Source organism: Bacillus cereus group sp. MYBK14-1 (assembly GCF_051916885.1).
Lineage (GTDB): Bacteria > Bacillota > Bacilli > Bacillales > Bacillaceae_G > Bacillus_A > Bacillus_A cereus.
In genome coordinates this window covers 57672-115342 of the sequence record NZ_JBQAHM010000008.1, presented here as the reverse complement: position 1 = coordinate 115342, position 57671 = coordinate 57672, and the positions used below count along the sequence as shown (strand labels likewise).

Genomic DNA, 57671 nt, shown 5'->3' with positions numbered 1-57671 from the left:
CTTTAATCTTTTTCGGTAAATCTTCAATATAAACTAAATTTTTCTCGAATTTCTTATTTATTTCGTAACCGTTCAAAGTTCGATAAGTTATCGTTCGAGCCATAGGTGTTTTATTTAGTGCGAAAATATTATTCTCAAGTACTTCTTGCCAAAGTTCCTTATCTTTTTGAACATAATCAGCTTTGGCCCAACTTTCATTTTCTTGCAAGTACCGACGTTGATAAATATTAAACGCCATATAAAGCGGATAAAGACCAGTTTTACTATTAATTTCTAGTATTTTTGAATCTTTAGCAAACACTTTTTCTGTAATTTCACCATTATCAATTTCTCTGTAACCTACATGACTAAGTGGCTCCTTATAAGATTCATCAAAGAAATTATAGCCTCCTAAAGTTTCACCTAATTGTAAATTCACTACCCGCCATGGTGTTAAAACAGTTTCTTTATCAGGATTTTTAAACCCAGAGAAAATAGAAGTGATTTTTTCAATTCTATCTTGATAACTTAAGTTATTAGCTGATAAAGCAGCTTGACGAATACGATGGCCTGCTTCAACAAAAATCTCAGGATCATAGAACTTTTTTAAATTCATAAAATCTCTTTTAGTAATTCCTTTTGGCATAAATTCTTCCCATGATACAGAATCAACAAGATTTACAAAATCATCTAAAGAAATGTCTTTATCTAAATCTAAATCCATTCCATAAATCATTAACGGAATACGTATTGAAATTCCACGCAAAATAGCAATCATATTATTGCGTTCTTTACGTAATTTTTGTTCCGCCTCAATTGCTGCTTTTTCTTCTTCAGTGCGTTCTTTTTTAGGTTTATGTTTGCCTCGTTTCGCTTTTTCTCGTTCCTGCTCATCAAGCCCGTTAATATTTACGTCTATTTTGTTTGTACTTTTAGTTTGTTGTGTTTTACCTAATTTTCCATTTAGCTCATTAAACAGTGCTACATCTTCTTGAGTAACTTTCCATAACTCATCGTTATAAATAGAAGAATCATCAAACCCAGACAATACAGCCTTTTCAGCATATGCTTTTTTCAATTGACGCATCATTTTATCAACTGAGTATGGCTTCATTTCATGACCTGATTGCTCAAGAACAGGCAAGAAGTTAAGAAGTGTCCCTAGCTTTTCTTTTTGCTCAACAGTATTCAATGCACCTGCCTTAGGAGACATTGATACCGATTTGGCTAAAATATTTAATGCTCTATCTGGTGCAAAGTCAAAAATATAAGCTTTTTTCTTCATTCCGAGAACTTCATCAGAAAAAGGAGTTTGAGCGCGAAAAGCAGCTTGAAGATAGTTTTGTGCACTACTTGTATTATTTAAAAATACTACCGCATTTAAAGCAGGAATATTGACACCTGTTGTCAATTTTCTAACTGTGAGAATAATAGTTTTGGTTTCTGATGGTTTGTCAGTAATCGTAGTACGAACACGAACCATATCAGCATCGTTTTCACCAATAATCTCGTTATCGTTATCGTTAACAATATTTAACACTGAATATTCGCCAAGAACAGGATGATTATTAATTAATACTTTTAAAGATTTAGCTGCAGCTCTACTTGGAAGTAACCACAAGGTATGACGCATACTTTCCCGATACTCTTTGGTAGAAAATGGATAATTCGTTTTACCATCAGATGAAATTTGGTCTAACCATTTATTTATTGAGGATTCGTGTACAAATTTCCCGTTATCATCCACCTTAAAGAATTCGGCAAAATCGAAATACTTATCGCTATTTTGATATTGTTTATCTGTCGCCATTTTAAATGTGTACATCTCAACTTGTGGCAATGTTTCATAGGGATTAACTTCATTTGGATGTTCCACAGAAAATCGAATTTTCGCTTGTTGCTCCATAATGTAATCCCAAGTAAAGACTTGTTCTTCACTAAATTCATCAAGAATATTGAATGGTGTACCTGACAATTCTAATATTTTGGTGTTGTCTTTCGTTAACCTTTCATAAAGCTTGTCACCGCGTTCTGTTTGAGTTCCTTCATGGGCCTCATCGACCACAATTAGGTCCCATTCAATCTCAAAAAATTCGCTATTTTTTTCGAATTTCCCTCCTACTTCTTCTGCACCGCGGAGATCTTGTATAGAAACAAAATAGATGAAAGGTGAATTCCCATTCATTAGTCTCTTAAGATCTTTTTCTCCCATTGTTTTAGAAGCATACTCGTAACCGGCTTTTTCCATTTCAATTTTTTTAAAGTCATCAAACCATGAATCTGAAACGACTGGACGGTGAGTCATTACTAATACTTTTTTATAATTGTTTTGTTTAATTAGTTCATAGGTAGTAAGAGTTTTTCCAAAGCGCATTTTCGCATTCCAAAGTACTTTTTGATGTTTCTTGAATGCTTTAGTCGCTTGCTTAACAGCAGTATCTTGTTCAGAACGTAAAACTATTTTTTGAGGTTCTTCCTTATTTTCAAGTTTAAGAGATTTACGTCCCTCTTTTACAGCTTTTATCGCCGCTTTAGCTGTTTCCAAATCTATTTGAAACCACTCCGTACCTTCTAAACCATCTTGATGTTTATATCCCGAACGAGTTAAAACTTGATGAACGTCAGTATCTCCAAACCAAGACTTAGTTTCCTTTATCCAAGCAAGTTCCGACCAATCAATTCTCGCTGGAACACCAGCAGTACGCATGTAACCATTAAGCCTCTTACGTGTTATAGAGCGTAGAAATTCACTATTAGGTGACCAATCTTCTTCTTGGTCTTCTTCAGGAGCAGTCGTTTCCCCTATTTTTTCTGCACCTTCATATGCAAGCCATTTTCCACTACTGTTGTCAGCTGTTTGAATATATACGATTTTACGTTCTTGATTACTTTTAAATCTTGAGATAACCGATGGGACTATAAATCCCTTTCGCTTTATTTCCACATTAGTGTAAGTGAGCATATACCAGTATAAGATAACTCTTAACTGTGCTAATGCCTTATAAGATAAGACCTCATTATCCTCAATCGTATGGGCTCCTTTATTACCACTACTTTTGACGTCATAAAAAGCATCAATTACTTGTTGGGGAATATCATATTTATGTGATTTGATAATTGATAATTTATCATTAAATGATGCTCTATATGGAACTGTTTCATAATTCAAGTCAATTATTAAGTCAGTCAATGATTCCGCTACTTTTCTCACATTTACTAGTGTATTATCATAGGCTTGAAGTGCAAAATCCAATTCAGCCTGTGTAGCAAGTTTGTAGAGTAATGCTAAATCGTTGTCTAATTTCATGAATTCAAAGTTAGAACTTTTTAACTCAATATTTAACTTATCAAGTACTTGACTCATGCTTATTTAGCTCCTTTATCAAAATATTCCATTTTATTTATTTCCCAATTCATTATTTTTACTCTTTTACCAGGAATAATTATAAACGGTTCTTCTTTACTTTCTTCTGAATCATCATCAAACCTTAAATCAAAAGACATTTGAACTTCTAGCCTTGTTTCTTTTGATTCAGACAACGGTACTATATAATATGACCCACTACTTTTTTTAGGTTTGCCGTATTTCTTTGCAATCCCATCCATTTGAAAAATATTGTAACTAATAATTTCTGCTACTTTTTCAAAAAGACCATATAATGGTTCTTCTTGCCACTTTTCAAAGTAATAATCACGATATGTGTACAGAAGATTTTCTCGAGCTATTAATAATGAATCCCCATTCCATTCAAATCCATAACTTGCTTGATACGCTAATTCGACTAAGCGTTGCCATTCAGCTTTGTCTGAAACTTCAGCGTTAATACGTGCCAGTTTTCTATCAACGAACCCAACACGTTCATTTATTGGCACTAATTCACCTGTTTCCATATCATAGCGAGTTGCCATGTACGGTGCTTCGCCACAAGTAATCTCAAGCCACGTACGCTTCACATAAGTTTCTAAGTCGTCGTCTAAATAATCACGTTCGACTACATCATTCTGTTGCTTTACAACCCAGATTGGTGTAAATACTTCCGCCTTTGACTTGGTTCGTTCTTTCTGAAGTTCCCGAGTTTTCAAAGCACGTGGCATAATTAAGTGCCCATTTTTTCCCGTCACCAGTTCTGGTTGAATTTGCGCAGTTGCAGCATACATTTTTAAACCCTGACTGATATAATTTTCGTTCGCCCAAATTATATTTTTTTTAGTTTTTGTAGTTGATAAGGTTCTATCAAACAACAAAATATTTAAGATCTCAGGCATCTGTTCACGTATGGTATTTTCTAAAATATCAGTGGTATTAATCTCATCAATTATTTCATTATATGCAAATGATGGCTCACACACGTTATTCTTTTCCTCTGAACTATCATAAAGCATAGTCATCTTCCTTCCATCATACTATTTAATTCAGTATTCTATTAAATAAAAATTACGTTAATAACAAAATTCGAGTATTTACCCAATTGTTTTTATTATATCATAGGGAATTTGAAAACTGTTAGCCACTGCAATTTCAAGCGATTTCATAGCGATATCGGCAAAATCTTGAGGGCTACGAGCTCTATAATATATAAGGTTTTATAACAAATATTTTTTTGGTAATTTGCGACGCTCGACTTTCGTTTTCACAATCTCATAATTCGACTAAATTGAATTATTATTTGGGTTTGTCATGGTTTGTTGATAGCGCTGTTAAAATCCTCATTAATAATATATTATAAGGATAATTAAACTCTGGAAAAATATAACCCAGTCTATCTTGCTCTCCCAATTAAATTATTTACATCCTCAAAATTATTAAAATCGATGTTTAACCAAGTTCTAAATAATACATAGTCATTCATATTTTTGCCTTTCTTTCATTTAACGTTATATTCAATTTATAACCCAATAAATTCCATTCGAATTATGGAATTGGTGTGGAATTTAAATTTTTAAAAAACTTGCAGAAACTTTATTAAATAAGGTTACCCAAGCTCTTTCTAGTTATTCCCACTCAATAAAAAGTCATTTTATCATTAGCACCAAATAAATTCATATCAATATTTACAAGCTTTAATACAACCTTCAAATCATTAAAATTCAATTTAATTGGTATCATTGTGGTATCAAAAGTTATTTACCGACTTCATTTTATTACTGATCTCTAATTTTTCTTCAACAATACTTCTGGGAGTATCAGTAAAGCATACAGAAATATTTCTTTTTCCAATCATTTTATTTGCATATAGTAATAACTTTCGTGTTTTTTCTTAATTTTTCTAAACTAAGTTTTTTGTTACTTTTATCATTTAGAGAAAATGCAGGTATGCGAGTCGCTTTGGGCCGTATGTCGAAAGACAGTTACAAAATGGTACTAGGTGATTTCTTTGATGAATTACCAGCTGCCGAAAAAGGAATTGGGAAAGGCTATATTTTTCTAGATGAATTAAGCTGGCGTACACCTAGAGCCTTTCAAACTCCCATTCTTGATACGTCGAAAATCGATGTGAAAGAAGTATTGAAATGTTACTTATTAAAGGGAGCTGATCTCTATGTAAATGAGGAAATTTAGGCTTACCGTTCTCCCCCTACTCGTAGTGCTCAGGCGGTAATAAATAGAATCCTTGCGTAAGCAAAAGGCTATGCGGAGCTGGTCTGTTCATTATCGAATGAGTGCAACCACGAAGCAAAGCGGAGTGGAAGGTTATAAAACGAATTCCTCCCCGTTAGTAACACGGGGGAAATAAACTCATGAGGCTGTTCTTAAACCCTTGATACTACTGACATTAACGACATTCTAAAGTCCCGGGGTTTCGGGAAATTTAAATATTAAAGGAGCTATTAAAATGGCAAAATTAAAATTAGCTGCAACAAATATGATTTCACTTACAGATGGTACAGAACAGGATTTAACTATCCTTAAATTCGACTTAAACCAATTCAAATTACCTCAAAATTATGTTGCACTTGCAAAAGATATCACTACTAAAGCCGACAAAGTACGCACTACTCTTGGCGAACTTGTTGAAACTGGAAAGCTAACTATTACATTCAAAGTATATGACCGTGCATTAGTTGCTTAATTGACTGGTTACGTTTTTCAATATTGGACTCTGATTTCACATTCGTAGCAGAACATATATTAAGAATACCAATTACTGAATTTGATAAGGAGGGAAAAGGAAGTCCTTTTCCCACTTATGGTATACGTCATTGCTTCGCTAATATAGAAATTCATCTTAGTGAGAAACATTCAAATATATTGGTGAATCTATCTGGTAAATCTTGATATCGATATGAAGAGTATATGTCAAAAAGCACTGGATGGTATTGGCATTCATTTATTAAAACTATTATTTCTTTCAACGGCAATGCGTCAAGAATTGATATAGCTTTAGATATTTTCGATGAAACAACACCTCAAGTAAATAAATAACATTACAAAACTCTCACTGAATATATCGTTTTTAGCAAGTATGCTAATAATCAAGTAATTTAGATTTGGAACAACTGAATGTTAATTGGGTTCACCCTAGATATACAACTCTTTAGGTAAATTGTTCTCACAAAAGATTAAGAACATTTATTTATGTATATTTATGCAAGTGCACTAAAAATTATACAAATGTATGTTGCAGCAATAATAATAGTATTTTATATTAAAATTAAATTCTAAAATCAAAAGAAGATAACTACATGAACATGATAAATTATTTTGTGCCTATCGCTGAAGAATTCTCCTATTTAGCGAGATTTAATGGTTACCAGACAGGGAAGAGAAAGAATCAGTACTACAAAATGTACTAAGTAAATATCTTACCGAAACAATAATTGAGGTACTTATATTATCTACTTCTCATCTTCTTGTTTATATTGGCTAACTTATTCTCCAGTTTTGCAACTTTCGATGGCAATTTGTACATACTCCAACAGGATTATAGATTGTGTCTTCCCTACATTCCGATAGCCATTTTACATGATGCACCTCTAAGTATGCGTTCGCTTGTTTACCTTGGAAAGGAGCATGTTGTTCGCACAATTCACATATACCTTGTGCATGCCTTTTAGCCAACTCTCTTTATCAACTTTTTATTCCTTATGAATACTTCTACCCCAGGTTGCAACCATCCTGAAACCCATAAGTGATCCCCCTTAAAGAAGTAAATCTCTAATGTACTTCTTTGGAATAATGCATTGAAGCAAGATTTTATATTAATAGTTTTACTATCCACACTTTTCAAAATTAATCTTTCTTCTATTTAAAATATTATTTATAATCTTTAAGAGATAGAGGAGGAAGATACTTCATGAATAAAAACAGTTCTTTAATAACACATATAGATAAACTAAGCTGTACATTAAGTAAACTGGAACGATTCTTTGATAAGGATTACTATCACCTTCAAGACTTAGTCCGTCAACTTAATCTGATGATTAACACAGAATTAGGTGATAATGATTTAGTTAGACGCATTGGGGATCGCTATGAAGAATTAAAACCTCTTCAGTGGGAGATTGACTGCTTTGAAGAGAATATTAGAAGAAATGATGCTGATAAACTATTACTCGAAAGAGAATTAGAACATCAACAAGACCAAAATAATCAATTGACAGAAAGTCTTTTGGAGAGCAATAAAATTAACGAGTCGATGAAAAAAGAATTAGAGCATTTACGTAAATCTTTAGAAAATTGTCAAGAGGAGAAAGGCATTCCTGGAAATTCAGGGAGAAAAGAGACTCCTAATAGTGGAAATAAAACTGGCCCCCAAAGAGATGCAGCTGCTATTTTTGAAATGCTTACGCCTGCCGTGTTACAAGGAAATCATTGGGGCTCACGTGAACGAAATAAAGCATTGGTACAACTAGAACAATTTGTTAGTGGTTCAAAGAAAGTTGTAATTATAGATTCTTATTTTTATAGAGGAGGAAATTCAGAACCAGAAGATGAACAATACATACAAGATTTAATAAAAATAGTTCCACCACAAAATATAGATCAATTACATATAATAAGCAACAAAGATTATCAAAGTGTGGCTATAAAAAGAAAAGTAGAGGAGAAATACGGACTAAAACTAACCAATTCGTTTACATTTAGATTCCATGATCGAATTTGGATAGCTGATGGACTTAAAGCTATATTAGTAGGTACCTCATTAAATGGGATAGGAAGGAAATTATCATTTTTACTCCCTTTACCCTATTATGATCTTGAGAACTTAATACAAGAACTTAAACGTTTTAACCTTTTATTTGATAAAGATAAACATACAACCATTCATCTAAAACACATAAGTTTAGACGAATTTATTAATTACGCTTCAAATGATAAGATATTATCTCAATATTTGCTTGGAAGTTGAGATAAACCATATTATAACAAATTAATTCTATGTAATACCTAAAAGTTTGTTAATTAAAGAGTCATTCAGTATAGTATAAACGTATGATACACCTCCATTAAATCAATATTATTGAATTATTATGAATAAAACTTTCAAGCCACGATATCCCAATATTCTTAGAAGGTGTTTCATTGAATAATGTATAGGATTTGTTCCTTTGTCAAAAATTAAATTTCCTTTCGGAGTTAGCCTGTCAAGGGCGTAATTTCCATTGCTGAGCTAATTCTGAGACGTTGACGGTAGTTATACAGTCTGATATTCATGGATTGATTATACTAGACTAAGGACTGGATTGGTCATATTATGTACTTATTATCAGCAGAAAGATACCAGTGAGACACAAGATAAATAACAGATAAGGAAAGAAGAACAAACGAATGAAGAAACAGCAATGAACAAATAAGTAATGAACGAGATCAGCGAGGACAGTTGCTCGGCTAAGGGATTCGCTATTTTTTTATAGGTGGAGTACGGTATATAAGGGAAGGCACTTGGTAAATATGGCTCATCTACCTTTTCTTATAAATACGCAACATTTTTCATTTTTTTGGGCTAAGATTCGCATTCTGAGGCGATTATCTTTTGATTCGTGAACACCTTTTACCCTACTAATTGCTTTGTACAGCGTTATGGGAATGGGGTGGTTAAGAGATTTGCTATAATTGAATGACCGCTTCTTAAAAATATAATTTCGCGGTGGTTTTCAATACATTTCGAGAGGTAGTGCTGCATGGCAACAGAAAAAGAAATTGAATTAGCAAAACAGATACTAGCAAAGTTAACAGAAATGGATACTAAGTTAGCTAAAATAGAGGATAGTTTATATAAGTCGGACGGTAAAATGGATAATATAAATGGTAGGGAAACCTTAACCTCAGTAGAAGGTAAGTTGGACGATTTAAAGAGTGTAAATAAAGGGATACAAACTCCATTCGAACAGGGCTTTGCTGACGTACATAAAGGATTAAATGAAATAAGAGAAATAAAACAGATACAGAAGAAAGGAAAGCCAGTTCATTAAATTAGAACTTTGTTTTCCTCTGCTTTCTTTAAATATTTAACTACTTTACTGTTGAACGACTCACACCAATCTATATACAAACATATGACTACTAAACCAGATACTAAAAAATGCTGTGAACTGCTTCCATAATCCCAGTAACTAATAAAAGCAATATTTCATTAAATGTATTGAGAAAAGAGCCTCCCCCTTTTCATAATTATAAGAGACGTAATATGCAGAAATAAATTCTCCTGTATCAGTAAAAAATGTTATATTAATTTAATAATACATATATAATAAAAAGAACTCGATGTGCTAACATCGAGTCCCTTGCAACTAATCATAGAAGAGTTGTTCTTTTTCTTTTCTCAAGTTCTACTGTAACAATACCTACTAAAACAAAAGTTCCATCGAAAATCAGTAGAGTTCCTGATAGCAAAATAACTATCTCTTACCATTTTACAGACAGTTAAGGGCATAATTTTGTGGTCACAAATGATCATAGAAATTATAATAACCACCGCTTTTTTAATAGAATTCTGTTTATATAGATCAGTTATACTCATCCTAAAATCATTATATTAAGGTATGTATAAATTTTAGTTCTTACGCGCAGCTCCAGCTATTTTTCGTCTTTCTTCTTTTAAAACATCAACATACACATGAATAACTGTAGCATTCTCGTCCCCTTTATCTGTAGTGTGTTCTGTATAGAGGGTCCTAAAACCTTGTTTATTGATATTTGGAAACAACTCTTCTAGCTTTCCATAGTTTATTATCTCGAATTTTTCCTCTTTCCGAGAAATTACTGTATCAATATATCCACTCCATAGTTGGTCAGGATTATTAGAAAAACCCCAAATAATAACTATATAAAAATTACAGTTTGTAACATCATAGCCAAATACTTTTTCGAAATGCTTCTTTATACTCGCAGTATCTTTAGTCTTCAAAATAAGAGCCTCACCAATCAGCATCTCCCTATCTTGATGAGAGTATATAACAATATCTCTTTCTCCTATTCCGCCTCGTTCCGTTATTTCTTCCCGGGTATAACCACCTCTACTTTGTGTGTGTGTTGTCCAACCAAGAGGATCGATTAAACTAGAATCCAAATGTGACTTAAATAAATCTGTATAACGGTCCTCTTCCGCAGGCTTTTGAGAAGAAGGATTGATGGTATAAGATATACTTTCCACTTTCTTTAAATTGTATAATATCTTATCAATTAAAAACCTATGTACATTCTCTGAATCATTTCCCGTAAACATTTTAACTTGCTCTTCTGGTGTTAATGTTTTCAATTTATTAATACTACTAGCCCTCAACTCTACGTTTTGTTTAAGATCTCTAATCTGTTCACGATATTGCTCAATTTCTCCGTTATTGTGCTTTCTTCCAATTATAATTCCTTTAATTTTTGCAATATTAGTATTCTCTGGAGCTAGTATTAAAGCACGATCAATATACATCTCTGCTAAATTAATATTATTTAACTCTAAATAGCTAATAGAAGTAAGCTCATATATAGTTGAGTACATATGTATATCTGTATTTATTCCAATTATATTAGATTTTCCTGTTCTATGATCATCAACTAATTCTCTGAAGCTCTCCCAATTATGTTTCAAAACTAAAAACTGCTCAGCAGCTCTTATAGCCTCATTGTATTTTTCGATTTTAGAATACGAAACCGCTAATCCAAGGTAAGCTATTTCAATAAAGAAATCGCTTGGTCCACCTTCTTCGAATGCCATAGTGTCAATTGATCGATTGTAATAATAAACACTACCAAAGTAATCCTCTTTTTGTTCATGTAACTCACCCAATTTCCTATATACCTCAGAATTTGTACTATCTATTGATATACATTCCATTAAGTTTTTCTCAGCATTTTGTAAATCGCCTGTAGCAAGATAAATTTTACTTAATAATAAAGGAATTTCAATAAATTCACTCTTTTCCACGAACCCCTCAAGTATCTCTTTAGATTTTTCGTAATTTCTTAAATAATAATAAGTTTCTGCTAAATAATACAAGTCTTCTTCGTTAGCTCCGCCTACTGTTTCTAATAATACTCTCCTCTTTTTAAAGAAAAGTGTAGAATCATCAGTGATACTAGTAAATATATATTTATCATTATGTTCGAATGACTGTACAGAATAAAAACCATCAATTATTAGTTCATCTTTTTTATCCCGTATTAAACCCTTGCACCCTAGACATTTTTCACTTATAACTAATAGTTCATCATTTGTTTTTTCTCCTATTAAATCAGCCCACATACCTTTAGTCTTTAGTAACTGAAATTTATTACAACATTTCTTACAAATATTACTTTCGATGATATTGCACAAAAAATCTTTACTTTCAGACCTACACATCTGACAGTTGCACATCTTATCTCCTCCAAGTTTGTTAGCCAATATCCTTACCTTCCCCTAACATAAGAGTTCTTTTTTATAGATGTATGTCCATTATGGACTATCTAATAATTCATCGCCTAGTTGACTTACACTTTTCTATCATCATTTTGGATTGAAATATAGTTATCCTTAAAATAAACTCGCTTAAAACTTCATCCCTCAGTAAATTAATATGGTTTTGCATATGCAATATTGTTAACTTGACTAATTTGAAATTACCTAGAAAAGGATTGACTTGACTGTTTAATACCACTTCAATACTTTCTTTTTTTGAATACCAACATTGTGCTTCTTTTTATTAAACAAACCCTAGGGATATTCACCATAAGAGACCTTACTACGTTCCACATATGTTTTATTATAAACTTCTGAAAGCGACTTAGTTAAATCATTTTCTATTTCTTTTTTGCAGAAAATCCTGTTTTCTTATCTTTTCGACGCTTCCCTTTATAAATAAAAATAACCTTGGAATCTTTGACTATTCTGGATTTAATAAGTTTAAATTAAATCCATTCTCTTTTTTAGTAGAAAAAATATAAAAATAAAAGTATACAGCGGGATGTATACTTTTTATTTTCCTTACAATTATACAGGTGATAAAACTGAAAATTATTATTTTTATATTTTAGTTTGAAGAATCTTCTTCTCTTTGTTTAATATACAAATCTAATAAATTCGAAAGGTAATAAACTTTCTGTACCTTTTTTCTAAATATTTTTTCGTCAATTTTGAAAGTAATATAGATACAAAAAAATAATAATCCCAATATAAGTATTCCCCAAATAGTGTTTCCAGATAAAATCATTTTCAACATTAATGTTAAAAATGCTATTCCAAATGCGATCATTGCAGTGTATAGTTGAGTAGCTTTTACTTCTTCTGCTTTCGACTTAATAAAAGCATTTAATAGCTTTAAATCTTCTATTTCCATAGCGTCTATACCTAGATTCGTAATTTCTAATTTACATTCTAATATTAATCTTTCTATTTTTTGTTTTAGCTCTCTATTTGAAACTCCCATATAAAAATAATCAACTAATTTCATAAATTACTCCTATCCAATTTTCCACATCATAAAATCTAGCAGTACTAAATATACATTTACTTACACCTAAGTTCCCTTTAATTAATACATTATTATAAAATGATTAAGAGACGCTACTGCTTCTATTTATTTTTATTTTTGTTTTTGTTACTCTTTCTCCTGTTCTATCAATCATAAAATATTTTTTAGGCTCTCTCTTTGCTCTTTACTCACTTTTTTCCTATTTAAAAATTTTCACTACATTGACACCTCGCCTAAACTTGAATCGTAAATATATAGATATAATATTTTATAATACCACGCTTACTAATAAAGTCAGTTGAATTCTCTATTTCTAACTATCATCTTATAATCCCAGATTTTTTAAGTTTAACATCTATGGTCTTAATTAATATCCAGAGTTACAATTATATGAACTACTTGTGAACTCATTTTCTGTATTATATAATAGAAAAACTTCATCTTTTTTTAATATATTAATTATAGAACGATAACTATACATCTCATACACATTGAATATATCAGTCAAACAGCCCTCGATATCTTTATCATACATATCGAATCTCTTTTTAAATTTCTCTAAACGCTCCTCATTTAAAAATGTTATTTTCATTTCGTCAATATTAAAATACTGATTAAAGTATTCAAAAACATACTTCACACAAATTCACATATTTCCCGTTCTTGCATTAATCTCAATTTCATTTATTTTATTTTCACCTGTTCTTCTTGAAATATATTCCTCAAAAGACTGCATCAACATTCACTCCCTATTTACTTTTTCATCCAAATAGATCCCATTTATGCGTTCAATATAACAGAGGCCTCATCAAATAGAACATATCTTTTTTAAATTCACTTTTTCATCTAACAAATCTACAAATGATTTCTCTCCGTTATCCTGTAGGGAGATATAATCATACCAAGGATACCTTTCCTTTATACGGTTAAGCCATTCAATATTATCTTTTGTGGGTTTATTATAATAAATAGTAACTGCTTTAAAATAACCGCATTTCTCATACAAGTTTTCTATGCGGTTAATATCTTGTATTGGCAATGGTATCTTATCCCCAACATTAAGGTTATCAACCTTTTTCTTCCATTTTATATCTCTTAATAACAATTCCTTTACAGTGCTGCTGTATATGTCTTCTGGCTTTGAGTCTATATAACCTTTTTGTTTTTTTATAGATAACAAAAGAAATATCTTTTTATCTTTTTCAATTGTTATATCAGGATGTTGAGACTTATGTTCTTCTGTTTCTTCATAAATCCGTTTTACCTTCTTAAATAAACTTCTCTTTCCCAAATACTTTTTACCTACCTCTATTTTGATTTCCCCATTTTTTATTTCATTTAAAAAATAATACGATATAGATTGGTATATTAGCATTTCGGAAAATCCCGTAAAGTTTGCTTTACTCTTAGAATATCTTGATATTCTTTCTGTTATTTCGCTTTGAAATTGGAATATTTCTTGGCAAGTTATTTTACCATTCGATTGAGCTATATAAGAATCAAGTTGCCTTAAAAAACTATCCAAGTATTTTAAAATCTCCATCATTTACCCCCTTCAATGATGTTTCCCAATTTTTTGATCCGAAAATAAATTAAAACAACAAGAAAATCTGGACAGATATTCCAATTTTTATTCGTTATTTTGGAAACCCCTTATATAAGTTTTTTTACTTGTTGATGTCACAATATATCCCAATAAATGGAACATAAAGAGAAAAGAGGGATATTAGCCCCAATCCAAATCTCTTATAAATTTTCATTTATTCGTTTTGTTATACTGTCAATTCTACTCTGTAACTCTAATAATGACTTTGATTGTTCACTTTGGATCATCTCTTCGTTTCTTAATGAATTAATACGAATATTTATATTCTCCAGCTCTTTATCGTGTATTTTCTTTAACAATTCCTCTTTTTTATTTAAGGTATTATTTTGGATTTCCTTCGCCCATGCTCTAAAGTTATTTCTCGTTTCAGTTCTCGCTTCTATTAATCGTTTCTCATTCGTTCCTTCTTGGTATTCTTCAAAGGCTGCAATAAGAGGAGATGCAATTCCTGCAACAACACCTACTTTTGAACCTACTTTTGATAAAACTTCTCCAGCTTTACCTAATTTATCTACAATTTTTAATGCTTCATAAGGTTTAAACTTCTTACCAAAAAAACGCCCCACATCTAAAATAAATTTATGAGCATCACTTCCTGAAAATGCTTTTAGCCCCTTTCCTACACTTTCAGCATTTACACACCAATTTTTAAATCCATTTCCTGCAATCCCTAAAAATTTACCTACATCCTTCAAAACATCGGGAGCTTTTTTTAACTTCTCCAGGTCTTGTTTGTCTTTTAAATTCACATTAAAGTCAATTTCCTTACTAAAATCATTTAATAATTCCTTATATATAAGGGTATTTTCCAAAGCATTAATCTGCTTAATTAAACTATCCAATTCCTGGTCAACGATCTCTTCTATCTTTTCACCAGTGTCACTACACAAAATTTCAACTTTATCTTTTATATTTTCAAATTCATAGTTTATTTCATCGGACTTAACATCACCTGTTAATATTGAAATAAGCTCATTTGCAACATTCATAATACCAGTGTAGAGATTTTGCACTTCTCTCTCTATTTTTTTATTGATGTTCTTTCTATTTTCAACAACTAAAAACTTTTTTCTCACCAAAAGTTCTTGAATTTTTTTTCTGTCCTCGTCTGTTGATATTTCATTCAAAATTCCATCCAAATACGTACCAATGATATTTAAATCAGATACAAGCCTTCCGACGATACCTTTTTCTTTTATAAAATCATTTATATGAGATATAAAACCACTAAGATTACTTCGTATCATTAAAGCATTCTTAAGTCTATCTTTAGGTTGTTTTAAAGCATCTAAATAACTTTTGGCATCTATGAATGTAACTCTAAAGTCCTCTAACGTTAATGGCGATATAACCTTTTTAATATCATTCTCCCAATTCATTTTGTTGTCTATAGATTCTAAGGATGTCTTATTAACTACTACCATTATTTTTGGTGATTTATTATGCTGAAATGCAATCCTTTTGAAGTCTCTCGCAATTAAATCATCAAATCCTTGCGTGGTTACTACATATACCAATAAATCGGCTAAATCCATGTGCCTAAAAGCTAAATCAGTATGTTCTTTCTGGTCAGTTCCGATACCTGGTGTATCAATTAACACTACATTATTCCACTTATATTCCGTCACTTTATCTGTTGTTACATTTTGTCCTATTTTTATGTCCATATTCTCAGTTAGGGCAGTAATCATTGTAGACTTACCTGCTGAATACTGACCTATAAAGGCAATTTCCAAACTATCTTTCCCACTATTTTCAACACTATCATTCATATAATCCTTCATTAAGGTAATACACTTTTTATTGTTTATACCACTAACAATTTCATTAAAATCTTCTTTTATATTTTCTATTTCTTTAACATACTCAACGTATTTCACTTGCTCCATCATCATATCTCCTTAACAGTGATATTAAAATCGTCAAACAATCTATTCGTTAATCTTATATTTCTTCCCTTTTTACCAATAATTTGTTTTACACTTTCTTTCCCTGCTTTTATGGTAATATTAGGAATGTTTAGTTCGAAATCAACATTATCTGTATTAGCTGGAAATAAAGCGCGTTTTAACAATTCACTTGGCTCATTTACAAACTCTATATAAATTATTCTTTCCCCTAATACATTCTCTAATAATCTTCTGCTTTCATTATGTCTTAACATTTCATCTTCATTTGTCAAAACCTTAGACATTCTTCCCTGTTCTCGTGCAATTTTTATCATTAAATTGTCAAAATTCCTATTATAAGTTAGCTTATACAGTAATTTAAACAAGCTAATATTCTCACTTTTTTCTTCGTCTCTAAGACTAATGGCCGATTCTTTAACTATATCTAAGTATCTATATAGTAATTTAATATTTTTAGCCAATTCTATATTAATCTGTTGGTATAAATGGTTGACAATATTTTTTTTGAAAGCATTCCACAATTGCCTGTTTGTATCTTTAGCCATCTTATTAATCTGTTTTTTCATATCACTTTTTATCTTTGATTTCTTGCTATCAAATCTTTTACTATCATTCCCTGTCAGCCATGAAAAAATTGTTACAATAGCTCCTCCAACGCCAATTAATGCAGAAACCCAGCCTGCCGGATTCCAAAAATTTGTTAAAGAAACCACCCAAGCAACATCTAATGCTGCCCCACCCCATCGAGCAACCCTACCTATAATTCCTTTTTTTAATTCTCCTAAATCACTCATATCATTATTAAAGTTTAAACTACTCGCTTCAAATGTAATTTGTCTCGTAAATTCATTTATGTATCTTGTCGCCTCTTCACATAAATCTATATAAATTCGGTTTATCTTCTCTTGAATTTTATATGACTCTACTTTTTCATTCCAAACTTCTTCGGCATTTTTATCACCAGCGTAATTGTCAACAAATGAGTCTACTTCCGATGCTAATTGCGTGAAAATTTGTGATACCTCACTCTCAATAGCTTCAAAACCTTTATTTTTAAATTCACCAAACCAGTTCTTCATCTCATTATGTTTACTTTGAATATAGCGCATTCTTGGTTTTATTTCTTTGTAACTACTCCAATAAATGTTTTCCAAACTCCTTAAGTAATAAATATAATCATCCCTAAAACTCAAAACCCTTTTTTGTTTCCCCTGATTGACTATTAATTCTCTGAGCATGAATTTAACCTTATTTATGTTTGAAGCGTTATAAAGTTCCCTACTTAAATCCTTATCCCCTTCCTTGGTACTTTTAAACGCAGATAACGCATGAATAGGAATTATTTCAATGTTACTACTACCTAAATATTTCTTTGAATATTGCTTTATTCGTTCAACATGACCTGCTTGACCATTTAAACTGACAATTTCCCTATGTTCATTAAGAAATATTTCCCTATATATTTCATCATCAATATCCACTTTTACATTTAGCAAAATAATAATTGGCTTATTTTGAGATTTAATTTGAAACAGTTTTTCAAATTCTGTTTCCTGTATGCTATCATTCGTCACTAAAAACAGAATTAAATCTGATTCATCAATAATACTTTCCGCAATTCTAACATCCTCTTCACCTTCATATGCCGATATTCCTGGAGTATCAATGATTCTTAAATTATTCCAATGGTATTCTCTAATATTCCTTGTTGTTCTTTGAGAACCTTTACCAATGGTCTCACCATCTCCATTGGTAAGTGCTTCCCTAATTGTACTTTTTCCTGCTTTAGTTCTGCCAAATAGTGTTACAGTAAATGTACTGAGGTTCTCCTTTTTTCTTTTTATTGAATTTTCTATATTCGTTATACCCATACTTAGATTTTCTGATATTGTTTGGTTTAGATTATCTAATAATGAAGTAAGAGATTCATCTTTTAATCCTTCCAGATCCTTCGCCTGGTTAATGAAAAGATTTAAATTGTCAGTACTATCTCTTAATATCTTTTTCAAATTGCCCAATTTTTCAGATACATAAAGTTCCTGTTTCTCGGCTACTTTTTTACACTCATTTAATGCTTCTACATATTCATCAAAGTTTATTTTATGATTCCTCTCGCTCCTTACAATCCTAAACATTCCTTTCACTCCAAACAAAATATTTCTATATTTTTGGTGCCTTAAAGTAATCTTAATTTAAATTCATTAAACAAGTCTTCCTTCCTAAATGATTAAATATATTTATCAATAAATTAGTTTATTACTATTTTACCATTAAATGTTATTCTTAGGTATGTGAGTTGCATTCAATAAGAGCAACAACCAAAAAAATCATACCGTGAAAGAATCCTACCGAATACTAATTCACACAATTTAAATCATTATATGTAGGAAGTTCTGCTGAGTATTTTACAAAAATGGAGTTTGCTTCATATAAAGAGAATGGGATGTATTTATAACTTCCTCCCCCAAATTTCAATTAAATATTTTTATTGATACAAGATATAAATTGTCAGTTTTAACTATGCATAAACGTCTGTGTTTCTTCATCGCTGCAAAAACTATTCGTTTATAATTAAATTTCATTAAGGATGAATCTAATTGATATTCTTTTTTAACCACAAAAAACCCACCTTCAGCTAAGGATATCTAAAGGTGGGTTTTCACTAAAAGCCATATCTCTTTATAAGCACCTGACTTTATTTTAATTTATTGAAAATCCATACTCTGGAACCACTAATTTATAACCACATAAAGAAATGCACTTATCGATTCTTTCTATATTCCTAGTAAATCCTCTGCGCCCCTCTTTTAAAACCTTTTCGATACCATCAACACCAAGCACACTCATTAATTCAATATAATGCTCTATTGTAAAAATTGGTGTATCTAAAGGTAAATTATATCCAGTACCAATTGAATAGTTAGTCAATATAATATGCTCAACTTTTAAAGGTTTTACATCACTATAGGTATCTCCAAAATACTCTTGAAAAATATTATCTTTATTTGTTTCAACATATTCTTTAGCAATTTCTAATTGAGTATATCCTTTTTCTAATAGCCCATCTTCTAATTGAATTACATCCTCAATTGACTCCACGGGAATTTTATATTTTAATTCTATAACATGTAAATAATTCTTCCTCGGGTCGTATACTAGTAAATCCATTCCAGGACGAATAGCCTTTTTCTTGTCTCTACCATAAGAAATGCTATATTTATCCCCTAAATTTTTGTATATTTGATCCCTCTCTAACTTTTCAAAATAATTTTGAGCTTTGCTATAACTCTTCTGATTCATTTTAGCTAATAATCGTATAGCATTAATTGCAGGTCTTGTGGTCATAAATATCTCCTGCATTAATACCAACTTATTATGTATTGGTACAAAGTAGTTTAAAGAAATATCATTTTTTATATTATCAAAATCTAGTGTAAAAAAGTCCAAAATAGACATAATAATTGACCTATCCATTTTTGAATACATTTGTACTACCTTTATCCATTCTTCTCTTGATTTTTCGTATACATTCTTTCCCTCATAAATCTTAGTTATATTATTGTTAATGCTTTTTTCAATATCCTTAACAATAAAGTTATTAATTGATAGAGAAAACTTTTTATAGTCTTCTAACGAAAAACCCTCAAATTGTATATTTTCTTGAAATTCAAAATCTCCCATATGAATCTCATACATCATTTCTTGGAAATCTTCTCTCCCACTCATAGAGTTAAACTTATCTTCTTCTTGTTTTCCTATTCTCCATGCATTATAACAACTATATAATTTATGGTTCTCTTCTTTATTAAAATTAAACTTTATAGTTCTTTCATCAAGCTGATAAGATACTCTATGTTTATTATGTAAAAACCAGAATCGATAAAAATCTTCATAATAATATGCCACCGTTAATAGATCCAATACTTCATCCGCTACTACTTTGTCAGAGCACATTGATTCTTTCGGACAATACAAAATACACCATCTAATTACCCATTTCATTGATTCTTGTAAAAACTTTATTTCATCCATAAACTCTTTAGGTATCTTTGTTAATCTAGATAAAAAATTCCTTTCATCAGATGCATTTATCACTGAATACCACATTGAAGTTTTACGAATCACTAATCTTATCGCTTTGTCCCTTTGAAGTTTAAATAATTTATGATTTCTTATTTTATTTTCAATTTCATTTTTTATAGTATATAATTTCTCATGCTTATTCACCTTCTGTACACTCCCATATATAAGTTAATAAAATCGATTTTTCAATATATTCTCTAAAGTTATTATTCTATTTTTCTTACTTATTCTAAGTTCGTAATAGTATCTAACCTCCTAACACCTCAAGCAGTTTTAAAGATTGCTGGCACCTACTTTTCTAGCCCTTGATGTACCACGAAGTACTGGTAAATCAAGCTTTCTTACGTCCTATTGTTTTCTTATGAATTATAATTTCGAAAATTCAAGTAACAGTCATAGCATGCAAAAGTCCCTTATATTTATCTGTACACAAAAAAATAAAAATGAAACCATTATGGTTCTCTTTTTGTTAACACTTAAAAACACTTTAGACGAGAGATCTTTTCCTACTTCAGTTTTTCCAAAATTCTTGTTCTCCTCTGACTTTCTTCTTACAATCCTAAGATTCGATATTTTATAACAGCTTGGTTACGAACAATAGAGTTCTCGTCGTTTAATGCCTTTTTAATGATTGGAATACTGTAACTTTGGTCAGCCCATTGACTTTTAGCAAGTTCCTCCAATAATTTTTTCCTTACATCAAATCTATTCCTCTTAATTAAGGAAAGTAATTCTTCTGAAATAGACTTTAATAAGAAATGATCTGCACTGGAAATAGTATCTAGTTATACTGAAGGCTCTCTTTCATTCTTAATCTCTTGAACCAGTTTCTTCATTTTCTTTAAAGAGATGAAGAGAAAATAAGCTAGTGCTTCCGAGCCAGCCTTTTGTACATCCAAGCGAGAGTGCTTAGAAAAACACTTCCTTTTTTCCTCACTTTCTTTTGTCTTAGTAAATATAATTGCTTAAGTACTAATATTGACCTTATTCTACAAATAAAAATTGCACCCTTCAATTATCCACTAATCCAAGAAACAGGATAATCGATATTTTTTGTTGAGTATCTATAATAAAAACTAGCTTTTCACTCCTATATAATATTATCATAACATCGTAATATGATATAATATTGTTGTAAAATAAAATATCCATTCAACTAGATATTTTATTAATAGATTATAGAAGAAGCAATATAGCTCCCTTCAAAAGACAATTCATTTTAATTGTTTTATTCATTTTCCGTAGTTTCTACTCTATAAAATTTAAACTATGTAAAGGAAGATTTCTTTAAAAAAATTAATAAACCCGCTAATTTGTACTTTCATATTACTTATAATAACTAGTGTACTATAAGTAATACGTAATAAATTATATGAAACAGGAGTTAATATCATCACATGGACTTAACAAACATTTTTCAAACTTTAAATATTACATATTACGTTGCTGCAGGCCTACTATTATTAAAAACATGCACAATACTTAAGGCTTCTAGTATAGAAAAGCTTTTTTTCAATCAAGAGAAAATTTTACTTATCCAAATACTTCATATTATTATTTTCACAATATTCATAACGCCAATCACGATATTATATTTCTATATATTTTCCGATAGATCGTTAAATATATCGGATATTAATGAAATTATAGGTTTTATTATAGTTTCACTTTTAGTAAGTACGATACTTGTGCTTGAAATATACATCCCTTACCTTTCTGATCCACTAGGTAAAGATGCATATTATATTAAACAAGATGATGATTCAAAAATATATCTAATAAAAAGTCTAAATAAACTTGAAATTTTAGGATATAGTCACCCACGTTTAAAGAAAATAGACAAAAATAACCCTAACAATAACTACACAAGAATTCTAAAAAAAGAAGACGTAAAAAATACTGTGATATTTAGGGAACGCTATCAGGATAGTTTATTAGATAAAATTAAAAAATGGATAAGTTAATTATCAAAAAACTATCAAATTTATTTATACTCTATTTACAATTTATTAAAAGCAGTATTAATTGCCCATTAAGTATTAAACTACATCTAACACTCAATGGGCAATTTTTTAGTTATTTCTTATGTATTAGATCATATATTGAAACACATTACTTTATGAAAAATACGGATTAACTCTTTCCTTATTCCAAACTAGTTATATTATTCCTTATAATAAGGATATACATATTTCTTAATACACCTCAAGGAGGCATTTATCTTGAACTATGGCTGGGCTGGAACTATTGAACAATTTAAAGAATTAGATTTAAAATTATTCATTAAACAATTGCAATATCATGTTTATAAAACCAATGCAAATGATTCTAAAATAGCTTCTCAAAAGAGAGCATGGATTGATAGTTACAATAAACTACAAGACTTATTTAATCGATTTTCTAATTTAGATGCATCACTTATTTTTGAATATGAGATTTTACGCGGAGGTGGCCGACGTCCAGATATACTTTTATTAATTAATGGTTATTTGATAGTCATCGAGTGTAAAAGTTATAATCACGTTTCACCTTCTGAATACATTCAAACATCACTTTATATGCGTGATCTCCAGCATTATCACTCAGCAATTCAACAATCTAACATGCAAGTCATAGGTGTTCTACTGCTTACAAACTATGAAGGTGAACAATGGGAATTCCAAAAAGATTATCAAGTAACCCTTTCAACAGTTGATGGATTGGAAATTATTATTAACCGAATATTAGATAAAACTGAAGTACAAACTTTGACGATAGAGGAAATAATTAATGGTTTCTATAAACCTTCACCTTCTATGCTAGAAGCTGCACGTTCCATTTTACATAATGAACCACTCCCTGACATTAAAGCAATATCAAGCAGTAATTTTCCAAAAGTACAACAAATTATACGCACAATTATTCAAGAAGCACAAAATACAAATACCCACCACTTAATCTTAGTATCTGGTGAGCCAGGAGCAGGTAAAACATATTTGGGTCTGACCATTGCACATGAAATGAAAAATGCAGTTTATTTATCTGGTAACGGGCCATTAGTAGACGTATTACAAGATACGTTAAAAAATAGAACGTTCGTACAAGGTCTATATGGATATAAAATGGATTTTCTGGAAAAGAAAATGATTCCAAAGGAACAAATAATTATTTTTGATGAGGCACAGCGAGCATGGGATACCAAAAAAGTTGACCAATCACTCCCACGAAGAAAGCGAGAAGCCCAGCACTTAAGTGAACCGGATATTATAATGAATATTACGACACATAATAAGCCGTGGAGTGTAACAATTGGCTTAATTGGTGAAGGTCAAGAGATCTATTCTGGGGAAGAAGGCGGTCTCCCTCTGTGGAATACTGCAATCGCTGGAAAAAACGTGACTGTTCACTCGAAACATACTAATTCTGTATTCACAAATGCAGCACATTATAGAACTCATTCTCAGCTACATTTAAACTCATCTTTCCGTGCTCATGCAGCTTTAAAATACTATGAAATTATTAATACTTTATTAGATGTTAGTTTTGAACAAACGAAACAGCTTATTCATAAACTACCAAAGGAACATTATCAGCTTTTTATTACGCGAGATTTAGACAAAGCAAAAATCACTTTAAATCAGCTTTATCAGGATGATACAAAAACAGTTGGTGTCGTCTGTGCTGGTGGCGCTGATCGTCAAAAGGAAGTCCCTGTTCTACCACGAGATGAACGATATGAAAGACCTAGTAAGATTGCTCAATACTTTAACTATCCCGGATCTCAATACTATTGTAAAACCCTCAACTATAGCTCAACTGAATTTCAAACACAAGGACTTGAACTAGATATGGCGCTCGTTCATTGGGATGATGATCTTTATCTACAGAATGGGGCTTGGAAAGGACAACACTATCAATGGGGTGTCGAAGATCCATTCCAAATTAAACTCAATGCATATAGAGTTATTTTAACAAGAGGTCGAGATGGAACAATTATTTACATACCACCAAAACCCATACTAGATGAGACTTGGAACTTACTAAAAAATCAATTAAAAATCCCTGAATTAATGTTTTAAAAACTATAATAAGAGACTATATTCAAGATTTCCTCAGAATATAGTCTCTTATTTTTCTATTTCACAGCAACCGGGATATCGGTCTTACATGGCTTAAAACAATTGCAAGGAAAAATCACCTCAAACGTCTAGTATTTTTAGGAAATTGCAACTAAAGAAGTTGCTGTTTCCTTTATTACTTTAGCAACTTAATCGCTTTGCGTTACTTGTTGTACTCTTTATACTATTAATTATTATCGGATGAAGTTATTTCTGCTAAAAACTATTAGAAAAGGCACCTTAGGGTGTCTTTTCTATATGGAAAGATCCCTACACATTGTGTAGGGATCTTGTTTTTCTTACCAATTAATTTTTGTTGGATTTAACTTGGAAATATTTCCACGTACCAATTGTTTTTCGTTGCTGTCATAGATACCGATATCACCAGAGAAGTTTTCCCAATATTCCCCTAAGTAGTCTTTTGATGGTGCTTTCAAATCTACATATAATCCCATAGTCCCAAAACTTGCCACCTGGCGTGCTGCTGTGTCTCCTACTTGTTGCGCTCGTTCTTTCGTTGTTCCAGCTGGAACGATAACTACAATTCGAGTTAGACTGTCTTTCGCTTCAATATGGACGTCTTGCGCCTGTGCAGCCACCTTTATTCCATCCTTTGCTGTTTGGATGCCTAATTGGCTTAATTTTACATCCTTATTACGTGCCCCCTGGCCCTGTGCTGTCTTCGATTGTTCCACCTTTTCTTGTGCTTGTGCCTCATTTAACCCACTGACTTTCGGTTGTTCAACAGGCGTTGACTCCGCTTTTGGTTCTTCTTTAACTGTTTCCTTTGCTACATTTTCATGCTGTTTTGACTTATCCGTCGATTGTTGCATCGTTACTTTCTTATCTTCTTGCTTCTTTTCTACCTGAAATGCTTTAACTTTTTCTTTTTGTTCCTCTTTTTTCACATCTTGCTCTATTTTCGCTTCTTCAGTACCACACGCTGCCAATAATAAACCTGCTGCAATTGTGAAACCTGCTAATTTAATTGCTTTCATATTAAATACCGCCTTTTCATAATTTAATTCTTTCATATGTATAAACGACCTCAGCTACAAATATTAACTTTGTACCACATATCTGAATCATTTAAATGATAACATATTAATATTCAAATTCTACATATATTTAAATATTAATTTTATAATCTATTTTCAGTCAAAACAAATTAATCTTTTCATAAAACGTGGAAGTCATTCTTTTAAATTGATAGTGATGTGGTACCACCAACATTTCAAAGAAAACTCACGCTAAGAAAAAAAATGAGTCATCCATATGGACAGCTCATTTACATAATTTTCGTTATTGAGAGCTATTGCAAACTACCTCTATTTTGAGTAAGGTCAATCTTTGTTTTGTTTTTCTAACAGTTGAATAATTTTATCTAACTTTTGCTCAACTGAATTTTGCTTTTTGTGATTGCTAGTATGTCGAATTATACGTATAATCCCCCCAAACAGTGCACCGATGATCATTAAAATAATAACAACTCCAATATAATAAATAGAGTTTTCTAAAGGCATTATACAAGACCTCCTTTTCCCTATTTTAGCATTTATAAAAAAGTGATTTAATGAGAATAACACTACACCCGAAGAAAAGATTAAAGATGCTGATTTTGTTGCTCATTGTGTATCAGAAAGTTTCGTTTCTTTTGTTAGCTCTTTTTACAGTGAATCTAAAGCAATTCAATATCTGTGGAAGGTGTGCAATAAAACTACTAACTTTACTATTGGTGAACAAGCATTTAATAAAGACCAGAAGTTTACTATTGGCACTAAAGCTATAAAAAAATTTGTTATGAAAATTAAATCCGGAGCAAACATGAATAAGGAGAAATTCGCTTATTTCAACAGGATTGTAAATAACTTAATGGACAAGTTCTATTTTGATAAAGAATTTATGGGAGCATAGAAAATGCCCTCAAACACTAAACATTCGGAGCTCAAAAAGGAAAAAAAGCATGCAGAGGGAGACACCTCTACAACCACAATACAGATTATCATAGTTTCACATTGTAAAAACGTCTAAATTCCCCTTTATTACCTAAAAATTTATATATCTTATTTATGTAATTTATGTTATGGTTCCATATGTTAATTAGTTACAATATTTTCAAAAAGGAGTGTACAAAAATGCAAGCAAAAAAACTAGCATACGTAATTTTACCAATCATGTTATTAGGGGTAGGTTGTGGGATATCAAAAGACCATCTGAAAGAGTCAGCTTCACAAGAAACTGTATCGGAGACTTCTACGGAGTCATCAAGACATAAGACTTTAAATGATAAGTCCTTAACATATACGGATTCCTTATTTGACCTAAGTGATGAATTAACCGAAGCTTCTAATGCTGTGTATGATGCAGTTGGTGATGATAATTACAAAATTGCACTCAACGATTTAAAGAAAGTAACTCTTAAATTCGATGAATTAGAGCCTAGTGATGATTACAAAGCAATTCATGAGAAAGTACTTCAATCAATGAAAACTAGAAGAGAAGGTATAGAGTTAATATTATCAAACATAGATGATAAAACAAACAGTGATTTCTTGAGAGGGTCATATCTTCTAGGGGAAGCACTTGATTCTTATATAGATGTATTAGGTGAAATAGCACATAAAAACAAAGGGTAAAACTTTATGAAAAGGGTAATACAACAAGAAGTGTACAGAAATGGAATTATCCACAAAAGAACTAAAAGAATTACTTATGAATGCATGATATAAACGGGAAGCATCTCTATAAAATTTGTACGTTCTATATTTAAAAGTTTACGTTTAATAAGTTTAATTGTAAAACCAATATCAAAAGCATTATCTAAAAGTGAATTTTAATTACATAGCCATAAAAAAGTACACCTCCAATTGTTGTTCGTGTCTAACAATTGGGGTGCACATCAAACAGGACGGCTTATGTTTTATTTCAAATACTCGTACCACCAGTTTCTTTCGTCCATCCAAGCTGTAATCTTATCAAGCTCACCATTTGGTAACGTTTCGGTTTGCAAGTATGCTAAACCAGTTAATGGATCAGAAATAACTTGTCCTTTAGTTCCACGCTCATTCATAGCATTTAGAGCTTCTTGAACCAATGAAATACCAAAACCACCAGATTTAACATATTGATAACCGCCATTAGCAACAGATTGTTTTGATTGTTTCTCTCCGGTAAACCAATCTAGCGTTTTGTCACCTTGCAATAAATTAATATCCACTTTTCCAATACCATCAATATAACCATTATCGGTATATTGCCAAATGTCACAAGTATAGGATGGTTTCTTCTGTGGACTGCCGTCATTTGTTCCGTATCTTGGTAACCAAATAAAATCAGCTTGTACACTTTGTAAATTATAGTCACCGTACATATGGTGTGCTACATAAAATCCTACTTTCCAACCTGCTGCTTTACATGTATCAATAAAAGCTTGTGATGCTTTAGCTAAATCACTAAGGTTACCTTTGCTTTTCATTGACTTTACTGTGTCATCTTCCACATCTAATACAAGGAATTTAGCATTAGGATTTACCCTTGCTAAGAAATCCTTAGCTTCCGCAATTGCATCTGCTACTGATACGAAACATCCATAAGCATATGCAGCATGTGGAATACCGTATTGTTCTGATTTGGCTACATGCTCACTATACAAATGATCTACTAGATTTGAACCATATTGTACCCTAGCAATTACTAAATCTAATTGTGCTGCTGCTACATCCCAATTAATACTTCCATTCCATTTTGAAATATCTACAATGTGTCCCATTACTGAACATCTCCTCCAAATAGTTTTTGTTTAATTCCTGTTACGTCTTTAGAAATAGATCCAAAAGCTTTTGCCTATTCTTCAATAACTTCCTGGTTCTTTTGAATAACAGCTTGGTACTACGCTTCACGCTGTTCATTCTTTTTTGTGTAATAAAAAGCATCCACACAAATAATGTTGCGCATGCTTCCTGTTGAATAACTGAAATAAAATCTCGATAAACAAAAAGAGCAACTCAATTGAGACTGCTCCTTTTGCTATCATTTTTTATATTTGTCTTTATTTAATTTTTTTCTTTTCTAGAGTTTGATCTTCTAATTTTCGCTTCTATTTCAGAAGATACACTTTCTAACAACCAAGTAGGAATCCATCTATCCCAGCCAATCCGTACACAATTGGCTGTAAAGCTATTAAAAATATGATAAATCAAACCACCCGTTACCATAAAATAGAAAAACTCTGGTAGTTTAAATGCAATATCAAATAAATGCGCTAAAGAAGGTAATAAAAAGAGAACCACAGTTCGTGCAATGCCCTCAATTCCATATTGTGATGAATACGTACCATCTAATTTTGAAGCCTTACTACCAGTTATCCAATCTAATACAACTACCCATACCAAAATGATAATCCAAATTAAATTAGATTTACCATATAAAAAATTAAATAAAGTTCCCAATCCCCCACTAATTACAGAAGCAACTTTAAATTGAGTTGTGTTTATAACATCCATTACATTTAATGTTTTTACAAGTTCATGAATCCTTTCCAAACTTTCACCCCCTTTTTACATCCCAAAGCAAAATAAAAAAGCCTGCTTTAGCACGCTATTGTTTTAATTCAAATTATTTTTGCTATATGTTCGCTTTTTCCATGGTGATTCTAATGGCTCTTTTCTTGGTAGTGCTTGATTACGGATTTCCTCCTCCAGTATATACTGATTTTGTAGAAAATCTCCTTTAAATATTGTAGCTGGAATTCGGACACCTCCGGTTACAAACAGACTTGGCATATGATTCGCTTGCCCAACGTTCGGAACTCTTTCTCCGCCCATATGGCCTACTAGATTTACTATTCTACTTCCTTTTCCTATATTGGATACCCTTTCTCCATCCATAGGACCCATTAAATCTACTATTCTACTTCCTTTTCCTATATTGGATACCCTTTCTCCATCCATAGGACCCATTAGATCTACTATTCTACTTCCTTTTCCTATATTGGATACCCTTTCTCCATCCATAGGACCCATTAGATCTACTATTCTACTTCCTTTTCCTACATTTATCCTGCGAATACCTGTTTGTTGACAACCTTTATTTAATATAAATCCTTTAAATATAACCATATCGCACAATCACCCAATTCTTATAGCTAGAGCTGTGGAATTTCCCGCAAATGAATTTGTGTACTTACTATTTGAATCACTAGACCAATAATTAGATGATGTCCATAAAGGTTTATACACCTGAATACCATTTTCACTTTCCACTTCAATTGTATCATCTTTTGTTATTCTTCCATTAGGTATAAATGAGTATATAAATCCTAGTTTACCTCTTAGGCCTGTTTGAGGATCATCTAAATAGAAGTCTGTTAGCATCATAGGGCCTGAACCTGAACCACCATCAGAAGGAGAAGACCACCCTGCGAACTGACTAAATGACATTTGATATCCTAATGGGACATCTAAAAGCGCTGCAGGTTTATTTAAAATTAAATATTTATAACTATCCTCATAATAACCTGAGCTACTCGATGCATTAATTACACATGAATAATATGGATCGTTTTTTTCTTTCAAATATGTTTCTTCAGGTATCCCAAAAAAATTAACAACAGGTGATATATTTACTTGAGAATTGTCTTGTTTAAATTTATCTGAATCGGGTATTGTGACAAATATCATTCTGTCTAAGTCACAGTAATAATAATATTCTACTGGTAATTCAGTGCCCGTTGTTATTGAGCCTGAATAAGAAGAACTTGGTTTAGAATTAATAAAGTTCAATCTGCCATAACCTGAAATAGCAGATGAATTATGTTTTTTATTTTCAAAGTCCCATTCCTTATAAAAATCAAAAATAGCATTTGAATATCTTGTAGTTTTAATGTTGTAGGAAGCATTACCAAAGCCACCCGACCCTGCATAAAAATATAAAGCTAAATACATTGGAGTATTCCCTAAACTACCTTTAGAATGCAATACAACCCGATAATCTTTATGATCACTTGCATCTTCAAGAATTTCCCATCCTCCTTCGACAAATTTACTAACAAAAACGTCAAATAACTCCGCTCGTTTACAAAAACCTTTTTTATAAATAATATCCATAAACTAAGAACCTCACTCTACTCTAATTGCTGCTGCATTAGTTACAAATGATGTATAGTTACTACTAGCACCACCTAAAACTGTATATCTATATTTTTGAATTTCATTATTAACTTTAATTTCGATTATATCGCCATCGAGTATATCACCTGTCTGAAGAAGATATACTCTTCCTAATCTTCCTCTCATTCCTGTCGAACCATCCCCATAGAACACTTCACTTAACACAAACTTTTTATCTATATTAGGCGATAACGTAGAAACTAAACTATGAGTTCTTTGAGAGATTGTATTCTTACCAGGAACTTCGAGTAAGTTTTTAGGGTTATCTGCCACTCGTAAACAATAGGTACCAATCGAATTACCGTTGTATCCACTATTAGCATATACAGCACCGGAATACGACTTATTGTCGTTTCTTTTACTTTCTTCAACGAAAGATTGTTCAGGAAAACCTAAAAATATAAGTCCATTTCCTAAACCAGTGTATTTAAAGGGGACAACTAAAAAAATAATAACCTCTTTATCGACATAGTAATAGTACTCCATATCAAACAACCTATTATATTGCCTTGAATAGCTTGTATTTGTATCCTGATTAACTGTTCTTCCTGGAAAAAAGCAAAACGAAGTCATTCCGTCTCGTGAATAGAAAACAGTGTTGTTAGACTGCATTGTTCCCATTCTCATGGAGCCGTCAGTATAATCAGTTGTTCTTATATTATATGAGGAAGAGTTAGAGTCATAACAATTGAGATGGACAGCTAAATGTTTATCTCCATTGTAACCATCTGTATAAAGATATAAATTGTCGTCCGTTAAATTACTCCCTTCTTTTAATTTCCATCCCCCATTCAATGCTACCTGAACAAATGTATCAAATAGCTCATATTTTTTGCATGTTCCCTTTGTAAAAATAGCCTTAGTCATTTAATTTCACCTCTAAATTAATGTCGTTACTTTTAATACCACAGTATACAAAGAAGGTACATTACTGAAATTTTCAATAAATAGGTGACAAGACTTTGTTTGATCTTTATCGTCACAAGGAATATTGATTATATCGTATGTTCTTTTTTCTTTAATACTGCTGTACTGAATTTGCCCATCTTTTTGTTTATCAAAAATTGTACACTCATAATCATTATTTGCTGTATTTTCAACAAAGATTGTCCTAAGTTCATACTTGTTTATACCTAGTTCAATAGGTATATACTTCTTTTCATTACTATTAATCTCAACCTTTACTTTTTTTTCGATAAGCTTTGGAAGAATATTTTCTGTTTGTTCTTCTTGCTTATAATATCGATTTACGACCATTGATGTTCCCATCTTTTCACCCCCCAGCTACTCATGTTCAAGATGTATTTGAAATTGTAATGGAGCAAGCCCAACATAATCTGTTCCCTTTGTTACTTTTAACCAAAACTTTATTGTTTTTTCTGGATTTACATAAGGAATATTGATACTATCTTGATATTGACCTGGTTTACCATTACTGTCTAACGCAAGATCCGCCCATGACCATCCAAATTTATCTTCATATTGAGCAATACTTAAATTAACATTATTCGCTCGTGCAACTGAAGGATTCACAAGTTCTAGCATAATTTCTGATTTCCCTGATATCATATCTGGCAATCGAGTTTGTGCTAATGTTGAAAGCTCCTCACCTGAAAATTTAATTTCTAAATTAGATCCGAATCCATATACATCTCCACCATAAAATGTAGTCTTAATAACACCTAATTCTTTACCTTCTACATTTGTCAAAATAACTTTACCTGTAAATTCTAGTGACGGGAGAGTAATTTGAATACCAGTGTTATACCCTGTATTTCCATTGAATATAATTCTCCCAAATTCATCTTCCATCTGCACACTTATATTCGGCGCTATATTAGCAATGGTTAACTTTCTTCCTCTTGTAGCAATAATGCAATCAATATCAAGATTTACAAATTTTGAATTCGATCCTTTTTTTAATACAACACCAAACTTACTACAGCTCATTCTATCTGAGTCGTAAAAATTAAAACCTTCGCCATAATCAGAAAAAAACGTCCAATCTTCATTATCTTTGCACGCCATCCACTTCAATTCAGTTGTTTCTCGAGTACCATCTTCTGTTTCTAAGAACTCGATATTCTCCTCACCGTTTTTCCAAACGATAATACCGCCTTTGTCATCTTCATGGGTTGGCGTATAATCAGCAGATACTTCAAATGCGAATTCTTTCTCATTTGGAAGATCTGCAAGTAATAATGTGTCACGCGAAACATTGTGTAGCATTCTAAAATATCCTTTTCGATCAATTAAAGAATAGCTACCGACAGGAGATGCAATCCATCTGGAATCGAACGTATCAAAATCATCCTTAAAGATTAAACCACTTCTTATTTGATATGGTTTTAATTTCTCATCAGGTAGTTTTAATAGTGTTGCACCTTCTTCTAAGTCAATAGCATCGATACTGATGTATTTCCCTGACAACTCGATAACGTGAATCATATCTTCAAGATTTTTCTTTTCATATGCAAGTGTTTGGTATTGCATAACTTCTCCTGAAAGTTTAAGGATTTCCTTTTGGCCATCAATTTTCAATTCAATGTCTTCCGGATAGGATGGACTTGTCATACTAATTAATCGGAACTTAGTACCCTTGAATAAAAATCTAGCCGAGATGGTGCTATCGTTATTGTCTTCCTTACTCTTCCAATGATGAGTATTATTGTAGCAACTAACATCAGCTTCAGTTGTTTTCCAGAAACCGTTGTATTCAATATTCTTGTGAGTATCGTCAAAACGTACCCAACCAGGTTCCGGCTCAACTAACTTGTCACCTAATCTAGCAAGTAAGTATCCGTCAGCGTCAATGTCAATGGAATCTAACGACATAGCTTTACCAATCACTTTTACAGTATGCTTGCCACGGTCTAAACCTATTTTCTCGTAACGTATGACTTGGTTACCTGAAGGACTATTGTAAACCATAGTTTCTTCTTTACCATCAATAAGTACTTTAGAAGTTGCATCGTAACCACTGTCGCCATAAGCTAGAAGTCTAAGTTTAGTACCTACGAACTCAAATTCGAAACTCGTGTCAAGTTTCTTGTCGAGATTGTAATGAGTTGTCTTGTTGTAGTGCTTATCATTACCCGTGGCTAGTTTCCAGTTTCCGATATAACGAATTAATGGATCGGTATCATCAATCCGTTTCCAACCTTTTTCAGGCTCTGTAAGAACAGTACCTACACCAGGTCGTGAAACAAGACTACCAGTGTCATCAATATCAATAGCATCCATTCGGAAGTCATATTCTAAAGCACCGGGTTGAGTTGTGATAACTGTTACCGTTACATCGTGCTCAATATCTTCTAAACCGAGTTTCTCATATTTCAAGACTTGGTTTGTATCTTGTGGTGCAATAGCGTCAAAATCCTCTTCAGGTAAGTCATCTATCTTTACTCTGATTCTATCTGAATAATATTGTTTAGTAGCACAACCAACAATGAGTCGTAACTTAGTACCTTTAAATCTGAATACCATACTTGCATTTTTACCCTTTTTAGCACAAGTACTTTTTCCGCCATAAGCACCGTTATAGGCTACGTTTTTACTCCAGTTAGCATCATATTGAATGTATGTGGAGTTGTCATCATAACGTTTCCATCCATAGTTTGGATAAGTAGAAACATCACCAATACTTACAGGTAGTCTATCAATGTGTCCAGTAGCGTCGATATCAACACCAATAAATTGAGGGTCCCAACCTTCATGAGTTCCACCGTTGACTGTTACCACGTGGTATCCTTCATCTAGGTTAAGTACTTCACAAGCGACTTTAGCTGGTCCGGATACAGGGAACATATTAACAGGATACTTCACTCCGTCAATTAATACGTTACCAAGTTGTTCTTCATTTGAGCCTAAGTTAGACGAATAAATCAATCTAAATTTTGTACCGAAGAATCTAAACTGAATTTTATCAAACGAGTACTTGATTGGCGGTGTTTGATTTTGGTAATCCATGCCACCGGTATAATCAAAATACATATTCTCCTTCGTTAAACGTTGCCAACCTGATTCTGGTGTAGCTAAGAAATCTCCAACTGTTATTGGTGGTTTTTCAATATAGCCATCTGCATCAATGTCAATTGCATCAATATTAAGTCGATAAGTACCTTTAGTTCCACACTGAATTCTAACTCTATGCTTCCCTTTAGTTAATCCTAACTTCTCATATGCAAGACCTTGATATACCTTAGCAGATGCTATCTCGCTATACTTTTCTGTCACGCCATCAATTGTAATTGATATGTCATCTGTACGATATGATGCAACATCGAAGCAAGTAATAATTCTAAGCTGAGTTCCATAAAAATCGAATTCAACTGCACCTTTAGAGTCATTGTCTTTTACATAATGATAAGTACCATTATACCAATCAGAAGATGAGCCTTTTTCCCAAGTACCTTGATATTTAAGTAACGAGTCGGTTCCATCAAGGCGTTTCCAACCTGCCTCTGGCTGTTTTAGTTGGTCTCCGATCTTAACTGATGGCTTACCTCCAATTGAACCAGATTCATCAATGTCAATAGCATCAAGATTTATATATTTACCTTTTATTTCAACAGTATGCAATTTATTTGATAAACCTAACTTCTCGTATATTAACGACTGGTAGATAGCAGTTAAGCCTGAGGGTCTAAAGAAATTGATAGTTTCTTCTACTCCGTCAATTAGAATTTTAGCGCCAGAGTCATACTCAGATAACCCAATTCCAATAATCCTAAGTTTTGTCCCTGTAAAGTTAAATTTTATAGAAACTGGGTTAGAATCAGGTGGGATGTTTGAACTTGCATGTTTATAATGAATAGTGTTCTTGTAGCATCTACCATCAGCATCGCTTGTTGCCCATACACCATTGTATTCAATATTACTATCTGTATCGTCAATTCGTTTCCAACCAGGTTGAGGCTCAAATAATATATCACGAAGGTTAGTAGAAGTTTCTACTAAATCACCGCCTTTTATATCAAAAGCGTCTACTGTCATTACCGTACCAGTAAGTTTCACTGTATGAACGCCGTTGGGTAAGTTTTTCTCGTATAGTATAACCTGATACCGAGTCTTGTCCTGGTCAGTTGGAGTTTTAACCTTATATTTCTCAGTCACACCGTCAATTTCCATGGTAACATCCTCCCAAGAACTTTGGGAGTAGTTTGCTGAAATGACACGAAGGCCTGTACCTTTGAAAGAGAACTCTACTGTCCCTAATGTCCTGTTCGAGTGGTCAGGAACTCTATAAGTTGCCGTTTTATTATATCCGGGTTCATACCCTCCACCCTTAGCTAATTCCCAGTAATCACCTCTGTAATGAATTAGCGGATTTGTATCATCTACACGAGTCCATCCTGGTTCAGGTTGTAATAAAATGTCTCCTACTTTAGCAGGTGGGTTTGGTTTTACTAAAGACCCCGTTTTGTCAATATCGATTGCATCTAGCGTTATGTCTATACCAGATAACTCAACTAAATGCTCTTTATCTTCAAGTTCAGTTGCTTCGAACATTAAAGTTTGCTGAACTCCGCTAATTGGTGATCTTCCTTCAACCTTAGTTAAGTCGTAAGATATTCCGTCGATCTTTAAAATAGCTTTTTTCTGGAAGTAACTGCTTAATGCTACAAGTCTTAACTTAGTCCCTTTAAATTTAAAGGTAGCAGACGCTTCTTCTGTACTCCCCGATGGTGCAGAATAATAATGAAGAGTTTCATTGTATGCACCTTTCTGAGTAGTTATGAAATTCCATTTGCCATCATATTGAATATTTGAATCTGCGTCATCCATACGCTTCCATCCAGATTCTGGTTGGATTAATTGGTCACCTACTTTAGCAGGTGGTTTTTCAATACTTCCGTCACTATCAATATCAATAGCATCAAAAGTTAACGGGAAAGGCGAATTAGTTCCGGATTTAATAACCACATCGTGAATACCTTCTGCCAAACCTAATTTCTCATAAACCAATGTTTGATATCCAACTTTAGTAGCTTGCTCACTGTAAAATTCCTCTTGACCATCGATTATAATCTTAATATCGTTACTTCGATACTGATACTCGTGTATACAACCAATAATTCTAAGTTTAGTGCCTGAAAATTGGAATTGTACTTCCCCTGAAGCTCCGTCAACATAGTGGAATGTATTGTTAAACCATTCAGGAGTAGTATTACCCGACTTCCACCAATCACCTACATATTTAAAACTAGAATCGGTATCGTCAATACGCTTCCAACCCGCCTCCGGTTGTAATAATTGGTCTCCTACTTTAATAGGAGGTTTGCTCATTGAACCATTGTCGTCGATGTCTATAGCGTCAAGTGAGAGTGCACCAGGGGTTTCACACTTAATAGTAACTTCGTGAACGGCATCAGTTAATCCTAATTTCTCGTAGCATAAAACACTTCCATAAGCTCTATCTACAACTCTCGACTCTGAATAGTACTGAACTTGACCATCTATACTTATTGCAACTTTGTTACTATGATTCTCATAAACAGAACACATCAATCTCAGCTTAGTACCTTTAAAATTAAATTTAATTTGAGCTGATTTATCGGTGTTCAGGTTGTTATGGCAAGTGTTATTGTAGTACTGTCTGGTAGAATCTGAATCACTTGTCCAATTGCTACCTAGATACTGAATATTTGTATCTATATTATCAATTCGTTTCCAACCCGGTTCTGGTTGAATTAATTGGTCACCTACTTTAGCAAGTGGTTTTTCAATACTTCCGTCACTATCAATATCAATAGCATCGAAGTTTATGTTAAGACCGGATAGTTTAACTTTATGCTCACCGTTTGCTAAACCTAGTTTCTCATAAACTAAGGACTGATATTGAGTATTTGGTTGCTCGAAGTTTATAGTCTCAACCGGTTGTTCGTCAATCCAAATTTGACCTTCTCTATACCCAGCAGAAAGTACTCCTATTATTCGTAACTTAGTGCCATTGAATACAAACTCAACCGTAGCAAGTTTATCTGAGTTCAGGCAATAGTGAGTAGACCCTCCAGACCATTTGGCATCTGAATGAGTTGCCCATCCGTCTCCTGTATATTTAAAGCTCGAATTAGAATCTTCAATTCGTTTCCAACCATCTTCAGGTTGTAACAGTTGGTCCCCAACCTTTACTGGTGGCTTACCTCCAATTGAACCAGATTCATCAATGTCAATAGCATCGAGATTCATAAATTTACCTTTTATTTCAACAGTATGCAACTGATTAGGTAAACCTGTCTTCTCGTATATTAACGCCTTGTGGATAGGTGGGAAGTCTTTAGGTCTGAAGAAATTGATAGTTTCCTCTACACCATCGATTAAAATCTTAGCATTTGCGTCATACAATGATAATGCAAGTCCGATAATTCTAAGTTTTGTTCCTGAAAAGTTAAACTTTATCGAAACCGGGTTAGAATCAGCTGGCGTGTTTGAAGTTGCATGTTTATAATGAAACGTGTTGTTATAGTATCTATCATCAGCTGTACTCGTTGCCCATACACCAGTGTATTCAATATTATTATCTGTATCGTCAATTCGTTTCCAACCCCGTTGAGGTTCTAGCAATTGTTCACCCACATTTATTTCAGAAACAAAATACTCACCATCTTTTAAGTCTATAGCAGATAAACTTAAATTACCCGACTTGTTAGCGTAGATTTCTACGGTATGAATTCTTAATGGTAACCCTAACTTTTCAACAGATATCCGATCTCCATCTGAATCTCCTCGGAAGTTGTAGTAACTCGAGATGCCGTCTATAGTTATCTTTGCATTAGTTGCTGAGTTATTGAAGTGAGTTGATATAACTCTAATAGCACTACCATAGAATTTAAATTTAAGGTAACCGACATCTCGAGTTGTTGTATATTTATCAGTGTCCTTGTAGGGTTCCCATGCACCCTCGGGGTAGTATTTTATAGCTACTGTACCGTCACTTAATTTTGCATTAAACTTATGACGCTTCCAACTAGGTTCCGGGTTTGGTAGGAGGTCACCTTGTTTAGCTTTAGGAACAATAGTACCACCTAAAATATCGAATGCGTCAACTACCATGTGAGTTGTACCTGTTAACTTAATTTCATGTACTTTATCTTCAAGGCCTAAAACCTCATGAAGAACGAGTTGTTGCTTAGAACCATTTACTTTTTCATCCCATATTCGATAGCCACCATAAGATACACCGTCAATTTGAACATTTATATCAGGTCTAGCAGATTGATATTTAGGTCCAATTATTCGAATGCCTGTACCTTTAAAGTTGAGAGAAACAGTACCGTCTCCAATAGCACTAGCAGACCTGTTTGTGTAGGTATCGTTGTAATAACCAAGTGACTCACGAGGTGTCCAAGTTTCACCTATATATGTGATATACTTGTTAGTATTGTCAATACGAGCCCATCCCGGTTCCGGGTCTTTTAGTACAGTATCTACTTTAGATATATAAAGAGAACCACCTTGAATATCAACTGCATCGAAATACAATGCGCTTGTACTGATAGTTACTGTATGAATACCTGGTGCTAAATTTAGTTTTTCAAATATAATAGACTGGTATACAGAAATGATAGAACTGTCGTACATTTCAAAAGTTCCTGCATCTATTCCATCAATAGTGACGTTTGTCTTTAAACCTTTAAATTCAGCTACTGAGGTTTTCTGAGCAATTAAACGTAAGCCTGTACCGGTGAAGGTAAACTTGACTTCAAAAACTCCAGGCTTTGAATACGATTTCATATGAACTGAACCATTGTAGAAAATACCAGAATTATTTGTAGATACGGACCAATCACCTGTATAGAAAATATTTTTATCTGTATCATCAAAACGACTCCAGCCTGTTTCGGGCTGAAGAAGTACATCACCTAATTTTGCCATAATATCACCTCTCTATTTTGTCTTACGATAATTCTACTTTCTCCACCAGTAAGGTCTACTATGTCATAACCATACTTACCAACAACTTAATGGATCAATAACTTTAAATATTTCATGCATAACAGAAAGGAACTAATTTACTTACTAAAAGACATTTACAATACAATTGAACTGCTTAAGCTTTTACTTTTACAACAGCTCTAGCAGTTCAATTTTAAAAATTACATAATGCCATAAAATACAAATATTCGATATCATATACTTAAATAAAAACTAATCTAGCACTCTACTTTATTATCTCGTTTTCTTCCAATTCCAATTATTCCACCAAGATTCCCGGCTATGTTTTAACCATATTTTTGGTTCTTCTTCGATTAATATATCGCTTTCCTCAAATTCAACCGGTTCTTCTGCCTGATAGATATTTTCTAATTTAAACGTATCATTTTCAACAAGTATACTTTCGTTGTCTAAAATGCGATTAAATTGTTCTATTTCATCTATATTCGTATGAACAAGATTTCTTCTATTCACTGGGGTTGATTGGATCTCTATACTAGATAATTCTCTTACATTTTCAAACATACTGTATGTATTTATGGATGCTTTATGAGTTGATTTTCTTTCCCATTCATATAGCTCATGTATATTTGAAGCCTCTTCAATTGACTTCCGATGCATATCCTTCAATTCTAAAATATTCATCATTATATTTCGTACTGTACGATCTAATTCTTCATTCTTCACTACATTTGTATTAAATTCTCTTACATCTTTATGAAATTGATCCGTGACTACTATATTTGCCTCTGCCTCTTTCATAAGCTTTTCCATTGGAGCAGATGTAATATTCTTTACATACCAGTTTCGATCATTCATTGCGGTTTCATATTGTTCAATACTAATCTGTAACTCTCTGTCAATGATCTTAAAATTCTCTTTATCGATTATTTTTGCAGCTAATTCTTTTACGACTTTTACATTATCTATCGTTGCAACAGTCGCATCAACTTCTTGCAAGACATTACCAAACTGATAGAATGAACTAATTTCTGCTCTTGTTTCATTTTCTTTATTCATTATTTCATACGTATCTATATTTGTTTGTAATTCTCTTTGGGTTCTTGCAAACAAATCATAATCTGGTAAATAAACTGGAATCCCTAATCCTTCGAATAGATCAAACTCTTCATACAATGCTTCTATTTCTTTTACTTTTTCTAATACAAAAGTATCACTTTCAACAAGTATACTTTCGCTGTCTACTGTTCGGCTGGATTGTTCTATATGACCAATAGTAGTATTAAAAGTATTGTACTTATTCGTTAGAGTTGTACGGATTTCTTCACTAGCTAGTTCTCTTCCAGATTCACTTACATCACATTCATGTATTGATGCTTTATTATCTGCTTTTCTTTGCCATTCGTCTGCTTCAAAAATATTTGACTTGTACTCATTATTAATTTGTCGCATATCATCAAAATGCTTAATTTTCATTATGAGTTGTTTCGTAAGTCGTTCTAACTCTTCATCCTTAATTACATTTGTATTACGTTCTTTTATTATTCTCTCTAATTGATCAGTAACGATTATATGCGTATCTATTTCTGGCACTCGCTTTGTCATCGGATTAGATATAGTACTTTCTGCATACCAATTCCTATCATTCGTTGCAGTTTCATATTGTTCAATACTAGTTTGTAACTCTTTCTCAATATGTCCTATATCATTACTATCAATTATATTAGTTGCTACTTCTTTCTCTAGATTACCAATCGAATCAACCGTATTAATTTCTGCTTCTATATTATTTTCTCTATTAGCTATTTCAGCTGTCTCTATATTCGTTAGTAATTCCCTTTGAATCCTTGCGAACAAATCATACTCCGGTAAGTAAACTGGAGTTCCTATTAAATCAAAAAGATCAAATTCTTCGTAACGAGATTCCTGTTCTTTTACATGTCTATTAACAAGGTCATATCCTTCTTCATTATGTGCTATCAATTGTTCTTGCTTTGTAAACTCTACAGGGCTAATACATTCTGATTCATTATCGACTTTAACTCTTTCACTTGTTATTGGTTCATTACTTTCTTCACTTATAAACAATCGATCATATAATACAGAATCCGCTACTCTATCATCCTCCACTAACAACTCATGAAGGTCACGCTTTGCTAATTCATACGCATTTGTAAATGGAGTTTCTATTTCACCTAGAATCCGATCCATGGAAGATATATCTGCTTGGGCAGTATGATACTGTCCATTTACTCGATTAAAATGTTCATATCCATATATCCCCATTGCTTCTTGCTCATCTATAACTCGATTAGAAAGTTCATAAGAAGGTACATTCACTTCCATTTGTAATACTTTTCTATCTATAGCAGCTACATCGAAAAAGACTCCCTCTTTCTCTTGCATGCTTCTATCTGCTAGATCCGTATCACGAACATTACCATATACTGAACGTATGTCTCTTTTAGCTGAATTAACTGTTATTTGTTTCGCTTGTAGTTCTCTCTGTACACGAGCAAATAAATCATAGTCTGGCATATAAACTGGGATTCCTAAACTATTAAACAGATCAAATTCCTCATAAAATCCGGTCAATTTTTTGATTTGTCTACTAGCAAATTCATAGTTATCTTGAATAGTCCCCAATAATTGTTTATGTATTAGGTCCATTTCCTCATGGTGTATATATTCAGTCCATACATGTTTCGTTTTCTTATTAACTTGTTCGTCTTCAGCTAATTTTACTTCTACTTCTTTTGTGAGCACATCACTCTGTATCATTTCTGGAAGATTATAATCCATGTACAAATGATTTTGACTTGATACCATCAATGTTTCTACTAAATTTACCTCATTAGAATGGTACTGTCTTTCCAATAACTCATATCCACTTATGAATTTACTTTCATATTCATGCGTTATATGATTCATGTCATTCATTTCTATGTGAGATGAATCATATTCTATTAATAGTTTTTGAGCGTTATTATATACATGGCCACCATATGTATATATGTCTTGCATTATGCGGTCCGCAAATGACACATCATATTCATTAGTTTGAAGTTCTAGCTTTTTACGTTCTAAATCTTCTATATTAATAAATCTTCCATCTATCTTCAGTGCTTTTCTATTTACAAATTCAAAATAATTTATTTCACCATTTCGCTGAATGGCATCTCTATTCGCTGCATTGTAATTTATATTACGAGCCTGTATTTCTCTTTGTTTACGAGCAAACAAATCATAATCTGGCATATAAACCGGAATTCCTGTATCAGTAAATAAATCAAATTCCTCATAAGAAGTAGTTACTTCTCTTGGCATGTTATTATAAAGCTCCAAATCACTTATATCTTGTACAGGTAATTCTTTTTGGCTAATCTCTACATGATCCACATTTCTAACTACAGTACTACATATTTCTTTTTCTCTTCTTTCAGTCAATATTGTTTCATAAAATCCTTCGCCATATAAAATACGTGCAACCTGTACCCATCGCGGTATTTCATCTACATTGGTTGCAAATTCTCGTAATTTCTGTTTTACTCTCTCTTGCTCAATTGGGAGCATATTACCTGCTTTATATATCTTACGATCTGTACTAGACATTTCTGTTACATCTGCATACTTTGTATCTAATCTGCTTCCATTGTTCCCTTCCATATGTTCCATATCAAAAGTTCGGTCATGTTGCATTGCTTTCTGATAGTAATGAACATCTGCAAGAATTTCTTTAAGCGGTTTAGAATCCTGTATGCTTAACAGTTCCATGTTGATACTCCGCATTAGGTTTGCAATATCCACTTTAGCAATATTAGCAGTCACCTCAACTTGCCTTATTGCCTCTACAACAAGGTCTGTTAATATACCTTTTCCCTTTACTATTTTGGTTGCAAATACCCCAGCATCTTCTTCCTTAACAGCTTTGAATCTTGAATATGGTGGCAAACTGACTGGAAAATTATTCGCATTTTTTACAAAAGGATTTAAAACAGAAAGCGAGAGACTATATGTTTTCTTCATTGTTGATCCCAAAGGAATCGAAACAACATGACTCTTCTTTTTCGTACATAAAGAAGGGGAAGCAATAGAATAAATTTTCTCACTCACTCTCTGCATTCCCCCTTATATGATTAATGATTAAATATCTTCTTTATAAATAGCTAGACCAATTGGATTAAATGGCGTTGCTTTCGCTTGTGTCATCGGAGAGACTGCGGTAGTCGGCAACGTATAACGATATAATTGTGCAAATTCATAACTTGCTGTAATCTCTACCCCGTTAATTGGAATTTCTTTAAACGTCACTGTTTTATCATCTTCATTTAAAATAAAGTCAGTATTAGGAACTAGAGTACATGCATTGAACAACTTAAGTGTTCCTGCTTTTGGTTTATGCTCTAAATGGAAAACTTTTCTCATTCCATTTCCTTTTCCTAAAGATTCACTTGTAACTTCCTTTTCAATTTCCAATTCATCGGCCTGTTGAATATTTTTTGGGTGAACAGCATAAACATCATCTAATTTCCCAACATATCCATCATTAGGATGAACGATATAAATCTGTGACAAATGATATTTTCCACTATAGACAGATGGATTAAATCGACCTTGTCCACTATCAATATCCATATCGTGCGTAATAAATGATAAATAATGTTTTTGATACATTGCACCTGTGTATGATTGAGCTAATAATACAGAATCATTTCCATTACCTGTATTTTCTCCGTAGTCTAAATTTGCATTTCCAATTTTTTTATTAGGCGCATAATTATATTGATCCCCGTTACGACAACCACCAATAATTACAGTGTTTTTACGCGGTGCATTATCAAATGTGTACATTCTTCCAATATATAATGGTACAAATAATGCTCGAACAGGACTTGGTGTTGGATCTACACGCATAAACATAACAATACGATCTTTATTTCCATTACCATACATATAAACGACAGAATCACGTTTCCAATCTTTTGTAAAACGGGCTTCTGGTGTAAAACTAATCGGTGTATAAGGCGAAGGATTTACAAAATTAACTGTAGAATATACTTCAGCCATAATACTTTCCATTTTTTGTACGTCAAATGATGTCTTCGCTACTAAAGTATCTAACGTTCCGTCTGCCTTTGGTGCTAGAAAATACACTCCAGAAAATTTAATGTTCTCGGAACTTTTTGGGGCAGTTTGAAATTCAATTGCTTTATCTGAAATTGTATATTCCCCCGGATCGACCATCTGATTATTTCTATAAACCATAAAACGACTTTCATCAAAATTTGAAAATGGCAAATTAAATGTTTTTTTTGAACCGGTACCGTTTCCTAAATCACTTTCAGCATCTGATAACTTTACTTCCTTCTCAATAAAATATTGGTTAAACGTAAAGAAAATCATATCATTATTTGGTTCGTATGCATCATTTGTTAATCGATACTCACAGGTGATTTTATCTCCTTTTGCAATCGCTTGATTAAAAATAACTTTCCCCGCTTTAGCATCAACTTTATATTTATCCTTTTCTAGTAAAATGCTATTTACATACACTAATAAAGAACTTTCAACTACAGGAAATGTCGGAATTTGAAATTCCTTTTTCACTCCATCTCCCATGCCTAGCTTTCCTAATGGAGAATCCACAGGAATAAATCTACCATCTGTAAAATCAGAATCGCTCGTATCATAAGCATTTGCCACTCCAAATCTGCGCCATTCTCCATCGCTACCTAACGATTCAAATAATCGAACATCAATAAATTTATTGATACCACTTCTAATTTTAAAGTATAACTTTCGACTCCATCCTCGCTCTGTAATCATTTTCTCTAATTCAACCGGTAATGTTTGTAAATAAGCTACTTTATCAAACCACATGTTTTTCTCTCCCCTTTACATTGACTTCTCATAAATTCCTAATCCAGCTGGACGATATGGTGTCGCTGGTCTTTTTGTAATTGGCGAAATCGCATCAACATTATAAAAACGATAAATATCAAATGTATCTGGACAAGTATTTTTTCGCACTTTTAATTTATCCCCATTCAATAATCCTAAAGGAGATAGTAAAACCATATGAGGTAAGAAACCTCGCACACCTTCATCTGGATGAACAATATAAGCACGAGATGTATGAACTCGACCACTATATACCGAAGGATTAAATTGATACTTATATTCATCATTATCATGAGACTGCCAAGCTAGTGGATATTGACCACCATTTACTCCTTTTCTATCAGGCGGCATCTCATTTGGAGCAACATTCCAAGCAATATAATGGGCTTGATATCTAGCCCCTAATCGCGAACGCTTAATAATAACGTTATCAATACCATTACCCGGTGATTTAGGATACGTTTTTAAGATTGGCAAACTATCATTCACATTTCTATATGGTTTCTTATCATTAAAATCAAATGCATGTGAGCTATTTTCTGTACCTGTATCAAATGCTGTCCCAGCCCAAAGTGCGTCACCAATTTGATCATCTTTCGCATAGCTTTCAATTTTGCCCATGTATAAAGGTGTAACCGGAACTACATTATTTTCAAATGCAGGTGTATTATCTGCTTGAATTAATAAAACTACACGATCCTTATCTACTTGGCCAGTCACTCTAACTAATGAATCAGGCCACCAATTTGTTTTTACATCAACCCCTTCTAAATTTGGGTTACGTAATGTAATTTTTACAAACGGTGACATCATAACATCCGTATTAGCACTGGTATAATCTATACTTGGATAGCCATTCTTCATAAGAATATCCGTTTTACTCACTTCTACATCTATTAAAATTTTTGTGAAAGAATCATAAGCTACTGCTGTCGCTGTCCCATCTTTAAATGCAGGATCTTTTTCAATCATATAAACATAAAAACAAGAACGATCAAGATTTTTACTATATCTTAATTTTGCATCCTTAATAAATTCTGCTTTATCCTCTTCCGTATTAAATTTATACGAAAGATCCTTTTTAGCAATATTCCAAGATGCAATTTGGACTAATCCATACATAGCCCCTTCTGCATTTTTAATAATCGTATGTTCCGCAATTCCAAACCGGTATAATGTTTCATCCATACCAGAATTCCTTAAAATTTCTAATGGATACCCCGCCTTTTGAAACTTTTTAACCTTTGTCCACCCGTTACTAGTTGCTACATTTATAAGATCGTCTAAGAAACTTCCCTCTTGAAATACCTTTTCAATAAACGCCACTTTACTTCACTCCTAATCTTTTAAAAATTGATAATTAAGCCAAATAGCTTTTTTCTCTAAAGATTTATTTATATATTCAAAACGGATAATCGCTTTCGCAGGAATTTGTTTAACAACAGAAAAATTAAATCCTTCAGGAACATCTTTCATATAAATTTCATCTGCTATTTTTTCATTATTAATATATAAATTCCAATAATCGTTATCGTTATATTTTGATGCACCAATAGAAAATGCAATCATTTCCATATCAACTGGTGCTATAAATTCATTATGATGAATATTTTCATAAACACCTATTCTTCTTCCTTTTATAAAAGGAATCGTTTTGGTTGGAAAGTATGGAGCATCTAATCGGCCACCAGCCATATAATTTACAGCAAAACTCATAATCTCCCTCCAATTACTTCAAAAACTGTAAAGCAATCCATACTTGCTTATTATTAATTCCTTGGTTATGGAATTTAAAAATAATTTTATCTCCAGCCTTTAATTGCATATAGGACATAAGACTTATACCTTCTGGTATTTTTTTTGTATAAATATCCTCACAGACAATACCGTCATTTACAATAAGCGACCATTTATCATCGATTTCATACATAGAACTACTCACACTAATGGCATAAAACTCCATGTCAATTGGTAATACGTATTCCATCTTATCTTCTGTCCATGCTTTAGAATCCATTATAAAACCTTTCATATACGGAAAGGTTTTCGTTGGATAAAATGGCGCATCTAATCGACCACCAGCTATATAAGTTGTTTCAAACAAAGGTAATCACCCTTTTTATTGTATTAAAAAATCCCCATGCATCATTACGACACATCGGGAATTGGTAAATCAGATAACATACCGCTACCTTTATTAATAAGCCTTGGTTGTACTCGATCTAATTGTTTATTTGCGTTATAAATTAGTTGCATCTCCATCTTTTTACCCGTTATTTTATGGGATATAAGGACCTTTTCAAGCAGTGCTTGTCCATTAAAAACCAAATCGTAGTGCAGATATTTATCTCCAACAACTGCCGATAACCGAGCACCATCACGAACCAGTGTATACCCCTCGGTCATACCCTCTTTAAAAACATCATTTGGATCGTTACCAGGCATCGGTTTTCCACCGCTGTAAAATTCCCTATCAATTAATCCTTTCATTAAATACATAATAGGATCGTATAAATTCTTTTGCATTATCATAGAATCACCCCTAATTTACCCTTGTTACAGGCCACGTTTTAGCTGGGCGTTTAATATAATATCTATCTGCATTTAAATCTGTTTCATCAAACGTTAAATCTGGTAAAGAACCATAATCAAATAAGATATTATTTTGTGTATCTAATACTTGTAATCGCCCGGTAAGTATTCCTAAAGGAGTGCGCACCGCTTCAAAAATAATAATATTCACGCCATATTCAAGTGGTATATCAACATACGTAGGATTGTTTCGGATAAAGTAGTTTTCCACTATTAATTTGTTATTACAATAAATATTTAATAAATCTCCATCCTCTACATTCCAATCCCACAGCTTTAATCGTAATGTATCTACATTTACTGTGATTCCTGTTATATCGGTATACGGAGTAGGTTCATATCCATAGTTAACGGATAAATCTAAAGTTTGATAGAATCCATCATCAGCAGAAATCATTGTGTTAATTCCTTTAACAAAGTAGTTCCATTGTTGCCCAGAATCCCTGTTGTAAATGGAAACCACATCGAACAATTGAATTCGCGGATTCCCTATCACAGCAACTGTTAGTGTTCTGAATTTTTGAATCGCTTTTAAATGATAAGCTGCAGCAACTGCCCTTCTTGCAAAGAATGTTGTTGCCCAAGGTACCTCTATCATTTCCTCTCGCAAATCCCCTAAAGAAACGTTTTTAAGTAAGAATGAATTAACAAAACCATTAGCATAATCTCCACATTTAATAACAATACTATTACTAATGTCCTGATCTGTTAATTGCATATCTAAAGAGATAAGGTTTTCCCCTTCTCTAAAACTAAATTTGGCAAGTTCATTAATTTCGTAGTCTGGCATTCTCATAAATGTACAACTTCCATCTGGTTCATGTTTAATGTAGTGGAATGTTGTATCTATAATATCCCGTACAATTTCATCCCACTTTTGAAACCTCTTTCCAGTTGCACCTTCAATAATCCAGCTTTGATTTGTACCGGGAATGTTTACCCTACTTCCGTGTAATGTAACTCCTGCTTTTTCAAGGAAGAATTTTACTACATCATATACATTTCCAGTCGGTGCAACAATTTCATCTGATCCCGGCGTTGGAATTACTGATTTTTGTAGAACCTTTTTATAAGATGTTGTGCAGGTAACTGATATTGTGCCGCTTTCGGCATTCACCTTTACGTCAGATACAAAACCATGTATATACGGTAAAGCTTCTTCACCATAACCGATAGAAACCTTAAATTCAGTCTGCGGATATAGTTGGTTTGTGTTTGTTACTTCACTGTTGTAAAACCATTCTTGAATGGAAGAAAACTTACCATACCAGTTATCAGGTGCCATTTGCCCATATTCATTAGCAAAGGTAATAGAAAATGTACTTGCGAACTGATCTGCGTTCTCTTGCACTTCCAGGCTTACTACACGATGTTGTATTTGTACATAAGAAGAAGATTCTCTTTTTTTCATATAAACAATTAAATTAGGAGCATTATTCCCCACTTGGAAATAGCTCCCCAACATTCTGATTAAAGAAATAGATCCTTCTCTCACATTCCATCAACTCCAATACCTGCTTGTGACATAGATATTAATTTACACTTTGCTATTACTAGTGTTCCTTTACGTATTGCATCAACTTCATTAGGTGGAATAATACCACCATAGGTACCGTAATCACCTGTAATAATATGAGGGCGATATATTTCACTCATGAACTCACGCCAATGACTGATATCATTGAATAAAGCAGTAAATTCTACTTCACATCCTTTATTACCAGTACTTTGGTAACGAGGATATCCATGCATAACATTGTAATTTTTTAATCCGTTTAAGGATTTAGGCATTTTCGTTTGTTCAATCATTGCAATTGTAGGTATAGGTCCATATGCATGATAATAAACATCGCGCAAATAGGCTACGTCAGAAGAACCGTAACCGATTGTTGTAAATTCAATTGTTTGTGGCCCTGCACCAACAAAAATTTCTCTTGCTTCCCAGGCATAAGCACCTCTTGCTCTAAATTTTTCAATACCATTTACTCGAACAATAAAGTATTTATCTGGTAACATACCATCAGAACCAATAGGAACTTGGGACATAAAAGAAAAATTATATGTCCCAGGCCATGAAAAATTAATAGTATATTTAATTGTACTTTTTAATTCTGTAACATCCCATAAGAGATGATATGAACCAGCTCTTCTATGCAATGTTTTTAATATACTCATACATTACGCACCGCCATTCCCATTAGATCGTCAGCAACTACGTTTTGTAGTAATTTTCTCATTTTCACAAAGTCCTCTGCGGTTTGCAATTTTTCAACAGCAACTTTGAATGTAGCATTTTGAATTGTGACACCCTTATCAGTTTTCTTTTCAACAGAAGAGTGCCCAGCAAATGGATGTGCAGCTTTTCCAATCATATCAGCAGAATGTGCACCCATTTGTCCAATTCGGGTAGATACATCCGTTACTAGTTGCATCGGTTTTGGTGGAACAACCGCTTTATTTAACAATCCAGAAGCCTTGTCCACAGCCGGGATCATTTTTTCCATCCCTACACCAAGACCTTCTGTAATATATCCGCCGTATTCCATCATTAGACGAGAAGGAGATTTTATACCAAAGAAACTTTTAACTGCTTTTGGTATTCCGTCTACAACGCCTTTAGCTTTATCAACAACCCAGCCAGCCATAGATGTCATACCTTTACCAATACCAGCAATAATATCTTTCCCCCAGCTTACAGCGTCGTTTGCTATCCCCTTAACTATAGAACCAACTTTACCGAATACATCCCTTACTGTATCAACAATGCCGTCAAACGCTCCGACGATAGCTTTTTTAATTGCCGCAAAGTTACTTACTATGAAATCTCTAATAGCACCAACAACACTAAATATTGTGTTTTTTATCTTATTAAAGTTATCCACCACAAAGTTAACAAATGTCCGAACAGCAACTATTATTGTTTCTTTAATAAAATTCCATGCGGTTACAATAATAGACTTTACGATATCCATTACAGTCGTAATTGTGTTTTTTATAAAATGAAATGCTGTAACCACAAAATTCTTTATAGTCTCTAATACAGTTATAAAAACTGTTTTAATTACATTCCAAATCGTAGAAATAACCGTCTTTATTCCATTCATTACAGTTGTAATTATGCTATGAATTGCTTGAAACACACTACTTACAACTGATTTTAAGAAGTTTAATACAGTCGTAAAAATTGCCTTTATTCCATTCCACACTGTAGAAATGACGGTTTTTATCCCATTCATCACAGTCGTAATTATGCTGCGAATTGCTTGAAATGCACCACTTATAAATGTTTTCAAAAAGTTTAGCACCGTCGTAAAAACTGTTTTTATAATATCCCAGCCAGTTTTAAAAATATTTTGCCATGTTTTAATAGCAGTAGAAATATAGCTTTTAATAAATTCTAAAGCAAACTTAACAACACTTTTTATTACGTTTAGCACTGTATTAAATATCGTTTTTATTAAATTCCAACCAATTTCAAATGTCTTTTTCCATATGTTGATATACATTGTAATTACAGTAGTAATTATTTTCCATGCCCCGCTAAGTATTTTATCTATAAACGATACCGCAGATTGGAATACTTTTTTTGTTCCTTCCCAAAAACTTGAGAAAAACTTTGACAAACTATCCCATACTGACTTCGCAACTTTAACGATAGCATCCCAGGCTTTAGAACAAATATCACTGATCCATTGCACTGCCTGCTTTGTATATTTCACAATTGAATCCCAATTTTTATACAGCACATATACTAAACCAACCATTAAAAGTATTGCAATGCCCCATGGACTTAATACTAATGAAAACATTGATTTTCCAAGACCAGTCAATATCTGTGCGAACTCACTAAAAACTTTAATTAGTTTTAAGGCATCTTTAATAATCGCCGTAATTGCACCCGGTATTTGCATTAATGTTTTAACTATATTTACAAGGCCACCAATGATTTCACTCGCCTTAGATATAAGACTAGAAACAGATTTGATTAACTCAACCGTTTGCTTCAACGATGGTATTACTATATTGGAAATCTTCACGACTTGTTGAGCGATAGGTTGAATAGTTCCAGCCAAACTCTTTGCATCTTTTTCAGTTAACCCAAGCATATCCTGTAGTTTTTTTTGAGAACCTTCCACATCGGTAGCAAATTGTAAAGCTTTGCTATTGACTTGTTCTATAGGTTTTGTAACTTTATTTGAAATAGTGTCACCAAACGTTTGCATTTGCTTACTAATATTCCCAAGAGAATCTGCTGATTTTTGGATTTTTTCTTGCATTGTATTAGAGGCTTTTTGCACTCTCTCTTCAAACTTTTCTACACCTTTATATGCCTGATCCGCTTTGTTACCAATCTTCCCAAAAACATTGGTCGCCCCGTTACCAAATTTTTGAATTTGGCCATTTATTTGATTAAGTACTTCTGCTGGTTTTTGAAATTTTTCTTGTATGTTCTTAGAAGCCTTTTGTAAACTTTCCTCAAACTTTGCTAAATCCTTATAAGCTTCATCTGCTTTAATTCCAATTGTACCAAACAACTGGAATACTTCTGTAAACATTCACTCCCCCCTTTCTAACTAGGAAGTTTTTTATTCCTGATCGTCTTCAAACTGAAACTCTGCAATCAGCTTATTTGCATGGTCGATACATTCCTCTTTGGACCAAACTTCCATAGTCTCATTTTCTTCCCCATCCGACGTAGATTCCGTAAGTCCAAAAGCTTGCAAATAGTCTTGAAAAGTTGTTCCTTCTTCTAATTGCCTTGTTTGAAATCCGATAAAGGCCATCTTTTTCCATTCATTTAATTCTTCTTGCTGCTCTTCCTGACTAATAAAAGAAAATAAGTCCATTAAACGAGAATACGGTATGGATAAAACATAATCATCTGTCCATCCATACCGTTTTTGGACTTTATCAAAAGCCCTTAGCATATTTTGCTCTGTTTCTTCTATGTATTTATTAGAGTCATTTTCTACATTTCTTGTTTGTTCCACTTGAGACTTTGAGATTTGATTAGACCCTTTACCTGATTGAAAAAAGACATTAAATCTTCGCTTTCTAATAATCCTTCAATAACTGCTACCATGGCTTCTGGTGGTAACTGATCGAATTCTTCACGCTTAATCTGTAATAGACTAGAGAAAAATTCCGAAAACTCATCTTCACATTCCGGAATCATAGACAATAATTGAAAGACAAACTCTAAACCCTTTTCTTTTTTTTGTTTTTCAATTTCATTTAACTGTTCTTGTTGCTCTTCATTCATTTGGGCTAATTGAATTTTTTCATCGATTTCATTCTTTTCTTTCCCAAACTCCATAAAATCAGTCATTGCATGACGACCAACTTTAGAAATAATCTTAGTAAAACGCCAAACATCTTTTACATTTAAACGTCTCATCTTCATCTTCTGACCTGAAATTGTAATTTCTGTACTATTATGCATCATTTTTTCTAGCATTGTTGTCATATTCAATATCTCCTTTTATAACCTAAAAATAAAACCTACAACTTATTTACTTGTTGTAGGTAATTTAGGTGCTTTTTTCTTTGGTAAATAAATTTCATAAGGGGGTGTATTAGGCGAACTTTCACTATAATGACCAATAAATTTGCATTTAAGTCCTACAGTTCCTTTACCATCTTTTAAATCAATTTCTACAGAAGAAACTACCATTGCATTTCGGATAACAAAAATAACCGGAATATCACTTCCTGAAACTACACCTACTATTGCAATATCATTATAACTTGCGTCTTTAATTTCATTAGATGGTTTTACAATGTTATAATCATTATCAGTCGTACTATCTACATCTACACCTGGTAGAGCTAACTCTAAATTTTCTTTCGTAAATTCTACAAGTGTAACCTCCATATGTGGTTCATCTTTTAATAGCCATTTTCCGCGAACTAGTTTTCCTAAAACACCATCAATATCAGCATCATAGTATTCTCTAGTAAACCCCACTTTACAGCCACCTGTAGTAGCTCCTAACATCTCACCTAGGTCTTTTACACTTTTAAAACCTTTATACATTACACCCGGTCCAATAACAAAATTATCAGTTGTACCCTCACGTACACCATTAATAAGCTTCCAACTCATTTTTTTCCCTCCTTAATATAATTCCATTCTTCCTACCCGTACAAGAAACTTAATACTAATATGAATAATTGATGGATCTTCATCTGGAACTGTAATACTGCCTGCTCGATGAATTGTAATAATACCAGAATCTCTTAACAATCCCGCTTCTCTGTCTAACAAATGTTCTATTCGACTTGAAATTACATCCGCTTTTTCATAATCACCTTGGCCACAATATATATCAAAAGTGAGGATCATACGATCAATTACCTCTATATCATCCGGATTATTAGATTCAATTCTCATTACCACATAAGGCATTTTCATATCATTTTGTGCAGTTTGAAATGTTAGAGCGGGCTCTCCTTCATATTTCGATAGATTACTTTGCACAATTGTATCTTTCTCAATAATATTTCTAATTGTTGCAATCGCTTTTGTCGTCATTGTTCTCCTCCCAATGTCCTTTTTAATTCCCCACGCTCTTTTTCAAACGTTTTTAAGAAAAAAGGTCGGGCTTCTACAGTACTTGTACCATTTTCGACATACACCGCTCTTTTTAATTGACTTCCAATCGTTCCTACTACTTCGTTATCTGTAATATGTAAGCCATATTTAATAGAATCTTGTAATTCTCCCGTTCTAGAAGCAAATGTCTCTCCTGGTTTTGAAGCAATATATGTGCGACTTGATCGTGGAATTTTATACTTCACACCATTGTGGCTACCTGATACTGTTTGTTTCATTTCTCGTTGCAGTTGATTGCAAGCACTTATAATTCTTTCTACCATCATTTTATTAAGTTGTTCTTTAACCTGTTCTACATTACGTGTAACCATGAATTCCGATGTATTCGTCATTTTATTCCAACAACTCACAATACAATTCAATATGGTGATTTAAAAATGATGGATTTCTTGGTTCTCCTCTTACCTCAAATACATAATCATGAAAATAGATTACATCATTTGTATGGATGTTATGTTCTGCAGAAGTATAAATTTTAAAATTCGGCTCAAAATTTTGTTTATTTCTTTTTAATCTTTCATTATCTACTGCTGTATGTGTTGTTACACGACACTTCATTCTTTCATAAATAATGACAGGCTCTTCTTTAAAATTTCCTGCCGGCTGTTTTGCCTTTTGATTCCTTTTCACAGTTACTTCATGTATATATAATTCTTCCATATCTAATGTTCACAGCCTATTCTTTCATTCATAATGCTATTAAAGGATTTCTACTTCGGTATTTTTTTAATACTCTTAAAATCTTTTTATTAACAGTTTCCTCATCTAGCGATTCAATATTTATTTCATATGAATAATCTCCGATATTTGCTGATTTTTTCATATTTTCATATTGTAGATTTATTCGAATTACCGCATAACACGTCATATCGATGATGCATTTTTTCATTAAAGTCAAAAGCCCATCATAATCTTGTATGGTATACTCAAATTCATATAATTGATTCTCACTTAAACCATATACAGTGCAACCATCAGAAAAAACTGAACTGGTAACTTCTTCTCCAGAACCAATATGGATTACCTTAATCAAATTTTCTGCTCGAAAAGAAAGCCAAGCCAATTTACTAGTTCTAACTTTCTCTTTCATTGGGTTACTTGGCTTACTTCTCAAATAGTTTTTAGTAATCAATTCATATTGACTAATGAGTTCCTGGATTACCGTATCGGGCATTCGTTGAACATTTACCCTGTTCTTTATGTCCTGTACAGTAATTTCCATCCTTCCACCTCTTTTACTTCTCTTTCTTTTTAACCTCTATACTATCTATTAACTTAAAATGTCCTGTACTCAGTAAATAGTTTGCTTTCTCATTTGCAACCTTTTCCTTTACTCCGTTAAAAAAAGTATAGCCATATGCAGTATATGTACCGCCTAATTTTAATTCTATAATCTTCATATACAAATTACCTTACTTAATTCCCAAATTTATCAGGTATATTAGTAAGAATTGCTACTGCGTCCATTTCTTGAATAACTGCATCATCATCCAAATGAATAACATAGAATCGCTTATCTTCCATAACAGCAGATTTACCTTCTACAGTCTTACGAACTCGCGTGTCATACGTATTTACCGCAATAAAGTTTTTAGGATCTGCAAAAATAATTACATCATCTTGAAGAGAAGGAACTGTGACAATCTCATACCCTAACGGCTTATTAACTTGATCCCCTGTACCTAATAACGCAGCATCTCCTAAGCCAGTTGAACGAGTTGTTAAATATTCAATCCACTTCTCTCTACGAGCAGGTGACATAATCCACTTTAAACCTTCGTTTTTATATTTATTAGGCATCGCCTTAGATAAATTAAAGATTGAGTCTTTACTAAAGCCAGCACTAGCTTCAGCATCTCCCGTTCCCGTCACTAATTTAAAATGATCGACAATATGAGATTTGCTTGATTGTTTAATTTGTTTTAACCAGCCATCATTAATTTGAAGAAATGGATCCTCTGAAGTTACATCCCCATTCCAATGAAGGTCTTCAAGGTCAATACCTAACTGAGTTGACATTAATGTCATAACAGTATCTTCATATCCTTCACCTTCGATATTTTCTCGAAGTAGCTCCTCCGTAATCTCCCATGGTAAACGAATAGAAACTGTATCATATTCAACTTTCGACGTTTCTACACCCGCTCGATAGCCATCATCACTATTTTCCATTTTCCTACGTAAAATTCGACCACCGATTGCAATTTTATCTAATTCACCTTTTTTCGCTTTACGAATCTCTTTGCGATGCAATTGAGAAAATGGAGTTGCATCAAATACCATTCGGAAAAATTCTTTACTTTGTTCCGGATATAATAGCCCCGCTTTCATTCCTCCTGTTGTCATTGTACTCTTTTCAATTCGTTCAATACGTGCTAATAATTCTTTATTATTCATAGATTCATTTCTCCTTATCTTTATAGATCTAATCCTACCCATTTATTTACTGGTTTTCTCATCTCGTTTGTTGGTTTGGCATCAGCCCCAAGACTTTTACGAACTTGTGCTGATCGCTCAATTACTTCAAGTCTCTTTGAAATAGGGTCTATTACCTTCTGAATAAATTCACTTGTCTTTTTAGATTCTCTGTCATTTTCTAATTCATTAGTATCATGAGTTGATTCAAGTTCTTTATTTAACTGTTCTTCCAACTCCTGTAATCTCTCAAGAAAAGGACCCATTTCTCTCTTTACAATGTCTGCAATTTCATCTGAATTTTGATCTGCATTTTTTTGTAACTTATTTTCTTTAATTTGGTTCATCAAAGAAATCATTTCATCAAATTTTTTATCGTTTTTCTTATATAAGATTTTGCCTACTTCATTTATGGAATTAATAGTAATATCTTCTGGCGAGAAATCTGTATCACCACCCTTCATTGTATTTAAAATGTCCTTCATTTCATCTAAGGTGGAAACCATCCGCTTAATATCT

Annotated in this window: 46 protein-coding genes and 3 pseudogenes (2 of these 49 cut by a window edge); 10 read left to right on the top strand and 39 right to left on the bottom strand. The window is 32.7% G+C overall.

The window, feature by feature from the left end; translation table 11 throughout:
* Both ACTFR3_RS20325 and ACTFR3_RS20320 read right to left on the bottom strand, forming a co-directional pair.
* Nucleotides 1-3343, bottom strand: partial view of an Eco57I restriction-modification methylase domain-containing protein gene (locus tag ACTFR3_RS20325; protein WP_440044749.1) — the 5' portion only. 1136 nt of this gene lie to the left of the window's left edge; only the first 3343 of its 4479 coding nucleotides appear in the window; it begins with the start codon at nt 3341-3343; its stop codon lies beyond the left edge, outside the window.
* Between the two features lie 2 nt (nt 3344-3345).
* Complete coding sequence (locus tag ACTFR3_RS20320) at nt 3346-4362, bottom strand: restriction endonuclease (protein WP_440044748.1); 1017 nt, start codon at nt 4360-4362, stop codon at nt 3346-3348.
* Nucleotides 4363-5293: 931 nt separating this feature from the next.
* On the opposite strand from ACTFR3_RS20320, the gene ACTFR3_RS20315 reads away from it, so the two are divergent.
* The 3 genes from ACTFR3_RS20315 (at nt 5294) to ACTFR3_RS20305 (ending at nt 6256) form a co-directional block, all read left to right on the top strand.
* A complete protein-coding gene (locus tag ACTFR3_RS20315) occupies nt 5294-5539 on the top strand; it encodes a hypothetical protein (RefSeq protein ID WP_440044747.1) in 246 nt (81 codons plus the stop codon).
* 274 nt (nt 5540-5813) lie between these two features.
* Nucleotides 5814-6050 carry a hypothetical protein gene (locus ACTFR3_RS20310; protein ID WP_440044746.1) on the top strand — a complete coding sequence of 79 codons (237 nt, stop codon included), beginning with the start codon at nt 5814-5816 and terminating at the stop codon, nt 6048-6050.
* 23 nt (nt 6051-6073) lie between these two features.
* Nucleotides 6074-6256 carry a hypothetical protein gene (locus ACTFR3_RS20305; RefSeq protein WP_440044745.1) on the top strand — a complete coding sequence of 61 codons (183 nt, stop codon included), beginning with the start codon at nt 6074-6076 and terminating at the stop codon, nt 6254-6256.
* Between the two features lie 588 nt (nt 6257-6844).
* Here ACTFR3_RS20305 and ACTFR3_RS20300 read toward each other — a convergent pair.
* On the bottom strand, nt 6845-7006 hold the full coding sequence (locus ACTFR3_RS20300) for an HNH endonuclease (protein WP_440044792.1): 162 nt from the start codon (nt 7004-7006) through the stop codon (nt 6845-6847).
* A 268-nt stretch (nt 7007-7274) separates the two neighbouring features.
* Between ACTFR3_RS20300 and ACTFR3_RS20295 the strand changes: the two genes are divergently transcribed.
* Both ACTFR3_RS20295 and ACTFR3_RS20290 read left to right on the top strand, forming a co-directional pair.
* Nucleotides 7275-8330, top strand: coding sequence for a hypothetical protein (locus ACTFR3_RS20295; protein WP_440044744.1), 1056 nt, complete (start codon nt 7275-7277; stop codon nt 8328-8330).
* A 772-nt stretch (nt 8331-9102) separates the two neighbouring features.
* Nucleotides 9103-9393, top strand: coding sequence for a chromosome segregation protein SMC (locus tag ACTFR3_RS20290; protein WP_440044743.1), 291 nt, complete (start codon nt 9103-9105; stop codon nt 9391-9393).
* 581 nt (nt 9394-9974) lie between these two features.
* Here the strand turns inward: ACTFR3_RS20290 and ACTFR3_RS20285 are convergent.
* From ACTFR3_RS20285 to ACTFR3_RS20255, 7 genes are all read right to left on the bottom strand, one after another.
* Nucleotides 9975-11801, bottom strand: coding sequence for a tetratricopeptide repeat protein (locus ACTFR3_RS20285; RefSeq protein WP_440044742.1), 1827 nt, complete (start codon nt 11799-11801; stop codon nt 9975-9977).
* Between the two features lie 625 nt (nt 11802-12426).
* Nucleotides 12427-12846 (bottom strand): hypothetical protein, encoded by a 420-nt coding sequence (locus tag ACTFR3_RS20280; protein WP_440044741.1) that lies wholly within the window; start codon nt 12844-12846, stop codon nt 12427-12429.
* 829 nt (nt 12847-13675) lie between these two features.
* A complete protein-coding gene (locus tag ACTFR3_RS20275; RefSeq protein WP_440044740.1) occupies nt 13676-14410 on the bottom strand; it encodes a hypothetical protein in 735 nt (244 codons plus the stop codon).
* Between the two features lie 203 nt (nt 14411-14613).
* Nucleotides 14614-16362 (bottom strand): GTPase, encoded by a 1749-nt coding sequence (locus tag ACTFR3_RS20270; protein WP_440044739.1) that lies wholly within the window; start codon nt 16360-16362, stop codon nt 14614-14616.
* A gap of 2 nt (nt 16363-16364) precedes the next feature.
* Complete coding sequence (locus ACTFR3_RS20265; RefSeq protein WP_440044737.1) at nt 16365-18518, bottom strand: GTPase; 2154 nt, start codon at nt 18516-18518, stop codon at nt 16365-16367.
* A gap of 565 nt (nt 18519-19083) precedes the next feature.
* Complete coding sequence (locus ACTFR3_RS20260; protein ID WP_440044735.1) at nt 19084-20610, bottom strand: hypothetical protein; 1527 nt, start codon at nt 20608-20610, stop codon at nt 19084-19086.
* Between the two features lie 407 nt (nt 20611-21017).
* Nucleotides 21018-21149 carry a hypothetical protein gene (locus tag ACTFR3_RS20255; protein WP_257138115.1) on the bottom strand — a complete coding sequence of 44 codons (132 nt, stop codon included), beginning with the start codon at nt 21147-21149 and terminating at the stop codon, nt 21018-21020.
* A gap of 714 nt (nt 21150-21863) precedes the next feature.
* Between ACTFR3_RS20255 and ACTFR3_RS20250 the strand changes: the two genes are divergently transcribed.
* From ACTFR3_RS20250 to ACTFR3_RS20240, 3 genes and pseudogenes are all read left to right on the top strand, one after another.
* Nucleotides 21864-22430, top strand: a complete 567-nt coding sequence (locus ACTFR3_RS20250) for a hypothetical protein (protein WP_098255230.1) — start codon at nt 21864-21866, stop codon at nt 22428-22430.
* A 258-nt stretch (nt 22431-22688) separates the two neighbouring features.
* Nucleotides 22689-24524: a DNA/RNA helicase domain-containing protein gene (locus tag ACTFR3_RS20245; protein ID WP_440044734.1), complete on the top strand. Its 1836-nt coding sequence runs from the start codon at nt 22689-22691 to the stop codon at nt 24522-24524.
* A gap of 196 nt (nt 24525-24720) precedes the next feature.
* A pseudogene (locus tag ACTFR3_RS20240) lies at nt 24721-24768 on the top strand (YjcZ family sporulation protein); the annotation flags it as partial.
* A 94-nt stretch (nt 24769-24862) separates the two neighbouring features.
* Here the strand turns inward: ACTFR3_RS20240 and ACTFR3_RS20235 are convergent.
* Both ACTFR3_RS20235 and ACTFR3_RS20230 read right to left on the bottom strand, forming a co-directional pair.
* Nucleotides 24863-25597, bottom strand: a complete 735-nt coding sequence (locus tag ACTFR3_RS20235) for a DUF874 domain-containing protein (protein WP_440044732.1) — start codon at nt 25595-25597, stop codon at nt 24863-24865.
* Between the two features lie 309 nt (nt 25598-25906).
* Complete coding sequence (locus tag ACTFR3_RS20230; protein ID WP_322367326.1) at nt 25907-26086, bottom strand: DUF4083 family protein; 180 nt, start codon at nt 26084-26086, stop codon at nt 25907-25909.
* 49 nt (nt 26087-26135) lie between these two features.
* Between ACTFR3_RS20230 and ACTFR3_RS20225 the strand changes: the two are divergent.
* A pseudogene (locus ACTFR3_RS20225) lies at nt 26136-26477 on the top strand (helix-turn-helix domain-containing protein); the annotation flags it as partial.
* A gap of 221 nt (nt 26478-26698) precedes the next feature.
* Entirely contained in the window at nt 26699-27199 is a 501-nt protein-coding gene (locus ACTFR3_RS20220; RefSeq protein WP_001148077.1) for a hypothetical protein, read from the top strand.
* Between the two features lie 284 nt (nt 27200-27483).
* Here the strand turns inward: ACTFR3_RS20220 and ACTFR3_RS20215 are convergent, their stop codons facing one another.
* The 27 genes and pseudogenes from ACTFR3_RS20215 to ACTFR3_RS20085 all read right to left on the bottom strand — a co-directional run.
* Nucleotides 27484-28332: a GH25 family lysozyme gene (locus tag ACTFR3_RS20215; RefSeq protein ID WP_440044731.1), complete on the bottom strand. Its 849-nt coding sequence runs from the start codon at nt 28330-28332 to the stop codon at nt 27484-27486.
* Nucleotides 28332-28531: pseudogene (locus ACTFR3_RS20210) on the bottom strand (BhlA/UviB family holin-like peptide). The gene ACTFR3_RS20215 and the pseudogene ACTFR3_RS20210 overlap by 1 nt, the downstream one beginning before the upstream one ends.
* Nucleotides 28532-28615: 84 nt before the next feature.
* Nucleotides 28616-29104, bottom strand: coding sequence for a phage holin family protein (locus ACTFR3_RS20205; RefSeq protein WP_440044730.1), 489 nt, complete (start codon nt 29102-29104; stop codon nt 28616-28618).
* Nucleotides 29105-29167: 63 nt separating this feature from the next.
* Nucleotides 29168-29680 carry a hypothetical protein gene (locus tag ACTFR3_RS20200; protein WP_440044729.1) on the bottom strand — a complete coding sequence of 171 codons (513 nt, stop codon included), beginning with the start codon at nt 29678-29680 and terminating at the stop codon, nt 29168-29170.
* Nucleotides 29681-29689: 9 nt separating this feature from the next.
* On the bottom strand, nt 29690-30667 hold the full coding sequence (locus ACTFR3_RS20195) for a hypothetical protein (protein WP_440044727.1): 978 nt from the start codon (nt 30665-30667) through the stop codon (nt 29690-29692).
* Between the two features lie 12 nt (nt 30668-30679).
* Complete coding sequence (locus ACTFR3_RS20190; protein WP_440044726.1) at nt 30680-31597, bottom strand: hypothetical protein; 918 nt, start codon at nt 31595-31597, stop codon at nt 30680-30682.
* Between the two features lie 12 nt (nt 31598-31609).
* Nucleotides 31610-31999, bottom strand: coding sequence for a hypothetical protein (locus tag ACTFR3_RS20185; RefSeq protein ID WP_434611742.1), 390 nt, complete (start codon nt 31997-31999; stop codon nt 31610-31612).
* Nucleotides 32000-32014: 15 nt separating this feature from the next.
* On the bottom strand, nt 32015-39607 hold the full coding sequence (locus ACTFR3_RS20180; RefSeq protein WP_440044725.1) for a hypothetical protein: 7593 nt from the start codon (nt 39605-39607) through the stop codon (nt 32015-32017).
* Nucleotides 39608-39901: 294 nt separating this feature from the next.
* Entirely contained in the window at nt 39902-43750 is a 3849-nt protein-coding gene (locus ACTFR3_RS20175; RefSeq protein WP_440044724.1) for a hypothetical protein, read from the bottom strand.
* A gap of 21 nt (nt 43751-43771) precedes the next feature.
* Nucleotides 43772-45508: a hypothetical protein gene (locus tag ACTFR3_RS20170; protein WP_440044723.1), complete on the bottom strand. Its 1737-nt coding sequence runs from the start codon at nt 45506-45508 to the stop codon at nt 43772-43774.
* Between the two features lie 15 nt (nt 45509-45523).
* Complete coding sequence (locus ACTFR3_RS20165; RefSeq protein WP_431140586.1) at nt 45524-46855, bottom strand: hypothetical protein; 1332 nt, start codon at nt 46853-46855, stop codon at nt 45524-45526.
* 12 nt (nt 46856-46867) lie between these two features.
* On the bottom strand, nt 46868-47245 hold the full coding sequence (locus tag ACTFR3_RS20160; protein ID WP_000006644.1) for a hypothetical protein: 378 nt from the start codon (nt 47243-47245) through the stop codon (nt 46868-46870).
* 13 nt (nt 47246-47258) lie between these two features.
* Nucleotides 47259-47633: a hypothetical protein gene (locus ACTFR3_RS20155; protein WP_000464270.1), complete on the bottom strand. Its 375-nt coding sequence runs from the start codon at nt 47631-47633 to the stop codon at nt 47259-47261.
* A gap of 44 nt (nt 47634-47677) precedes the next feature.
* Nucleotides 47678-48061 (bottom strand): hypothetical protein, encoded by a 384-nt coding sequence (locus ACTFR3_RS20150; protein WP_000605840.1) that lies wholly within the window; start codon nt 48059-48061, stop codon nt 47678-47680.
* Nucleotides 48062-48071: 10 nt separating this feature from the next.
* Nucleotides 48072-49616: a hypothetical protein gene (locus ACTFR3_RS20145; protein WP_440044722.1), complete on the bottom strand. Its 1545-nt coding sequence runs from the start codon at nt 49614-49616 to the stop codon at nt 48072-48074.
* A complete protein-coding gene (locus ACTFR3_RS20140; protein WP_000025596.1) occupies nt 49613-50296 on the bottom strand; it encodes a hypothetical protein in 684 nt (227 codons plus the stop codon). Before ACTFR3_RS20140 ends, ACTFR3_RS20145 begins: the two co-directional genes overlap by 4 nt.
* Nucleotides 50293-52677 (bottom strand): phage tail protein, encoded by a 2385-nt coding sequence (locus tag ACTFR3_RS20135; protein ID WP_098529170.1) that lies wholly within the window; start codon nt 52675-52677, stop codon nt 50293-50295. Before ACTFR3_RS20135 ends, ACTFR3_RS20140 begins: the two co-directional genes overlap by 4 nt.
* A 30-nt stretch (nt 52678-52707) precedes the next feature.
* Nucleotides 52708-53112, bottom strand: a complete 405-nt coding sequence (locus tag ACTFR3_RS20130) for a hypothetical protein (protein ID WP_000438521.1) — start codon at nt 53110-53112, stop codon at nt 52708-52710.
* Complete coding sequence (locus ACTFR3_RS20125) at nt 53091-53588, bottom strand: hypothetical protein (protein ID WP_000210326.1); 498 nt, start codon at nt 53586-53588, stop codon at nt 53091-53093. Before ACTFR3_RS20125 ends, ACTFR3_RS20130 begins: the two co-directional genes overlap by 22 nt.
* Nucleotides 53589-53630: 42 nt before the next feature.
* The gene (locus ACTFR3_RS20120; RefSeq protein ID WP_016513545.1) at nt 53631-54227 is read right to left on the bottom strand and encodes a hypothetical protein; all 597 of its coding nucleotides are present in this window, start codon (nt 54225-54227) and stop codon (nt 53631-53633) included.
* A gap of 12 nt (nt 54228-54239) precedes the next feature.
* Nucleotides 54240-54656 (bottom strand): hypothetical protein, encoded by a 417-nt coding sequence (locus tag ACTFR3_RS20115; protein WP_017657986.1) that lies wholly within the window; start codon nt 54654-54656, stop codon nt 54240-54242.
* A complete protein-coding gene (locus ACTFR3_RS20110) occupies nt 54653-55069 on the bottom strand; it encodes an HK97-gp10 family putative phage morphogenesis protein (RefSeq protein ID WP_002153798.1) in 417 nt (138 codons plus the stop codon). The genes ACTFR3_RS20115 and ACTFR3_RS20110 overlap by 4 nt, the downstream gene beginning before the upstream one ends.
* A 1-nt stretch (nt 55070) precedes the next feature.
* Entirely contained in the window at nt 55071-55397 is a 327-nt protein-coding gene (locus ACTFR3_RS20105) for a hypothetical protein (RefSeq protein WP_440044721.1), read from the bottom strand.
* A 28-nt stretch (nt 55398-55425) separates the two neighbouring features.
* Nucleotides 55426-55959, bottom strand: coding sequence for a hypothetical protein (locus ACTFR3_RS20100; protein WP_098617251.1), 534 nt, complete (start codon nt 55957-55959; stop codon nt 55426-55428).
* A 13-nt stretch (nt 55960-55972) separates the two neighbouring features.
* Nucleotides 55973-56137 (bottom strand): YqbF domain-containing protein, encoded by a 165-nt coding sequence (locus tag ACTFR3_RS20095; RefSeq protein ID WP_000691127.1) that lies wholly within the window; start codon nt 56135-56137, stop codon nt 55973-55975.
* A 16-nt stretch (nt 56138-56153) separates the two neighbouring features.
* Nucleotides 56154-57134 (bottom strand): phage major capsid family protein, encoded by a 981-nt coding sequence (locus ACTFR3_RS20090; RefSeq protein ID WP_001060157.1) that lies wholly within the window; start codon nt 57132-57134, stop codon nt 56154-56156.
* 20 nt (nt 57135-57154) lie between these two features.
* Nucleotides 57155-57671: the end of an XkdF-like putative serine protease domain-containing protein gene (locus ACTFR3_RS20085; RefSeq protein WP_440044720.1), read on the bottom strand. Its footprint extends 674 nt past the window's final position; only the last 517 of its 1191 coding nucleotides appear in the window; the start codon falls outside the window, past its right edge — the gene reads right to left on this strand; the stop codon is at nt 57155-57157.

Bases quoted from the DNA above. Each gene is read 5' to 3' on its own strand.
- ACTFR3_RS20320 (WP_440044748.1), bottom strand. From the start codon at position 4,362: ATGCTTTATGATAGTTCAGAGGAAAAGAATAACGTGTGTGAGCCATCA.
- ACTFR3_RS20315 (WP_440044747.1), top strand. From the start codon at position 5,294: ATGCGAGTCGCTTTGGGCCGTATGTCGAAAGACAGTTACAAAATGGTA.
- ACTFR3_RS20310 (WP_440044746.1), top strand. From the start codon at position 5,814: ATGGCAAAATTAAAATTAGCTGCAACAAATATGATTTCACTTACAGAT.
- ACTFR3_RS20295 (WP_440044744.1), top strand. From the start codon at position 7,275: ATGAATAAAAACAGTTCTTTAATAACACATATAGATAAACTAAGCTGT.
- ACTFR3_RS20290 (WP_440044743.1), top strand. From the start codon at position 9,103: ATGGCAACAGAAAAAGAAATTGAATTAGCAAAACAGATACTAGCAAAG.
- ACTFR3_RS20280 (WP_440044741.1), bottom strand. From the start codon at position 12,846: ATGAAATTAGTTGATTATTTTTATATGGGAGTTTCAAATAGAGAGCTA.
- ACTFR3_RS20275 (WP_440044740.1), bottom strand. From the start codon at position 14,410: ATGGAGATTTTAAAATACTTGGATAGTTTTTTAAGGCAACTTGATTCT.
- ACTFR3_RS20270 (WP_440044739.1), bottom strand. From the start codon at position 16,362: ATGGAGCAAGTGAAATACGTTGAGTATGTTAAAGAAATAGAAAATATA.
- ACTFR3_RS20265 (WP_440044737.1), bottom strand. From the start codon at position 18,518: ATGTTTAGGATTGTAAGGAGCGAGAGGAATCATAAAATAAACTTTGAT.
- ACTFR3_RS20250 (WP_098255230.1), top strand. From the start codon at position 21,864: ATGGACTTAACAAACATTTTTCAAACTTTAAATATTACATATTACGTT.
- ACTFR3_RS20235 (WP_440044732.1), bottom strand. From the start codon at position 25,597: ATGAAAGAATTAAATTATGAAAAGGCGGTATTTAATATGAAAGCAATT.
- ACTFR3_RS20230 (WP_322367326.1), bottom strand. From the start codon at position 26,086: ATGCCTTTAGAAAACTCTATTTATTATATTGGAGTTGTTATTATTTTA.
- ACTFR3_RS20220 (WP_001148077.1), top strand. From the start codon at position 26,699: ATGCAAGCAAAAAAACTAGCATACGTAATTTTACCAATCATGTTATTA.
- ACTFR3_RS20215 (WP_440044731.1), bottom strand. From the start codon at position 28,332: ATGGGACACATTGTAGATATTTCAAAATGGAATGGAAGTATTAATTGG.
- ACTFR3_RS20200 (WP_440044729.1), bottom strand. From the start codon at position 29,680: ATGGTTATATTTAAAGGATTTATATTAAATAAAGGTTGTCAACAAACA.
- ACTFR3_RS20195 (WP_440044727.1), bottom strand. From the start codon at position 30,667: ATGGATATTATTTATAAAAAAGGTTTTTGTAAACGAGCGGAGTTATTT.
- ACTFR3_RS20190 (WP_440044726.1), bottom strand. From the start codon at position 31,597: ATGACTAAGGCTATTTTTACAAAGGGAACATGCAAAAAATATGAGCTA.
- ACTFR3_RS20185 (WP_434611742.1), bottom strand. From the start codon at position 31,999: ATGGGAACATCAATGGTCGTAAATCGATATTATAAGCAAGAAGAACAA.
- ACTFR3_RS20180 (WP_440044725.1), bottom strand. From the start codon at position 39,607: ATGGCAAAATTAGGTGATGTACTTCTTCAGCCCGAAACAGGCTGGAGT.
- ACTFR3_RS20175 (WP_440044724.1), bottom strand. From the start codon at position 43,750: ATGCAGAGAGTGAGTGAGAAAATTTATTCTATTGCTTCCCCTTCTTTA.
- ACTFR3_RS20170 (WP_440044723.1), bottom strand. From the start codon at position 45,508: ATGTGGTTTGATAAAGTAGCTTATTTACAAACATTACCGGTTGAATTA.
- ACTFR3_RS20160 (WP_000006644.1), bottom strand. From the start codon at position 47,245: ATGAGTTTTGCTGTAAATTATATGGCTGGTGGCCGATTAGATGCTCCA.
- ACTFR3_RS20150 (WP_000605840.1), bottom strand. From the start codon at position 48,061: ATGATAATGCAAAAGAATTTATACGATCCTATTATGTATTTAATGAAA.
- ACTFR3_RS20140 (WP_000025596.1), bottom strand. From the start codon at position 50,296: ATGAGTATATTAAAAACATTGCATAGAAGAGCTGGTTCATATCATCTC.
- ACTFR3_RS20135 (WP_098529170.1), bottom strand. From the start codon at position 52,677: ATGTTTACAGAAGTATTCCAGTTGTTTGGTACAATTGGAATTAAAGCA.
- ACTFR3_RS20125 (WP_000210326.1), bottom strand. From the start codon at position 53,588: ATGACAACAATGCTAGAAAAAATGATGCATAATAGTACAGAAATTACA.
- ACTFR3_RS20120 (WP_016513545.1), bottom strand. From the start codon at position 54,227: ATGAGTTGGAAGCTTATTAATGGTGTACGTGAGGGTACAACTGATAAT.
- ACTFR3_RS20115 (WP_017657986.1), bottom strand. From the start codon at position 54,656: ATGACGACAAAAGCGATTGCAACAATTAGAAATATTATTGAGAAAGAT.
- ACTFR3_RS20110 (WP_002153798.1), bottom strand. From the start codon at position 55,069: ATGACGAATACATCGGAATTCATGGTTACACGTAATGTAGAACAGGTT.
- ACTFR3_RS20105 (WP_440044721.1), bottom strand. From the start codon at position 55,397: ATGGAAGAATTATATATACATGAAGTAACTGTGAAAAGGAATCAAAAG.
- ACTFR3_RS20100 (WP_098617251.1), bottom strand. From the start codon at position 55,959: ATGGAAATTACTGTACAGGACATAAAGAACAGGGTAAATGTTCAACGA.
- ACTFR3_RS20095 (WP_000691127.1), bottom strand. From the start codon at position 56,137: ATGAAGATTATAGAATTAAAATTAGGCGGTACATATACTGCATATGGC.
- ACTFR3_RS20090 (WP_001060157.1), bottom strand. From the start codon at position 57,134: ATGAATAATAAAGAATTATTAGCACGTATTGAACGAATTGAAAAGAGT.